General features: G+C 61.5%; 51 protein-coding genes, 2 tRNA genes and 2 pseudogenes. 26 read left to right on the top strand and 29 right to left on the bottom strand.

The features are described from left to right. The 15 genes and pseudogenes from Q0R02_RS12045 to Q0R02_RS12115 form a co-directional block, all read right to left on the bottom strand. Positions 1–390 (bottom strand): annotated as a pseudogene (locus Q0R02_RS12045) (propionyl-CoA--succinate CoA transferase); the annotation flags it as partial. Positions 391–449: 59 nt separating this feature from the next. After that, positions 450–896, bottom strand: a complete 447-nt coding sequence (locus tag Q0R02_RS12050; protein WP_293883820.1) for a host attachment family protein — start codon at positions 894–896, stop codon at positions 450–452. 89 nt (positions 897–985) lie between these two features. After that, a complete protein-coding gene (locus tag Q0R02_RS12055) occupies positions 986–1453 on the bottom strand; it encodes a response regulator (RefSeq protein WP_293883821.1) in 468 nt (155 codons plus the stop codon). Positions 1454–1490: 37 nt separating this feature from the next. Continuing rightward, a complete protein-coding gene (locus tag Q0R02_RS12060) occupies positions 1491–2120 on the bottom strand; it encodes a response regulator (RefSeq protein ID WP_293883822.1) in 630 nt (209 codons plus the stop codon). Next, complete coding sequence (locus Q0R02_RS12065) at positions 2107–3693, bottom strand: PAS domain S-box protein (RefSeq protein WP_293883824.1); 1587 nt, start codon at positions 3691–3693, stop codon at positions 2107–2109. The genes Q0R02_RS12060 and Q0R02_RS12065 overlap by 14 nt, the downstream gene beginning before the upstream one ends. A 207-nt stretch (positions 3694–3900) precedes the next feature. Continuing rightward, a complete protein-coding gene (locus tag Q0R02_RS12070) occupies positions 3901–4542 on the bottom strand; it encodes a YoaK family protein (RefSeq protein WP_293883826.1) in 642 nt (213 codons plus the stop codon). A 39-nt stretch (positions 4543–4581) separates the two neighbouring features. Next, a complete protein-coding gene (locus tag Q0R02_RS12075; protein WP_293883828.1) occupies positions 4582–5412 on the bottom strand; it encodes a universal stress protein in 831 nt (276 codons plus the stop codon). Between the two features lie 188 nt (positions 5413–5600). Next, on the bottom strand, positions 5601–5927 hold the full coding sequence (locus tag Q0R02_RS12080) for a VIT1/CCC1 transporter family protein (RefSeq protein ID WP_367271469.1): 327 nt from the start codon (positions 5925–5927) through the stop codon (positions 5601–5603). Continuing rightward, positions 5924–7024: pseudogene (locus tag Q0R02_RS12085) on the bottom strand (IS3 family transposase). Before Q0R02_RS12085 ends, Q0R02_RS12080 begins: the two are co-directional and overlap by 4 nt. A gap of 385 nt (positions 7025–7409) precedes the next feature. After that, positions 7410–7485: transfer RNA gene (locus Q0R02_RS12090), tRNA-Lys, on the bottom strand. Between the two features lie 51 nt (positions 7486–7536). Beyond that, positions 7537–8643 carry a rod shape-determining protein RodA gene (rodA, locus tag Q0R02_RS12095; RefSeq protein WP_293883902.1) on the bottom strand — a complete coding sequence of 369 codons (1107 nt, stop codon included), beginning with the start codon at positions 8641–8643 and terminating at the stop codon, positions 7537–7539. A gap of 10 nt (positions 8644–8653) precedes the next feature. Beyond that, positions 8654–10615 (bottom strand): penicillin-binding protein 2, encoded by a 1962-nt coding sequence (gene mrdA, locus Q0R02_RS12100; RefSeq protein WP_293883830.1) that lies wholly within the window; start codon positions 10613–10615, stop codon positions 8654–8656. After that, the gene (locus tag Q0R02_RS12105; protein WP_293883832.1) at positions 10612–11130 is read right to left on the bottom strand and encodes a rod shape-determining protein MreD; all 519 of its coding nucleotides are present in this window, start codon (positions 11128–11130) and stop codon (positions 10612–10614) included. Before Q0R02_RS12105 ends, mrdA begins: the two co-directional genes overlap by 4 nt. Then, positions 11127–12008 carry a rod shape-determining protein MreC gene (mreC, locus tag Q0R02_RS12110; RefSeq protein ID WP_293883834.1) on the bottom strand — a complete coding sequence of 294 codons (882 nt, stop codon included), beginning with the start codon at positions 12006–12008 and terminating at the stop codon, positions 11127–11129. The genes Q0R02_RS12105 and mreC overlap by 4 nt, the downstream gene beginning before the upstream one ends. Positions 12009–12025: 17 nt before the next feature. Further along, the gene (locus tag Q0R02_RS12115; RefSeq protein ID WP_293883836.1) at positions 12026–13072 is read right to left on the bottom strand and encodes a rod shape-determining protein; all 1047 of its coding nucleotides are present in this window, start codon (positions 13070–13072) and stop codon (positions 12026–12028) included. Between the two features lie 98 nt (positions 13073–13170). On the opposite strand from Q0R02_RS12115, the gene mutL reads away from it, so the two are divergent. From mutL to Q0R02_RS12130, 3 genes are read left to right on the top strand one after another with little or no spacing between them, the layout of a single operon-like run. Beyond that, positions 13171–14892: a DNA mismatch repair endonuclease MutL gene (gene mutL, locus Q0R02_RS12120; RefSeq protein WP_293883838.1), complete on the top strand. Its 1722-nt coding sequence runs from the start codon at positions 13171–13173 to the stop codon at positions 14890–14892. Continuing rightward, positions 14892–15431 (top strand): MOSC domain-containing protein, encoded by a 540-nt coding sequence (locus tag Q0R02_RS12125; RefSeq protein ID WP_293883840.1) that lies wholly within the window; start codon positions 14892–14894, stop codon positions 15429–15431. Before mutL ends, Q0R02_RS12125 begins: the two co-directional genes overlap by 1 nt. After that, positions 15428–15955 (top strand): 2'-5' RNA ligase family protein, encoded by a 528-nt coding sequence (locus Q0R02_RS12130; RefSeq protein WP_293883842.1) that lies wholly within the window; start codon positions 15428–15430, stop codon positions 15953–15955. Before Q0R02_RS12125 ends, Q0R02_RS12130 begins: the two co-directional genes overlap by 4 nt. Before the next feature lie 29 nt (positions 15956–15984). Here the strand turns inward: Q0R02_RS12130 and leuA are convergent, their stop codons facing one another. From leuA to miaA, 6 genes are all read right to left on the bottom strand, one after another. Then, positions 15985–17646: a 2-isopropylmalate synthase gene (leuA, locus tag Q0R02_RS12135; protein WP_293883904.1), complete on the bottom strand. Its 1662-nt coding sequence runs from the start codon at positions 17644–17646 to the stop codon at positions 15985–15987. 174 nt (positions 17647–17820) lie between these two features. Next, positions 17821–18447: a YceI family protein gene (locus Q0R02_RS12140; RefSeq protein ID WP_293883844.1), complete on the bottom strand. Its 627-nt coding sequence runs from the start codon at positions 18445–18447 to the stop codon at positions 17821–17823. A 119-nt stretch (positions 18448–18566) separates the two neighbouring features. Further along, complete coding sequence (ilvC, locus tag Q0R02_RS12145; RefSeq protein WP_293883845.1) at positions 18567–19586, bottom strand: ketol-acid reductoisomerase; 1020 nt, start codon at positions 19584–19586, stop codon at positions 18567–18569. Positions 19587–19624: 38 nt separating this feature from the next. Next, complete coding sequence (gene ilvN / locus Q0R02_RS12150) at positions 19625–20140, bottom strand: acetolactate synthase small subunit (RefSeq protein ID WP_293883847.1); 516 nt, start codon at positions 20138–20140, stop codon at positions 19625–19627. After that, positions 20140–21888, bottom strand: a complete 1749-nt coding sequence (locus Q0R02_RS12155; RefSeq protein ID WP_293883849.1) for an acetolactate synthase 3 large subunit — start codon at positions 21886–21888, stop codon at positions 20140–20142. Before Q0R02_RS12155 ends, ilvN begins: the two co-directional genes overlap by 1 nt. Positions 21889–21949: 61 nt before the next feature. Beyond that, a complete protein-coding gene (miaA, locus tag Q0R02_RS12160) occupies positions 21950–22888 on the bottom strand; it encodes a tRNA (adenosine(37)-N6)-dimethylallyltransferase MiaA (protein WP_293883851.1) in 939 nt (312 codons plus the stop codon). Here miaA and serB point away from each other — a divergent pair. Further along, positions 22881–23765 carry a phosphoserine phosphatase SerB gene (gene serB / locus Q0R02_RS12165; protein WP_293883853.1) on the top strand — a complete coding sequence of 295 codons (885 nt, stop codon included), beginning with the start codon at positions 22881–22883 and terminating at the stop codon, positions 23763–23765. The genes miaA and serB overlap by 8 nt on opposite strands. A 38-nt stretch (positions 23766–23803) precedes the next feature. Continuing rightward, a complete protein-coding gene (locus tag Q0R02_RS12170) occupies positions 23804–24565 on the top strand; it encodes a hypothetical protein (RefSeq protein WP_293883854.1) in 762 nt (253 codons plus the stop codon). Between the two features lie 13 nt (positions 24566–24578). Here Q0R02_RS12170 and Q0R02_RS12175 read toward each other — a convergent pair whose 3' ends face one another. Beyond that, positions 24579–25550 carry an SPOR domain-containing protein gene (locus Q0R02_RS12175; RefSeq protein ID WP_293883855.1) on the bottom strand — a complete coding sequence of 324 codons (972 nt, stop codon included), beginning with the start codon at positions 25548–25550 and terminating at the stop codon, positions 24579–24581. 170 nt (positions 25551–25720) lie between these two features. Between Q0R02_RS12175 and Q0R02_RS12180 the strand changes: the two genes are divergently transcribed. Genes Q0R02_RS12180 through Q0R02_RS12190 form a run of 3 tightly spaced genes read left to right on the top strand, consistent with a single transcriptional unit; the run spans position 25721 to position 28318 of the window. Beyond that, complete coding sequence (locus tag Q0R02_RS12180) at positions 25721–26440, top strand: ParA family protein (protein WP_293883856.1); 720 nt, start codon at positions 25721–25723, stop codon at positions 26438–26440. Between the two features lie 8 nt (positions 26441–26448). Continuing rightward, the gene (locus tag Q0R02_RS12185) at positions 26449–26994 is read left to right on the top strand and encodes a hypothetical protein (protein ID WP_367271470.1); all 546 of its coding nucleotides are present in this window, start codon (positions 26449–26451) and stop codon (positions 26992–26994) included. A gap of 10 nt (positions 26995–27004) precedes the next feature. Next, positions 27005–28318 (top strand): SPOR domain-containing protein, encoded by a 1314-nt coding sequence (locus Q0R02_RS12190; protein ID WP_293883858.1) that lies wholly within the window; start codon positions 27005–27007, stop codon positions 28316–28318. A 39-nt stretch (positions 28319–28357) separates the two neighbouring features. Here Q0R02_RS12190 and Q0R02_RS12195 read toward each other — a convergent pair whose 3' ends face one another. The 4 genes from Q0R02_RS12195 to Q0R02_RS12210 form a co-directional block, all read right to left on the bottom strand. After that, positions 28358–29581 (bottom strand): dihydroorotase family protein, encoded by a 1224-nt coding sequence (locus tag Q0R02_RS12195; RefSeq protein ID WP_293883860.1) that lies wholly within the window; start codon positions 29579–29581, stop codon positions 28358–28360. Continuing rightward, positions 29578–30519 carry an aspartate carbamoyltransferase catalytic subunit gene (locus tag Q0R02_RS12200; protein WP_293883862.1) on the bottom strand — a complete coding sequence of 314 codons (942 nt, stop codon included), beginning with the start codon at positions 30517–30519 and terminating at the stop codon, positions 29578–29580. The genes Q0R02_RS12195 and Q0R02_RS12200 overlap by 4 nt, the downstream gene beginning before the upstream one ends. A 71-nt stretch (positions 30520–30590) precedes the next feature. After that, the gene (gene ruvX / locus Q0R02_RS12205; protein ID WP_293883907.1) at positions 30591–31010 is read right to left on the bottom strand and encodes a Holliday junction resolvase RuvX; all 420 of its coding nucleotides are present in this window, start codon (positions 31008–31010) and stop codon (positions 30591–30593) included. A gap of 41 nt (positions 31011–31051) precedes the next feature. Continuing rightward, entirely contained in the window at positions 31052–32167 is a 1116-nt protein-coding gene (locus Q0R02_RS12210) for a DUF3089 domain-containing protein (RefSeq protein WP_293883863.1), read from the bottom strand. A 63-nt stretch (positions 32168–32230) separates the two neighbouring features. Here Q0R02_RS12210 and gatC point away from each other — a divergent pair, with 63 nt between their 5' ends. The 6 genes from gatC to Q0R02_RS12240 all read left to right on the top strand — a co-directional run bounded on the left by gatC (position 32231) and on the right by Q0R02_RS12240 (position 38031). Beyond that, the gene (gene gatC / locus Q0R02_RS12215; protein WP_293883865.1) at positions 32231–32533 is read left to right on the top strand and encodes an Asp-tRNA(Asn)/Glu-tRNA(Gln) amidotransferase subunit GatC; all 303 of its coding nucleotides are present in this window, start codon (positions 32231–32233) and stop codon (positions 32531–32533) included. Then, positions 32533–34011, top strand: a complete 1479-nt coding sequence (gene gatA, locus Q0R02_RS12220) for an Asp-tRNA(Asn)/Glu-tRNA(Gln) amidotransferase subunit GatA (protein WP_293883909.1) — start codon at positions 32533–32535, stop codon at positions 34009–34011. The genes gatC and gatA overlap by 1 nt, the downstream gene beginning before the upstream one ends. Next, complete coding sequence (gatB, locus tag Q0R02_RS12225; RefSeq protein ID WP_293883867.1) at positions 34008–35462, top strand: Asp-tRNA(Asn)/Glu-tRNA(Gln) amidotransferase subunit GatB; 1455 nt, start codon at positions 34008–34010, stop codon at positions 35460–35462. The genes gatA and gatB overlap by 4 nt, the downstream gene beginning before the upstream one ends. Before the next feature lie 180 nt (positions 35463–35642). Further along, positions 35643–36260, top strand: a complete 618-nt coding sequence (locus Q0R02_RS12230) for a hypothetical protein (protein ID WP_293883869.1) — start codon at positions 35643–35645, stop codon at positions 36258–36260. An 11-nt stretch (positions 36261–36271) separates the two neighbouring features. Further along, entirely contained in the window at positions 36272–37441 is a 1170-nt protein-coding gene (locus Q0R02_RS12235; RefSeq protein WP_293883870.1) for a M48 family metallopeptidase, read from the top strand. Next, a complete protein-coding gene (locus Q0R02_RS12240; protein ID WP_293883872.1) occupies positions 37438–38031 on the top strand; it encodes a hypothetical protein in 594 nt (197 codons plus the stop codon). The genes Q0R02_RS12235 and Q0R02_RS12240 overlap by 4 nt, the downstream gene beginning before the upstream one ends. Positions 38032–38034: 3 nt before the next feature. On the opposite strand, the gene Q0R02_RS12245 is transcribed toward Q0R02_RS12240, so the two are convergent. Then, positions 38035–38193, bottom strand: coding sequence for a hypothetical protein (locus Q0R02_RS12245; protein ID WP_293883874.1), 159 nt, complete (start codon positions 38191–38193; stop codon positions 38035–38037). Between the two features lie 136 nt (positions 38194–38329). Here Q0R02_RS12245 and Q0R02_RS12250 point away from each other — a divergent pair. From Q0R02_RS12250 to Q0R02_RS13850, 6 genes are all read left to right on the top strand, one after another. Then, positions 38330–38414 (top strand) — tRNA-Leu (locus tag Q0R02_RS12250). Between the two features lie 60 nt (positions 38415–38474). Beyond that, positions 38475–40079: a trigger factor gene (gene tig, locus Q0R02_RS12255; protein WP_293883876.1), complete on the top strand. Its 1605-nt coding sequence runs from the start codon at positions 38475–38477 to the stop codon at positions 40077–40079. Positions 40080–40181: 102 nt separating this feature from the next. Beyond that, positions 40182–41117 carry a glycosyltransferase family 2 protein gene (locus tag Q0R02_RS12260; RefSeq protein ID WP_293883878.1) on the top strand — a complete coding sequence of 312 codons (936 nt, stop codon included), beginning with the start codon at positions 40182–40184 and terminating at the stop codon, positions 41115–41117. A gap of 57 nt (positions 41118–41174) precedes the next feature. Beyond that, positions 41175–41807, top strand: coding sequence for an ATP-dependent Clp protease proteolytic subunit (locus Q0R02_RS12265; protein ID WP_293883880.1), 633 nt, complete (start codon positions 41175–41177; stop codon positions 41805–41807). Positions 41808–41935: 128 nt separating this feature from the next. Beyond that, the gene (clpX, locus tag Q0R02_RS12270; RefSeq protein ID WP_121152177.1) at positions 41936–43204 is read left to right on the top strand and encodes an ATP-dependent Clp protease ATP-binding subunit ClpX; all 1269 of its coding nucleotides are present in this window, start codon (positions 41936–41938) and stop codon (positions 43202–43204) included. A gap of 273 nt (positions 43205–43477) precedes the next feature. Further along, complete coding sequence (locus Q0R02_RS13850) at positions 43478–43606, top strand: hypothetical protein (protein ID WP_367271471.1); 129 nt, start codon at positions 43478–43480, stop codon at positions 43604–43606. Positions 43607–43726: 120 nt separating this feature from the next. On the opposite strand, the gene Q0R02_RS12280 is transcribed toward Q0R02_RS13850, so the two are convergent. After that, on the bottom strand, positions 43727–45169 hold the full coding sequence (locus Q0R02_RS12280) for an AMP nucleosidase (protein ID WP_293883888.1): 1443 nt from the start codon (positions 45167–45169) through the stop codon (positions 43727–43729). 75 nt (positions 45170–45244) lie between these two features. Continuing rightward, positions 45245–45727: a peroxiredoxin gene (locus Q0R02_RS12285; protein WP_293883890.1), complete on the bottom strand. Its 483-nt coding sequence runs from the start codon at positions 45725–45727 to the stop codon at positions 45245–45247. A gap of 172 nt (positions 45728–45899) precedes the next feature. Between Q0R02_RS12285 and ahcY the strand changes: the two genes are divergently transcribed. The 6 genes from ahcY to addB form a co-directional block, all read left to right on the top strand. Next, the gene (ahcY, locus tag Q0R02_RS12290; RefSeq protein ID WP_293883892.1) at positions 45900–47312 is read left to right on the top strand and encodes an adenosylhomocysteinase; all 1413 of its coding nucleotides are present in this window, start codon (positions 45900–45902) and stop codon (positions 47310–47312) included. 64 nt (positions 47313–47376) lie between these two features. Then, complete coding sequence (locus Q0R02_RS12295; RefSeq protein WP_293883911.1) at positions 47377–49653, top strand: PAS domain-containing sensor histidine kinase; 2277 nt, start codon at positions 47377–47379, stop codon at positions 49651–49653. Then, positions 49653–50093 carry a tRNA (adenosine(37)-N6)-threonylcarbamoyltransferase complex ATPase subunit type 1 TsaE gene (tsaE, locus tag Q0R02_RS12300; protein ID WP_293883894.1) on the top strand — a complete coding sequence of 147 codons (441 nt, stop codon included), beginning with the start codon at positions 49653–49655 and terminating at the stop codon, positions 50091–50093. The genes Q0R02_RS12295 and tsaE overlap by 1 nt, the downstream gene beginning before the upstream one ends. Further along, entirely contained in the window at positions 50090–51064 is a 975-nt protein-coding gene (locus tag Q0R02_RS12305) for a phosphotransferase (protein ID WP_293883913.1), read from the top strand. Before tsaE ends, Q0R02_RS12305 begins: the two co-directional genes overlap by 4 nt. Beyond that, positions 51061–51783: a nucleotidyltransferase family protein gene (locus Q0R02_RS12310; protein WP_293883896.1), complete on the top strand. Its 723-nt coding sequence runs from the start codon at positions 51061–51063 to the stop codon at positions 51781–51783. Before Q0R02_RS12305 ends, Q0R02_RS12310 begins: the two co-directional genes overlap by 4 nt. Next, the coding region (gene addB / locus Q0R02_RS12315) for a double-strand break repair protein AddB (protein ID WP_293883898.1) at positions 51776–53976 on the top strand (2201 nt) is incomplete at its 3' end. The genes Q0R02_RS12310 and addB, both read left to right, overlap by 8 nt.

A 53976-nucleotide genomic window follows, 5' to 3' on the forward strand; every position in this document is an offset into this window, starting at 1 on the left:
CGCCATCGGCGCGACCTGGCTCAGGTGCATGTCGAAATATTCCATCTCGCCACGATTGATCTTTTCGCGCGCAATCGGGTCCGAATTATACGGCAGGCGGAACTCGATCCCGTCCGCCTTGGCGAGCGCGCCATCGAGTTCGGGGCCGGTCGAGGCCCCGGTCCAGACGCGGACCTTGAACGGATTGCCCGCAGCATGTTCGGCTTCGATCCGCGCGGCGAGTGCCAGTGGCACAGCTTTAGGATAGCCCGACCCTGTAAATCCGCTCAGCCCTACTGTGCTTCCTGATGTGATGAATTTGGCTGCGGCGTCAGCGCCCATCACTTTGGCTCGAAGCACTTCGCTCTGAATGCGATTGCCCGAAAAAGCCTTCATGGCGTCTTCAGTCATTGGATGCCCCTGTGTCAGACCGCGCACTGTTCTGCATCGTACCGCTCTGTTCCTTCAATCTATTTCGGGTAGTCCTGGAGAAGCTCAGCGACTTCGGTTGAAGGCCGACCGGCAAAATCCTTGTCTATCTCGGCCACGAGGCGTTTTTTTAGATCCGCGCTGTAGTGATGTCGCATGACGCCGAGCACGTGAGGCGCGGCCACAATGATGAAGTCAAACTTTGATTGTTGTGCCAGTCCGTTCAGCGTGTTGATCGCCGCTTCCGCGAACTTGTCTTCTTCCATTTGATGGAAGTCAGTAGATTCATAAGCACTTCGCCCAGCTCCCGCTGAACTGAAGCTGCGACCGGGTTTGTCCGTTCCCATATCAGCCGTGGACTTAGAGTGCGTTACTCGATGTTCAAGCATTTCGAGGTCTATCGCGGCCTCACGCCCCCGATTACGAAACAATGACATTTTTGCTCCATCAACGACCAGTATGAGCGCACCGTGAAACACCAGCATCATTAAATCCTTTAGCAATATCGTCAGACGGGGTTGGAGCCCGACATTTCAGCCTTGTCCCTAACGAATGGATATTTTGCACTGATAAGCCATCAGGCGCCAGCCTCGGACTTTACGCATCTCGCAAGGGTTGGGTGATGTGAGTTTTCTGCACGCTCGACTGAAGCAGAAATAGCGGTGATCAAGGCGCGGTCGCCGATGCCATGATCGAACACTCTATCGCCATGTCGATGCGCTTCCTGCACCAGCGCTTCGGTAGGAAAATCCTGATCAAGCAGTATTCCTGTGCCCCGCCAACCCGTTGCCCTCATCTGACGCAGCAAGTCGAGACCGTTGATGCCCTGCATTCCTACATCAAGAACTATGCAGGGATAGTCGCGAGAGACAGGATCGGCGAGCAGGGCCGCGCAAGTAGAATAGGAGCGCACATCGTATTGCTCTGAACGTAACATAATCTGGCGAGCACGTCGGATGGTGGGATCGCCATCGACGAGAGAAACACGTACGTTTTCGTAACCTTGAGTAATGATGAGGAACCTTTGTTGCCTCACCCGTTGCACAGTTTAGACAGCCCGGTCTGTACGTAGATAACGAGGGTTACGCTACCTCGGCTTCATCTATCCCGGAGGCGAAAGCTATTCTAAGCACGTCAGAAAGGCTCCTTGCATGGAGCTTGTCCATCAGATTGGCGCGATGCACCTCGACCGTCCGGGTCGCGATGTTCAGGTCAAACGCCACTAGCTTGTTGGGACGCCCCGCAATCATCCCTTTAAGAACATCGCGTTCGCGAGCGGTGAGCGCTGCCAGTCGAACAACCGCCTCATTCTTGGCGAGCTTCTCGTGGGTGCCTCGTTTCGAATAGCGGAGCCCTTCTTCAATCGCGGCAAGCAGTATCATCCTTTCAAACGGCTTTTCCAGAAATTCGATCGCTCCTCCTTTGATGGCCCGAACGGCGAGCGTGACATCGCCATGCCCAGTCAGCATGATGATGGGCAAGGTGATACCCCGCTCGCTCAGCCGCGCCTGAACTTCCAGTCCGTCAAGTCCGGGCATTCGCACGTCCAGCAGAACACATCCCTGGCTCTCGCGCGTGACCGCCTTTAGGAAGTCATCGCCGGAGGCAAAGGTGCTCACGGTGTAACCTGCCTTGCGCAGCAGAAACCCGATTGACTGACGGATAGCTTCGTCGTCATCGACGATAAAGATAATATGCTCAGACTCGGTCATCAGCAGTCTCAGCAAGCGGAATGCAGAAGTTAAAGGCGGTTCCGCCGCCTTCGACAGCATCAGCCCATATCCGGCCGCCATGGGCCTCGACGATCGTCCGGCAGATTGAGAGACCCAAACCCATGCCATTTTCCTTTGTGGTTGCGAACGCCTCGAAAAGTCGTGTGCGGACACCGGGCTCTATGCCAGTGCCGGTGTCGACAACGGATATCTTCACCCAGCTCGGGTCATCCAGAGACGCAACAATCGAAAGTTCCTTCGAAACGGTCCCCTGCATTGACTGAAGTGCGTTTCGAATGAGGTTTACGATTACCTGCTGGATCTGAATCCGATCGACCCTCACATGGTTGAAACCTGAAGCGATATCGATATTGACGGTAACCCCGGCCTCGTGCGCGCCAATCAGGCCAAGACTGCTTGCTTCTCTTACCAGATCGTCAAGAGGCTCAAGCTCGAAGCTGGTCTCACCGCCATCTACAAACGCGCGTAAACGCCGAACGATATTGCCAGCACGCAGTGATTGCGCTGCCGCCAGTTCGATCGCCTCGCCAATTTCACCGAGCTGCTGGTCCGCGCTCTCGCCAATCATCGCCCGCGCAGTTTCGAGATAATTTGCAATAGCAGTTAGAGGTTGGTTGATCTCATGAGCAAGTGTGGACGCCATGGTTCCCATCGCGCTCACTCGAGATACGTGAACGAGTTCGGACTGCAGTTCCTTCATTTTTGTCTCGCTCTCGTGCCGCGTCGTGACGTCCCGGATAAAGCCGGTAAAGATGCGTTCGCCAGAGATGGAGACTTCGCCAACAGCCAATTCGATCGGGAAAGTTTCGCCGGACCGGCGCATCGCCGTCACGTTACGAACGCTGCCGATGATGTGCCGAACGCCAGTCTTGACATACGTTGACAGGTGGCTGTCATGATCTGAACGATCGGCGGCGGGCATCAGCATGTTGACGTTCCTGCCGACGACTTCGTGTTCGGCGAAGCCGAACAGTTGCTCGGCCGCAGCACTAAAGGAGGAGACCGTTCCCAGCTCATCCATGACGATCATTGCATCGGGCACGGTTGCCAGGATCGAACGCAAATGGTGCTCGCGTCGCACAATAGCTGCTTCAGCGGCTTTCTGGTCGGTGATGTCGCGTATGACTTTACCGAAGCCTTTCAGTGCGCCATTCTCATCCCGCAAAGCCGTCATCGTGACGCTTGCCAAAAACTCCGACCCGTCCTTGCGAACCCGCCAGCTTTCCTCCTCGACGCGTCCAAGAACATTGGCGCGCGCAAGATCAGAGCGGGGTTTTCCGGCTGCAATATCGTCGGGCGGATAAAATATAGCGAAATCCCGACCGACGATCTCAGCTTCACTCCAACCCTTGATCCGTTCAGCTCCACGATTCCAAAGCGTCACCCGGCCTTGTGGATCAAGCATATAAATCGCGTAATTGGTTGCCCCGTCGATCAACAAACCCAGTTCGTCGGCCAACACCACATGCCGACGCGCCGCTATCTCGGCGCTTGTGAATTCTTGGTCCAGATCGACTGCCGTCAAGCCCTGGAAACCGACCAGCAGGTGCACATGATTGCTAAGATGTTGAATTCCAAATTGCTAAGAGGTCACCAGAATTCTGATCGGCAATTCACCGCAGAGGTATCCGTGATCGTACACCGCAATCGAACCTTTGGCGAGCGCATGGCCTAGATTATGTTTTTGCTGACCCGCTGCCCCATACTGTGGAATGCGGCAGCGTATGATCAGCGGATTAAGCGTCTCACGCTTGTCTGCTTAGTATTGGGTTTCAATACGGCATTTTGTGATGACTGCAAGGAGTGCTGCAAACCCAGCGCCGGCCCAGAGTACAGACATTCCCGCTTCGGAATAGGCTATTGCTCCAAGAGTGCCCCCGCCCAGCAGTCCCGCCCAGAGCAGGAGGTAAGATCCCCATCCTTTCACGTCGCCGCCTTGAATGACCGTGGAGAGATAACGCCCCAACTTCACGATCGTGCCCGTCATGTAGGTCAGCGCCACTGAGGCTTCCCCTTCCTCTCCTAGAACGACATTCTCGGCCCCCATTGCAATCGCCAGGCAAGCTATTGCGGCAGTTTTATCGCCGATTGCTGCCAGAAATGCAGCTGTCGCGAGCATGAGTGAAAGGATAAAAAGTACAGTAGTCCGCCGCCTCTTGCGCACATAGTCTCCGGCAAGTGAGGCTGCGGTAACACCGATAACGAAGCAGCCAATCAAGCCAAACGCGATAACCGCGGCAATGGAGCCATGCGCTAAGCCCACACCAAGGCGCGTGGTGTTGCCGCTCATAAAGGAGACGAAGAAGCCGCCCGTTTCAAGATAGGCGATCGCGTCCACATATCCTGCCAGCGCAGCCAGGCTGATCGCCAGAGCTTGTGACGTACGACTGTGGCTGATCATCGGCGCTGGTTCATAAGCTCTCGCTAAGGCTGACTGGGATCAATGTGACAGCAGCGCGCAGTACTCGGCATGTAGGGTGAGATCGCGGGTGACGCCGCCAAGGACCCATTCACGCAGCCGACTGTGCCCATAGGCACCGGCAACTACCACGTCGGTTTGATAATTCCGAAGGCAAGCATTCAGTTGATAGGCGTCGTCACCTTCTGTTGTACAAGTGAAGATTACATCGGCACCGATACCGTGGTGACTGAGCCAATGCGCCACGTCGTTCATGCTCTCCGTCGCTTTCTGCCGATCGCGCTCAGGAGCGAGATGCAAAATGCTGACGTGTTTGGCAGTTTTGAGCAGTGGCAGCGCGTCGGCCACGGCACGCCTTGTCTCGCGCGTATCCTTCCACGCGATCGTCATTCGATCCAGCTTCAGACCAGATGCTTGGCGCGGCACGATCAACACGGGCCGCCCAGCCTGCATGACCACCTGCGCGAGATTTTGTCGCCGTGCTGTGTCAGCCGGATCAAAAGAAATCGCGCTCGTAACCACGAGATCGGCGCATCGTGACTGTAGGGCCACAAAATCGGCAGTCGGTTCTATGCCAATAGATCTGCGCCATTCGACTTTGTTGGGCTTGTCACGAAACGCCGTCCGGAACTCTGCTTCGGCCACGGCCATTTCCCGCATTATCTCTTCATGGTCCACATTCATCAGCGTGGGCGGCATAGGAACATCGCAATAGGAGATTGGGACAGGCTGACAGGCTGCTACACCAATCACTCTGGAACTATGGTGTTCGGCGATTTCCCCCACCACTTCAAGTAGCCTGGCGTTGGTGTGATGGAGCTTCATATCAACCATGATCGTCTGATAAGTCATTCCTAAGGTCCTTCGAAGGGTCGTATGTGCGCAATAGGTGGAGGCTTCTTAGGCTATGAGCCCCAGACTGCTCAATCCTCCAACCGTGCCCCTTCAACGGGGATTCAGCCACTATCGGAAATTACTCACACGGGGATAGCGATCGAAATACCACCACAGCGCACCCGCCAGCTCGACGCCAGACTTCGTCAAATTGCACGTCCTACGAGTCGCCCGATGCCGGCCGTAATCACAAGAGCAAGGCCACCCCAAAGCACAACCCGAAACGTGGCGCGAGCGATGCTGGCGCCGCCTGTTGCACCACCGATCGCACCGAGAAGCGCGAGGAACAACAAAGTACCCAGCGTTTCTGCAGCCACAAGGAGATGTGCCGGTGAGAATACGACGATGAGCAAAGGCATCGAGGTGCCACAGGTGAATGTGGCGGCCGAGGTCAATGCTGCCTGAATTGGGGATGGGGCATTGAGGGTCCCCCGGTTTCTCATCCAGGTCGAGGGTGAGTTTCCGGCGTTCATTCGGCCGCTTTGGTGGCCGCCGCCGCAGCATATTCGATGGGCGTCAGCCAGCCAAGCGATGTGTGAGGCCGGCTCTCGTTATAGTCCCGCCGCCAGGCGTCGATCTTGGCCCGGGCGTCTTCCAGCGATAAGAACCAGTGCGTATTAAGGCACTCGTCGCGCAAGCGACCATTAAACGACTCAACGAACGCATTGTCCGTTGGTTTGCCGGGGCGGCTGAAGTCGAGCGTGACGCCGTTCTCGTATGCCCAGCGGTCGAGCGCCTTCGAGATGAACTCCGGCCCATTGTCCACCTGAATGGTTTTAGGCGCTCCCCGCAACAGCGTGATCTGCGTCATCGCTTCGACCACCTGTTCGCCCTTGATCCCCTGGTCGACGTCAATCACCAGAGCTTCGCGGGTGAACGCATCGACCACAGTCAGCGCGCGCAGTCGCCGACCGTCGAATAGAGCATCGGAGACAAAGTCCATCGACCACATGTCGTTCGCCGCCAGTGCTGCAGGTTGCCGTTCGCGGTTGGCAGCGCTGACGCCCTCGCCTTGGTTTCTTGAGCCGAAGGCTCAGTCCATCATTCCGGTAAAGTCGGTAGACACGTTTGTGGTTCACGACCCATCCCTCCCTGCGCAGCAGGATGTAGATCCGGAAATAGCCGTAACGCGTTCGCGTCGCCGCCAGATCGCGGATGCGCATCACCAGCGGCGTCTGGTCCGGTCGATGCGAGACGTAGCGTACCGAGGAACGCTCGACCCCCAGCGCCGAGCAACTGCGCCGTTCGCTTACAGCATGGGACGCCTGGACGTACCCGACGAGCTCGCGCCGTCGTTCAGGCGTCAGAGCTTTTTTGACAGGACATCCTGCAAGATGTGCTTGTCTAGGCTCAGATCGGCAACCAACTGCTTCAACTGCCGATTCTCGTCCTCGAGCTGCTTTAGACGCCTCAGCTCGCCGACCCCGAGACCGCCGTACATCTTCTTCCAACGATAGAACGTCTGCTCCGAAATCCCCATTCGCCGGATGACTTCGGCCACCGGTGTACCGGTTTCCGCCTGCTTCAACGCAAAGGCAATCTGCTCGTCCGTATACCTAGATTTCTTCATTTCCAGCTCCTTGCCCGAAGGCTTCAAAAGACCAGAAAACTCTCGCTTAAAATGGACTAAAAAACAGGGGGGACGTCAACTTCGCCCCCTAAACGTGTGTCTCACCACCCCCCTCATCTTTCCCCGTTATTCTTCCGATGGACCAATGCCTGTGTTGCCATAGGGGCAAGCCGTTTCTGAGCGACCTATCATTGTGGCAACGAGGGGCGACTTCGCTTCGGATGCGGGGAGCAGACGCCCATGGACCGGGTGGCGGAATTAGCCTAAGCTGCCAATACTCGTGAAGAGCGCAGGAGGCATGAGGGTTGAAGCGAGGATTGTGGCCGTCTTGTGGCCAGCCTCCTGCCAGCCATCGCCAGCAAACCCGCTAAGTTATTGATAACAATGGTGGACGCACTTGGGCTCGAACCAAGGACCCGCTGATTAAGAGTCAGCTGCTCTACCAACTGAGCTATGCGTCCGCTTGTTGGGAGGCGGGCCGTTAGCATTGCATTTCACGATGCGCAACCGCTTCAGGAAAAACCTGTGTGTTGCCGGTTCCCGTCGCGTTCGATACTCATCAGAATTCCGATGCACATCAACACTGTCAGCATCGCCGTGCCGCCGAAACTGATTAGCGGCAACGGGATGCCGACGACCGGGGCCAGCCCCATGACCATCATCAAATTGATGGCGACATAAAAGAAGATGGTCGTCGTCAGGCCCGCCGCCGCCAGTCGGCCAAAGCGCGTGGGTGCGCGGGCAGCGACCCGCAGGCCCCAGCGGCACAGTAGCAGGAAGCCGATAATGATCGCCACGCCGCCGACCAGCCCCCATTCCTCGGCCATCGTTGCGAAGACAAAGTCGGTGTGACCCTCAGGCAAATAGTCGAGATGGCTCTGGGTGCCGTTGAGATACCCCTTGCCAAAGACGCCGCCCGATCCGATCGCGATTTTCGATTGGGTGATGTGATAACCGGTGCCGAGCGGATTGCTTTCGGGATTCAAAAACACCAGTACCCGGTTGCGCTGGTAGTCGTGCATCTGCGACCAGACGATCGGTAGGATGAGGGCGAATGAACCGGCGGCTCCGGCAAAGAGGCGCAAGGGGATGCCCGCCAGGAACACCACGACGATGCCCCCGGCCGCGATCATCGTTGCGGTGCCGAGGTCGGGCTGGGTCAGCACCAGCAGGAACGGCAACCCGATCATGACGGCGGGCGGCCAGAGCGCGTTGACGCCGCGGATCTCGCCAGCGGGAAGCAGGTCATAAAAGCGCGCGACCGCAAGCACGATGGTCAGCTTCATCAACTCGGACGGTTGCAGGCGGATGATGCCGAGATCAAGCCACCGGCGACTTCCGCCACCGACCGCGCCGAGCAGTTCGACCGCGACCAGCAGCAGCAGCACGCCGGCAAAGGCGGGAAACGCACCCGCCTTCCACAGGCTCTCCGGGATGCGGCTGAGGCCGAGGGCAAAGATCAGGAACACGACAAAGCGGATGCCCTGCGACATGGCCCATGGCTTCAGATGCCCGCCCGACGCCGAGTAAAGCACCACCAGGCCGAACCCGACCAGCGCGACGACCAGTGCAATGATGGCCCAGTTGAAGGAGCGCAGCGAGGCGGGGATCAGGCTCATCTCCAGCGACTCATTGCGCGGTGTCCTGTTCATTGTCGGTCGCGGTGGGCGCAGCCACCTTGGGCAGGGCATAGCCCGCAGCCTTTTTGGCCATGCGCGTGGCGATGTCGCCGCCCCAGCCTTTTTCCTGTTCGACCAGCGTCGCCATCGCCTTTTCGGGGTCGAACAGATAGGTCATCGTGTCGCGCGCCACCGGTGCTGCCGCCGATGCGCCCCAGCCACCGTGTTCGATGATAACCGAGACGGCGTAACGCGGGTTTACGACCGGCGCGAAGCCGACGAACAAGGCGTGATCGCGGAATTTCCAGGGCAGGGCCGCGTTCGACAGCACCCCGCTGGCGCGTTCGGCCATCGTGATCCGGCGGACCTGCGCGGTGCCGGTCTTGCCACCCATCTGGATGCCCTCGACCGGGAGTTTGGCGACCGACGCGGTGCCGAAACCAGAATTCACGACGTTGCCCATCGCCTTCTGCACAAAGGCGAGGTGTTCGGGCGTAATACCGAGCGAAGCGCCGGGGCCGCCGCGCCCCGTCAGGTGCGGGGAAACGGCGTTGCCGCTGGCGATCCGCGCCGCCATGACGGCAAGCTGCATCGGGCTGACCAACACATAGCCCTGGCCGATCGAGGTATTGACGGTGTCGAAGGTCGACCAGGGCTTTTTATAGCGCCGCATCAACCATTCGGGATCGGGAACGGTGCCATAACGCTGCGAGGGGACGGGCAGGGGATATTCGGCACCCAGACCCAGTTTGCGAAACATTTTGGCGAGCGGAGCGATACCGGCCATCTTGCCGAAATGGTAATAATAAATGTCGCAACTTTGGATGATCGCACGTTCGAGCGAGATCGCGCCGTGTCCGCGGCGCTTGGAGCAGTGGAAAACCGCATTGCCGACGCGATAGGCTCCGGTACAGACGACGGTCGCATTGGGGTCAATCCCCGCCTCCAGCAGCGCGAGTGATGTAGAGGGCTTGGACGTCGAACCAGGTGGATACAGCCCTTGCAGCGCCTTGTTCACCAGCGGCAGATGGTCGTCGCTGGTCAGCGCGGCATATTCGGCGCGCCCGATGCCGTCGGAAAAGCTGTTGGGATCATAGGCGGGCATCGATGCCATCGCGAGGATACCCCCCGTCAGGGTATCGATGACGGTCACCGCGCCCGAATTCTCGCCGAGCCGACGCGCAGCATAGGCCTGGAGCCCGGCGTCGATGGTCAGGTGCAGTGTGTCGCCCGGGATGTCGGGGCGCGTCGCGAGGTCGCGGACCAGCTTGCCGCGCGCGGTTACCTCGGAACGCCGGGCTCCCGGCGCACCGCGCAGGCTGGGCTCGAGCATTTTCTCGATACCGTCCTTGCCGATCTTGTAACCGGGTGTGAGGTAAAGAGGATCCTTGGTTTTCTTGTACGCCTCCGCCGACGCCGCGCCGACATAGCCGAGCAGGTGGCCGACCGCCGCGCCTTCGGGATAATAGCGCGCAAACCCTTGTGCTGGCACGACACCCGGCAAATCGGGCGCACGGATGCTGAGAGCTGCGTATTTCTCCCAGTCCAGATGTTCGGCGACCTGAACCGGCTGGAAGCCCGAGGCGCGGTCGATATCGCGCTCGATGCGGTCGCGGTCGTCGCTGGTCAGGCCGAGCAAATTGGTCAGCGTGTCGAGCGTCTTGTCCTGATCGACAAGCCGGTCGGGGATGATGTCGACGCGAAACACCGTGCGATTGAGCGCCAGCGGCTTGCCTGCCCGGTCGACGATCCAGCCCCGTCGCGGCGGTATGAGCGACAAGTTGACCCGGTTGCTTTCGGCCAGCAGCGCATAGCGTTCGTTCTCGAACACCGAGAGATAGGTCATGCGCGCTGCCAGCAACACGCCGACGCCCACCTGTGCGCCCCCGAGCACGAAACTGCGGCGGGTGAAGCTGAATTGCGCCTGCGCCTCCGACACGCTGCGCTTGCCAAGTATCCAGTCGAACCTCATCGCGCGAGCCTGAAGCGATCGAGCGTAGCGCATAGTCTTGCAACGATGGGAAACAGCAGGACCGACACGAGTATCTGGGGGAGCAGCAACAGCACCGGCATTGCCCCGCCGGTGATATGCGCGATGCCCAGCGCCAGCACCAGCTCGCCCGCGATGGCCAGCGCGGCAATGCCCCAGTCCTGCCAATGGTCACGCCAGACGAGGCGGCTGTCGATCACGTCGATGACCAGAAAGGCAATCGTCCACAGCGCCATCGCGGACCCCAATGGCTGGCCGCTGAAGATGTCGTCGAACAGGCCCAGCGGCAGCGCCACCCAGACCGGCCACAAGTCGTCGCGCAACAGCCGCCAGCCGAGCAGCACCATGAACCCGAACGGCGGCAGGATCGGTGCCGTCCAGATTTCGGGCAGCAGCGGGGTGAGCGAAGCGATCATAACCGACAGGATCGGAACGATTTGCCGTTCGACCGCACCGGGCGGGGGCCCGAACGACGAACGGCGACGCAGCGCAATCATGGGTTTCCCGTCGGGACGGGGGCCAGATCGGGCACCGGCGGAACGAACGAAGGCTCAACGGTGGCGAAGTCGAGACGGCGGGGGTCGGCCAGCGGTCGAGCAATCACGAGCTCACGATTGCGGATACGCGCGACCGCGACCGGGACATCGGGCGGATAGATGCCGCCGGTTCCCGACGTCATGAAAATGTCGCCAGGCCTGAAGGGGTTGCCTGCAGCTTCAAGCGCGCGAATGTCGAGTCCCCCATCGCCGCGCCCCGTGGCGAGCGCGGGCATGCCGTCGGACAGGCGACGCACTGGCACGACGTTGCCACCATCGGTAATCAGCAGAACGCGCGCGGTAATCCGGCCGACGGTGACAATGCGCCCGACCAGCCCCTCCGACGTGCGGACCGGCTCGCCATTCTCCACCCCGTGCGCGGTCCCGGCGGAGAGGGTGGCATAGCGGCGGCTGCTGGCCCCGGTCGAGGCGATCAGGCGGGCAGCAACGATCGTGCTCCGTTCGCGCTCGACCAGTTTTAAAAGGCGCTTCAGCCGAGCGTTCTCGTGCGCCACGGCCTGTGCCTCAATCAATTTGGCGTGGGTGCGGCGCAGTTCACCCTCCATCGCGCGGTTTTTCGATCCCGCTTCGATATAGGCCGCGATCCCCCCGAGGCCCGCGCTCGCTACCTCTACCATATTGCGTCCGGCAACCGACACCGGCGAAGTCAGGTCGGCAAAGAAGGACTGTATCCCGGCGTGACCCTCAGGGTCGAAACGCGCGGTGAGGGCGAAAATCAGCCCCAGAACGACACCGATCACGGCGATCACATAGCCGGCGAACAGGCCATATTGCGCGCGACGGGAAAATCCGGGGCGCCGGGAGGAGGGCGGCGCCATATCGGGTCAGCCGTCCGTCAGGCAGTCTGGAGGACGCCGCGGAACATCGGGTCTTCCAGTGCGCGCCCCGTGCCGAGCGCCACGCAAGTCAGCGGATCGTCCGCCACCGTAACGGGTAATCCCGTTTCATCACGCAGAACCTCGTCCAGCCCGCGCAGCAGCGCCCCGCCACCGGTCAGGACGATACCTTGGTCGACGATGTCGGCAGCAAGTTCGGGCGCGGTGTTTTCCAGCGCGATACGAACGCCCTCGACGATCGTGCCGACGGGTTCGGACAGGGCTTCGTCAATCTGGCCCTGGTTGATCGTGATTTCCTTCGGCACGCCGTTCACCAGATCGCGACCCTTGATGTGAATCGTTAGGCCAATACCGTCCGCAGGCGGCTTGGCCACGCCGACTTCCTGCTTGATGCGTTCGGCGGTCGATTCGCCGATTAAAAGGTTGTGGTTGCGACGGACATACGAAACTATCGCCTCGTCCATCTTGTCCCCGCCGACGCGCACCGACGTGGAATAGGCAACCCCGCGCAGGGACAGAACAGCGACTTCGGTCGTGCCACCGCCGATGTCGACGACCATCGAACCGATCGGTTCGGTCACCGGCATGTCGGCACCGATCGCGGCGGCCATGGGCTCTTCAATCAGGAAGACCTGGCTGGCACCGGCGTTGGAGGCGGCATCACGGATCGCGCGCCGTTCCACCTTGGTCGAACCCGAAGGCACGCAGATCACGATTTCGGGCCACGATGGAAAGCGGCGCTGGCCGTGGACCTTATGAATAAAGTGCTTGATCATCTGTTCGGCCACGTCGATATCGGCGATAACGCCATCACGCAGCGGACGAATGGCCTCAATACTGCCGGGGGTCTTGCCCATCATCAGCTTGGCGTCGTCACCCACCGCCTTGACGCGTTTCACGCCGTTGATCGTCTCGATCGCGACTACCGAAGGTTCGTTCAGCACGATGCCGCGCCCGCGCACATAGATGACCGTGTTGGCCGTGCCGAGGTCGATGGCCATGTCGTGCGACATGAACTTGAAATAACGCGAAAACGGAAATTTCATAGTGGGGAAACTCGGTGCCTTTTGAGCCGCGCGGCATATGTGAATATTCCGCTGCGGCCGGGTCGCGGGATGAGGTCGATTGGGCTAGAGCACCATCCATGTCAATACGGCGGCTACCACCAACACTCGTCAATCGCATCGCGGCGGGCGAAGTGGTCGAACGACCCGCCAGTGCGCTGAAGGAGCTCGTCGAAAACGCCATCGACGCGGGGGCCAAGCGAATCGCCGTGCGACTGACGGCAGGGGGCATCGACGGGATCGAGGTTATCGACGACGGCTGCGGTATGATCGCCAGTGAAATCGAACTGGCGCTGGAACGGCACGCCACGTCGAAACTGCCCGATGACGCCATCGAACTGGTCGCCACCCTGGGGTTTCGCGGCGAAGCGCTGCCTTCGATCGCGAGTGTCGCTTGCCTCACGATCGAGAGCCGGACCGCCAGCGGAGAAGGGTGGTCGCGCACCGTCGACAACGGCGAAATGACCGGCCGTGGCCCCGCCGCTCTGCCCCCGGGAACGCGCGTGATCATCTCAGGACTGTTCGACAACATCCCGGCACGCCGAAAATTCCTGCGATCGGCGCGCAGCGAATACGCCGCCTGCATCGACATCATGAAGAGGCTGGCGATGGCGCGTCCCGATATTGCCTTTTCGGTCGAACATGACAGCCGCCGCACGATGACTGTGCAGGGCGAAGGGCAGGGCGCACGCGTCGCGGCGCTGACCGACCGTGCCTTGATTGAGAATAGCGTTGTTATCGACCTGACCCGCGACGGCATCCGGCTGGGCGGCATTGCCGGGTTGCCAACGTTCAACCGCGGGGTCGCTGATCACCAGTTCCTGTTCGTCAACGGGCGTCCGGTGAAGGACCGCGTCCTGATCGGCGCTGTCCGTGGTGCCTATGCCGACATGCTTGCCCGCGACCGTCACGCGGTGGTGGCGTTGTTCCTTGACGTGCCCCCAGGCGAAGTCGATGTAAATGTACACCCGGCCAAGACCGAAGTCCGGTTTCGCGATCCCGGGCTGGTTCGGGGACTGATCGTGGGCGGACTACGCGCCGCACTCGATGGCGCGGGGCATCGCAGCCAGCCACGCCCTTCGGCAGCAGCGCTGGGCGCCTGGACCAGCCAGCCATCGCAGCCGCCAGCACAACATTCGGTGTGGGAGCGCGCCACCAGCTTCGCCCCGCCCCCGATGGCCCGGGCCGAAATTGCCGCAGTTCCGATCCCAGAGGCTTTATCGTTCCCAATGGGCGTGGCGCGGGGCCAGGTCGCGGCAACTTATATCGTCGCGGAAGCCGAGGATGGGCTGGTGATCGTGGACCAACACGCCGCGCATGAACGGCTCGTGCTGGAACGGATGCGCAAGGCGACGGCGAACGGCGGCGTGGCGATGCAGCCGCTGTTGCTGCCCGAAGTGGTCGAGCTGGAGGAAACGGCGTGCGACCGGCTGGAGGGGCGCGCGGCCGAACTGGCGGAATTCGGCCTTGATCTGGAACGGTTCGGCCCCGGCGCGATGCTGGTGCGCGGGGTGCCGGCGATGCTGGGGCAGGCCGACGTCCGGGGACTTGTCACCGACCTTGCCGACGAACTGGCGGCTTTCGGGGAGGCGCTGTCGCTGAAGGAACGCATCGATGCGGTCGCGGGCACGATGGCGTGTCACGGGTCGGTCCGAGCCGGGCGCATATTGTCGGTCGCGGAAATGAACGCCCTGTTGCGTGAAATGGAAGTGACGCCACATTCGGGCCAGTGCAACCATGGCCGCCCGACCTGGGTAAAGCTGGCGCACCGCGACATCGAAAAGTTATTTGGGAGACGTTGATGAAAATAATCGCGGTATCACGCCAGCAACAGCACCGAGTGACCAAAGATGTCGTGGCGTCGATCCAGCTGGTGGCAGGCCACGGCGTCGAGGGTGACGCCCATTTCGGGGAGAAGGTCAAACACGGTTATGCCGTCAAGAAGGATCCGACCCGGCCCAATTTGCGACAGGTCCACCTGATGCCCGCCGAATTGTTCGATGAACTCTCGGAAAAGGGATTCAGGGTCACGGCGGGCGTGATGGGCGAAAATGTCACGACCAGCGCGATTGACCTGTTGGCGCTGCCGACGGGCACTCGGCTGCACCTGGGCGACCAGGCGGTGGTCGAACTGACCGGCCTGCGCGACCCATGCGTGCTGCTCGATCGGTTGATGCCGGGCCTGATGAAGGCGGTGCTGACCCGCGATACCGAGGGCAGGCTGGTCCGCAAAGCGGGCGTGATGGCCATCGTCATCGAAGGCGGCGAGGTCAGGGCCGACGATACGATCACCGTCGCGCTGCCCGCCGGTCCCCATGTCGCGCTCGAGCCGGTCGATTGACCGCGCCCATCATCGTCACCGCGCTGTTCGGTGCCGGTGATTTTGCGATCCTAGACGCATTGCGGCGCGCGCATTTTCCACCCGAACGCAACGTCCTGCGCGCGCATTTGACAATGTTCCATCACCTGCCGCCGTCGGTTGTCGGCGAGGTGAGCGGACTGTTGCAGGACGAAGCGCGGGGCAATGATCCGCGGGCCCGGCTGGCCAGCCTGATCAACCTGGGCGGCGGGGTCGCATTCAGACTGGAGAGCCCCGAACTGGAGGACATTCGTGCGCGTATCGCCGACCGGTTCGCGTCGATGCTGATGCCGCAGGATCGCAATCCATGGCGGCCGCACGTGACCGTGCAGAACAAGGTCAAGCCGCCCGAGGCACGGGCGTTGCTGGACGCGCTGTCGGTCGACTTTCGCCCGCGCGCACTCGAACTGGCGGGTCTCGCCGCGTTTTACTATCGGGGCGGGCCGTGGGAGCCGATTGCGGCCTATGCATTTGGGACGGGGCGGAAGATCATGGCTCCGGCCTGAAAGATGCGCTCGACTTGCGCGCCGTATCATCAAACGCCATTTGCCGCCCCCAGTACCGCGCGAACGCTGGCCGTTGCGACATCGGCGTCGATCCCAACCCCGAACACGGTCTTGCCCGCCGCCGTCCGACATTCGACATAGGCCGCCGCCTGCGCGTCGCTGCCACCACTCAGCGCGTGTTCGCTGAAATCTACGACGTCCAGTTCGATGCCGCATTCGTCCTTCAACGCCGCGATGACGCTTGAGATCAGGCCGTTGCCACGTCCGCTGACCGATCGTTCGATCCCGTCGACGGTAATGCTGCCGACGAAAATGCGGTCGCCGTTGCCCGCGCGTGTCTCCTCATAGTCACCGAGGGTGAAGCGTTGCTGCCCGGTCAGGTGATATGCCGTCTGAAACGCGGCCCAAATGTCGGCAGCGTGCAATTCGCGGCTGTTTTCGTCGGCCAGCGCCTGCACATGACGGCTGAGGTCACCCTGCATCCGCTTGGGCAGTTTCAGTCCCTTGTCCTGCTCCAGCACCCACGCGACACCGCCCTTGCCAGACTGCGAATTAACGCGGATTACGGCCTCGTAGCTGCGACCCAGGTCGGCCGGGTCGATCGGTAAATAAGGCACTTCCCAATATTGGTCGTTGCGCTGTTCCTGCGCTACAAAACCCTTTTTGATGGCGTCCTGATGACTGCCGGAAAAGGCGGTGAACACCAGGTCGCCGACATAAGGCTGCCGCGGGTGAGTCGCGATGCCGGTGCAATATTCGACAGTTTTCACAACGCTGTCGATGTTAGAGAAGTCCAATCCGGGATCGATCCCTTGCGTATAAAGGTTCAGTGCAACGGTCACCAGATCGACGTTGCCGGTGCGCTCGCCATTGCCCAGCAAGCATCCCTCGACGCGGTCCGCGCCCGCCATGAGGCCCAGTTCGGTCGCGGCAACGCCCGTCCCGCGATCATTGTGGGCATGCAGGCTGATGACGACCGAGTCGCGTTTGGAAATGTTGCGACCGAACCATTCGATCTGATCGGCATAGATGTTCGGCGTCGCGCACTCGACGGTCGCGGGCAGGTTGAAGATGATCGGCTTTTCAGATGTCGGGCGCAGGATGTCCATCACCGCTTCGCAAACTTCGAGGCTGAAATCGAGTTCGGCGGTCGAGAAGGTTTCAGGGCTGTACTCGAAGCTCCAGTCGGTATCGGGCCGTTTGGCGGCTTCGTCACGGACGATCATCGCGCCTTCGATGGCGATCTGCTTGATCTGCTGGCGATCCATGCCGAACACGATCTTGCGCCACGCGGGCGACACGGCGTTGTAGAAGTGGACTATGGCGCGCGGGCTGCCCTCGAGCGCATCGAAACTGGTCTCGATCAGGTCGCGGCGCGATTGGGTCAGTATTTGGATGGTTACGTCGTCGGGAATTTCTCCGCTCCGGACCAATCCGCTGATGAAGTCGAACTCGGTCGCGCCCGCGCTGGGGAAACCGACCTCGATCTCCTTGACGCCAAGCCGCACCAGCATGTCGAAAAAGCGTTGCTTTTTTTCGCTGTCCATCGGGTCGATCAGCGCCTGATTGCCATCGCGCATGTCAGTGGACAACCAACGCGGCGCGCGCGTGATCGTTTTCGACGGCCACTGGCGGTCTGGTAAGTCGATCTGGGGAAACGGACGGTATTTTACAGAAGGGTCGCGCAGCATCTTGGGGTCTCGCATCACTTCGAGTTTCGGGGGGTGGTGCCCTTAAGCTGCGATGTGCGAAGGCCGCACGGACGTATCGCGCCTAAGGGCGGATAAGTCGAAAGAGCAGGGCGCGAGACGCTGTCATCGGCAACACCGATAGCGCGTCCCGCACCCCAAAGTCCAGATGTCGCGTTATTTTTGCAGGTCGAACGCCGCGTTGATCGTCAACGTCACCGTGTCGCCAACGACAGGAACGCCGTAGCCCAGCGAAAACTCACTGCGTTTGATAGTCGTGGTCGCGCGGAAACCGATCGCCGTGCCCTTGGTCATCGGGTGCGTTCCGGCGCCGATGAAGGTCGCCGCCAACACGACGGGCTTGGTCACGCCTTTCAGCGTCAGGTTGCCCTGGATGTTGGCGGTCTGGCCATTTACCTCGACCCGAGTCGACTTGAAAGTTGCGGTTGGAAATTTGGTCGCGTCGAAAAAGTCGGCGCTGAGCAGATGCTCATTCAGCTTGGCGTTCGTGGTCGTGATTCGGGCAATGGGAATCTCGATGTCGAGCACTGCCGCACCAGGCTTTTTAGGGTCCAATTGCAACGTGCCGGTGGGATCGCCGAACGCGCCGTCGAACAGGCTGAACCCCATGTGGTTGAGCTGCCACAAAATCTGCGTGTGGGAAGGGTCGACCTTATAAGTCCCGGCAACGACGCGCAGCGGGTCCGGCGTTCCGGGAGCTGTGGTCGGCATTTGCGCGAAGACGGGCAGCGACCCGAGTGGCACGGAGAGGGCAAACAGAACAAGGGGAAGGGCGCGACGCATGGGTGATGCTCCTGTTGGAAAGCATCACCCTATCGTTTTCGCGCCGGAACGAAAGCCGCAGTGGCGCTAGTTCTTCTATCAACGAGTGAAGCAGCGACCCCAGCAATTTGTTTGCGATGTTAGTTTTTGGCCTTGTCGACCAGCTTGTTGGCGCCGATCCACGGCATCATTGCGCGCAGTTCGGCACCGACCTTTTCAATCGGATGGGCGGCCGCCAGCTTGCGCGCCGCCTTCAATTCAGGCTGTCCGGCACGATTGTCGAGCACGAAGTCCTTGACGAAGCGACCCTGCTGGATGTCGTTTAAAACCCGCTTCATCTCGGCCTTCGTCTCCGAAGTGATGATACGCGGGCCGGTCGTTATGTCGCCATATTCAGCCGTGTTGCTGATCGAATAGCGCATGTTGGCGATGCCGCCTTCGTACATCAGATCGACGATCAGCTTCACTTCATGCAGACACTCGAAATAGGCCATTTCAGGGGCATAGCCCGCTTCGGTCAGTGTTTCGAAACCCGCCTGGATGAGGTGGGTCAGACCACCACAGAGAACAGCCTGCTCACCGAACAGATCGGTTTCGCATTCTTCGCGGAAGTTGGTTTCGATAATGCCCGAACGACCGCCACCGACTGCCGATGCATAAGCGAGACCGATGTCGTGCGCGTTGCCGCTGACGTCCTGATGAACCGCGATCAGGCAGGGGACGCCGCCGCCGCGAACATATTCGCTGCGGACGGTGTGACCCGGCCCCTTTGGCGCGATCATGATGACGTCGAGGTCGGCGCGCGGCTCGATCAGACCGAAATGCACATTCAGGCCATGGGCGAAGGCGATGGTCGCGCCGTCCTTCAGGTTGGCGTGGAGATCGTCGGCATAGATGCCCGCCTGATGCTCGTCTGGGGCAAGGATCATGACGATGTCCGCCCAGGCGGCCGCGTCGGCATTGGTCATGACCTTGAACCCGGCGTTGATCGCCTTGGCAGCGGTCGCCGAGCCTTCGCGCAGGGCGACAGCAACGTCGAGAACACCTGAATCCTTGAGGTTCTGGGCGTGGGCATGCCCTTGGCTGCCATAACCGATGATCGCGATCTTCTTGTTCTTGATCAGGCCGATGTCGGCATCCCGGTCGTAATAAACGCGCATTGTTCTTCCCTGACTTATTTGTAGTTGAACGGTGTGAGTTAAGCGGCTTGGCGGCCGCGCGAGATGGCGACGATGCCGGTGCGGGCGACTTCGACCAGCCCGACTTCGCGCATCAGAGCGATAAACCGGTCGATCTTGACCGAACTGCCGGTGACTTCGAAGACAAAGCTGCCGATGGTCGTGTCGACGACGTTGGCGCGGAACACCTCGGCCAGGCGCAGGGCCTCGATCCGGTGTTCGCCCGAGCCTGCAACCTTGACCAGCGCGAGTTCGCGTTCGACGTGATCGCCAAGGAGAGTCAGGTCGGTGACGCGATGGACCGGCACCAAGCGATCGAGCTGGGCGACGACCTGTTCAATCACCGCCGGGGTTCCCGTGGTGACGATCGTGATGCGACTGACGGCATCGTCGTCGCTGATATCGGCAACCGTCAGGCTCTCGATATTATAGCCCCGTGCCGAGAACATGCCAGCGATCCGGGCGAGGACGCCCGATTCATTATCGACGATGACCGACAGCGTATGCCGTTCCGACGCAGTCTGCAGGATGTGCATCAGACCAGCGCCTTTGCTTCGTCGTCCATGACGCCGGTGACGCCTGCCGGGTCGAGGATCATGTCGGTATGGGCGGCGCCCGAGGGGATCATTGGGAAGCAGTTGGTAAGTTTGGCGACACGGCAATCGACGATCACCGGGCCAGGTTGGTTGAGCATCTCGTTGATACCCGCATCGAGGTCTGTTGGAGATTCGATCCGGATGCCAGTCCAGCCATAAGCCTCTCCCAGTTTCACGAAGTCCGGCAGCGAATCGCTGTAGCTTTCGGAGTAGCGGCTTTCATAGGTCAGTTCCTGCCACTGGCGGACCATCCCCATGTATTCATTGTTTAAAATGAAGATCTTGACCGGCAGGCGATACTGGGTCGCGGTCGCCAGTTCCTGGATATTCATCTGGATCGACGCCTCCCCCGCAATGTCGATCACCAGCGCGTTCGGATTGCCAATCTGGGCACCGATGGCGGCGGGCAGGCCATAGCCCATCGTGCCGAGGCCACCGCTGGTCAGCCATTTGTTCGGCAGTTCGAAATCGAAGTGCTGCGCCGCCCACATCTGGTGCTGGCCGACTTCGGTGGTGATGATCGGGTTACGTTTGTGCGTCGCCTCCCACAACGCGCGAACGGCGTGTTGTGGCATGATTTCGGACCTAGATTCGATGAATCCGAGTGATTTCTTGGCACGCCACGCATCGATCTGCGACCACCATGCCGACAAGTCGGCTCTGACATATTGCCGTGCCTTCCAGACCTTCACCATATCCTCGATCGCACGACCGACATCGCCGACGATACCGAGGTCGACGCGGACGATCTTGTTGATCGAACTCCGGTCGATATCGATGTGGATTTTCTTTGAATTCGGCGAAAACGCGTCGAGCCGTCCAGTCACGCGATCGTCGAACCGCGCACCGAGGCAGATGATCAGGTCCGCACCGTGCATCGCCATATTGGCTTCATAGGTGCCGTGCATCCCGAGCATCCCGAGCCACGCGTCGCCACTGGCAGGATAAGCACCAAGGCCCATCAGCGTCGAGGTCACGGGCGCACCGGTCAGCCGCTGCAATTCACGCAGCATCGTGCTGGCGGCAGGCCCTGCATTGATGATGCCACCGCCGGTATAAAAGATTGGGCGTTCGGCGGCCGCAATCATGTCGACTGCGGATTCGATCAGTTTCGGGTCGGCTTTCACCTGAGGTCGGTAGGTTTTGTGCTGGATCGCACCCGGCCTGACATAACGTGCGGTCGCGACCTGGACGTCCTTGGGAATGTCGATCACGACGGGACCGGGTCGCCCCGAGGTCGCGATATAAAATGCCTCGTGGACGATATCGCCGAGCTTGGCCGGGTCCTTCACGAGATAATTATGCTTGGTGCAATGCCGCGTGATACCGACGGTATCGGCCTCCTGAAAGGCATCGGTGCCGATCAGCGTGGTCGGAACCTGGCCGGTGATAACGACCATCGGGATCGAATCCATCAGCGCGTCGGTAATGCCCGTGATCGCATTGGTCGCTCCGGGGCCAGAGGTGACCAGGACGACCCCGGGCTTTCCGGTCGACCGCGCATAACCCTCTGCAGCATGGGTCGCGGCCTGTTCGTGGCGGACAAGAATGTGACGGATGCGCTTTTGTTTGAACAGCGCATCGTAGATCGGAAGGACCGCCCCGCCGGGATATCCGAACACGACTTCCACGCCGAGATCGACAAGCGCCTCGATCAGGATTTCGGCTCCGGGTAATTCGGCTGGCATGAAAACTCTCCTGTTGCGTTGCGGTATGTTTGGCAAGCTGGGTGCGAGTAGTAGTAACAAACTATGCTGTCAACACGCGTTTAAGCAATATTCTTGCCATATTTGCCACGTTTTTAGCATTTAGCGATTCCGTTAGCACTGGCCATGCTGGTGCGGACTGCCGGGCGAACCAGGTGAACTGGCGTTTGGCATATTGTCCAGTTGCCCGCTTCCCCGCCGCCTTGACGTCGTCTTCGCTGGTCTCACCACGCTGGAACGCCGCGATCTCGGGGACCCCGATCGCGCGCATGACCGGCAGGGAGACGTCGAGATTGCGCGCGACCAGATCGGCCACTTCCCCCTGTCCCTCGGCAAACATCGTCTCGAACCGCGCATCGCAGCGCTCGTTCAGCCAGTCACGCGGCGGCAGCAGGATCAGCGGTTCGAGCCTGACACTGGCCGCAATGCCGCCCTGCCGTTCCCGCTGCCAATAACCCAGTGGCTTGCCGGTCGATCGGATCACTTCGAGCGCACGGGCGGTGCGGTTCGTGTCGGCGGGCGCGATCCGGGCCGCGGCCTCGGCGTCCTCGCGGGCCAGTGCATCGCGCGACTCCGCCACCGACATGGCGCGCACCGCCGCGCGGAGTTCGGGGTCGATGTCGGGGATGGGAGCGATGCCGTCGAGCAGCGTACGGATATACAGGCCGGTCCCGCCGACCAGAATGGGCAGGAGGTTGCTGGCCCGCGCCTCGGCTATGGCTGCGGTTGCATCACGCGCCCAGCGCGCGGCGGAACAGGCTTCGGCCCCGTCGATATACCCGAATAGCCGATGCGGCGCGCGCGCCTCCTCGGCGAGCGACGGGCGCGCGGTAATGACCCTCAGGTCGCGATAGACCTGCATGGAATCGGCGTTGACGATGACCGATGGGATCAGTTCGGCCAGCGCCAGCGCCAAAGCTGACTTGCCGCTGGCTGTCGGCCCTGCGATGAGCGCCAGCGGTGGGAGATACTCTATGTTCATTGCGACGCTCGTAGCACCGGATGGTTTGAAAGCAGGCGACATTTCTATGGCCGCGGATGCGGTGCGGGGCAGGGCGGGTCCGGTTGTCGATGGCGTCGCGTGCGATGTGCGGTTCGACGAAGACCCAACGGGCGCGAGGACGGCGTTGCAAGACGCGCTGCCGACGATCGACATCATCGTCCAGATTGCGGCCGACCGCCGCCGGTCGCTGATCGTCGCCGATATGGATTCGACCATGATAACCGTCGAGTGCATCGACGAACTGGCGGACTATGTCGGCCTGAAAACCGAAGTCGCCGAAGTGACCGAACGCGCCATGCGCGGCGAGATCGACTTTGCCGGGGCGCTGCGTGATCGGGTCGCGCTGCTGGCGGGGATGCCCGAGACGACCGTCGCCGAATGCCTGCGCGAACGGGTCAGGATCATGGGCGGAGCACAGGCGCTGATCGGCACTGTGCGCGCCCATGGGGGCTATGCGCTGCTGGTGTCGGGCGGCTTCACCCATTTTACCGGGCCGGTGGCGAGCGAAATCGGCTTTGACAGGGCCGTTGCGAACCGGCTGGTGGTCCGCGATGGGGTGCTGACTGGAGTTACCGAACTGCCGATTGTCGATGCCGACACCAAGCGGGTAGCCTTGCTGACCGAAATCGCTTCGCAGGGATTGTCGCTATCGAAAAGCCTGGCGGTCGGGGACGGGGCCAATGATATTCCGATGATCCAGGCGGCGGGGCTGGGGGTTGCCTACCATGCCAAGCCGAAGACCGAGGCGGCGGCGGACGCCCGGGTGAAGTTCGGGGATCTGTCTGTCATCCTGTACGCGATGGGCTTTTCCAAGCCTTCCGCCTCAGATGAGTGCTGGAAGATTGCAGGAGTTTAACTTGTGACCGGTGCCCGCCCCGTCTAGGCGACGCTGCGATGCGTTGGGCGTTCTATCAACCGTCGTCGGGCTGGCGACACAAGTCGCTGAGCCATCGTGCTGTGGCGTTGATACTGGCCATCGTCATCGAAGCGTTGCTGTTGCTGGCGCTGCTCCAGATCGGCCCTGTGTTTACGAAGAAGCCGGTCGAACCGGCGTTGATGACGACGTTCGAAATGCTGCCCGCAACCGTTGCCAGGACGGTGACCAAGGTCGAGAAGTCGGGAGGCGCTCCGCCTGCGAAGGCGCCGACCCCGCGCACTGCTCCCGTAGTGGCCCCGGTGGTTCCGAAATCGCAGATGGTTATTCTCAGCAGCAAGGATTTTGCCGCGTCGGACATTTCCAAACTGGCCCGGCAAGGCGGTAACGGCGAGAGTGGCACGGGCAAGGGTTCGGGATCGGCAATGGGGCCGGGTGAAGGGCCCGGCGGCGAACCGATGTATAATGCCGAATGGTATGTGAAGCCCCCGCGTGGCGCGCTGGCGTTATATCTGCCGAACGGTGCGCCACCGAATAGCTGGGGCATGGTCGCCTGCAAGACGATCCCCAACTATGGCGTCGAGAATTGCCAGCAACTGGGCGAATCGCCGGTGGGATCGGGCATTGCCCGCGCGCTGCGACAGGCGGCCTGGCAATTCAAGGTGCGCCCGCCGCGCATCGGCGGTCGCGCCCTGATGGGCGTGTGGGTGCGGATCAGGTTCGACTTCACGCAGGAGCCCAAGGATTCGGAAGATCGTGCCGGTTCGGAAGGTGGTGGCTGACGCTGGCTGCTAGCTAGGGGGCAGGCACGACCGGGGTGCAGGGTTGTTTGGCACGACGCAGGGCCGCGCACAACTGGTCGGCGGCGGCGCGAGACACCAGCGGCCCGGCCTGGAGACGGGTCAGCGGTCCGGCCTTGACCGCAAATGCGCGATATGGCGTCAATGCAGGGATGCGCGACCGCAGGCTGGGCCATAAGGCGCGCACGGTCGCGGCGTCGGCGAACGCGCCAAGCTGGACCCGCCAGTTGCCGCCGGATGCCGGGGCGGGGGGAGGCGCTGTCGGCTTTGTTGGAATGGCCTTGGGCGGGGCAGGTTTGGCAGCGATTGTTTTCGGCGTGTTGGGCACTGGCATTGTGCTTTTCGGTGCCTCAACTGGTGCGGGTTCGGCAACCAGCGGCTTTGGCAAATTGGTTTGCTTGGCATGATCGTCGAACGCGCGCGCCAAGGCCAGGCCGCGCGTGCGCTGGTCGAGCGGAATGAACCGGTCCATCTGGCCAAGACTTGTGCGCGCCGCCGGGATCCCTGCCGCCGACGCCCGCGTCATCATGGCATAGGCGCGCGGCCAGTCCTTGGCGATCATGTCGCCGTTGAACAACGCCGTCCCGACGATATATTGGGCGCGGGGGTTTCCGCGACCGGCGGCATCCTCCAGATAAGGCAGTGCCTCGGCCCGCTTGCCGGTCTGGAACAGGACCAGGCCATAGCTGTCCTTGCCGTCCTCGCTGCCCTGTTGCGCGGCGCGGCGGAACCAGTCCTGGGCCAGTTTCAGGTCGACCGGCACGCCGCGACCCAGTTGGTAGGCCTGCCCCATATGAAGCTGTGCCTCCGGATCGCCGGCAATCGCCAGCGGTCGCCACTGTGCCACCGCAGCCGGATAATCGCCGCGCTGCCAGGCAGTGTCACCAGTCTTCAGATCGGCAAAGGCCGGGAAAACGGTCAGCGCGGCAACGGCGGCACCCAGCACAAGCAACGGAACAAACTTCATCGACGACCCTTCGACTTGAAGCGTAACCTGTACGCGCGGGACACTTAACATCAGCTTAGCGATATCTGGGTGCGTTCAAGCTAATCCCAATCAATCTTTCGGCGTTAACCCTATCTTATTCGTCTGCATGCCATTTGCCGTTCGGGACACAGTTAATCCAAGGACGTTAGATGCGGATATTGGCTTTGGCATCGCAAAAAGGCGGATCGGGTAAAACAACCCTGTCCGGTCATCTTGCAGTGCAGGCGCAACTGGCGGGGGCCGGACCTGTCGTGCTGATCGACATCGATCCGCAGGGGTCGTTGGCCGATTGGTGGAACGAGCGCGAGGCGGAATTGCCCGCGTTTGCACAGACGACCGTCGCACGCCTTGCCGCCGACCTGGAAATGCTGCGCCAGCAAGGGTTTCGCCTGGCGGTCATCGACACGCCACCGGCCATCACGATGGCGATCCAGAGCGTGATCGCTGTCGCCGAACTCATCATCATCCCGACCCGCCCGTCGCCGCACGATCTGCGCGCGGTCGGCGCGACGGTCGACCTGTGCGACCGGGCAGGCAAGCCGCTGCTGTTCGTCGTCAACGGCGCAACGCCCAAGGCAAAGATCACCTACGAAGCCGCCGTCGCCCTGTCGCAGCACGGCACCGTGGCCCCGGTAACGCTGCATCACCGGGTCGATTTCGCCGCCTCGATGATCGACGGGCGGACCGTCATGGAGGTCGATCCCAAGAGCCGTTCTGCAGGCGAAGTCCGCGACCTGTGGACCTATGTTTCGGATCGCCTGGAAAAGAATTTCCGCCGCACTGTATTCAGCGCGCCCGGCATGACCGCGCAGGCCGCCACCGCTCCGCGCGCAACAGGCGGCTTCGGCCGCCGCGTCGTGGGTCAGTGAGTGCCGCAATGATGAACGAACCCAAACCATTCGCGTCGCTTTCCTCGACGCTGCTCGCGCGCAAGGGCCACGCCAAGCCCGCGATGCGGCCGCAGGGTTTTGCCGGTTTCGGCATGACACCGGCACCATCGCAGGACGATCTCGGCTGGAACGACATGGGCCATGATCTGAAGCCCGAACCGCAGGTCGAACCCGTGGCAGCGCCAGCCAGTGCCAACCCCGTCAGCGCCGACATCGTACCGATCGTGGCCGAAGCGCCGGTCGATGAAACCGCAATGGTAGAAACGCCCGCAGTCATCCGCCAGCAGGAGGAACTGGTCCGCGAACTGACACCGGTCGCGCTGGAGGCCGTACGCAAGATCCGCGCAGCGCCCGGTTCGAAGGGCAAGGCTGCGTTCACGCTGCGGCTTGATCCCGACCGTCATCTCAAATTGCGCCTGATCTGCGCTGTCAGTCATCGTTCGGCTCAGCACATCGTGGTCGAGGCGCTCGATGCCTATCTGAATTCAAATCCCGCCATTGCCGCATTGGCAACGGCCAAGGCTCCGCGCTGAAGGATATCCCATGAAGACCACAGCCATCATCAAACTTGCGGCATCGACCCTCATGATCGGTGCAACGATGGTCGGCTGTAGCCCGTCCACGCGCACCAGCCACCTGGCCAGTGCTTCGGACACCAAGTCGGGCAAGATGGCTTCGAAAGCCGCCTATGCCGCGACCAAGGCGCTGACGGCGCGCGACTTCCAGGCGGCCGTCGGCTATGCGGAAGCCGCAGTTTTGGCGCTGCCGCGGGACGCCGGTTACCGGATGTTGCTGGGTCAGGCGTATCTGGGGGCAGGGCGTTTTGCTTCGGCTGAGACCGCCTTTTCCGAAACCCTGATGCTGATGCCCGACCACGAGCGCGCCGCGCTCAATCTGGCGCTGGTTCAGATTGCCCTGGGCAAGAACCATGCGGCGCTGACGACACTGGGCGATTATCGCGACAAGATCGGCGCTTCGGACTATGGTCTGGCGCTGGCGCTGGCTGGTGACACCGATGGCGGCGTCCGCGCCCTGGAAAGCGCAGTGCGCGGACCGCGTGCCGATGCCAAATCGCGTCAGAACCTGGCGCTGGCCTATGCCTTGTCGGGTGAATGGAACAAGGCGCATGTCACCGCCGCGCAGGATCTGGCTCCTGCCGACGCGGATGCGCGGATCATACAATGGGCGTCGTTTGCCAAGCCGGGTAACGAGACCGATCGTGTTGCCACCTTGCTGGGTGTGCAGCCAGTGGTCGACGGCGGCCAGCCCGCGCGCCTTGCGCTCGCTCCCGTCGCCGATGCAGCGGCCCAGGTTGCCCTAGCGCCTGCCGTGCCCGTCGCGGTCGCAACCGCGCCTGTCGTCGTCGCGGTTGCCGCGCCGGTCGTTGCTCCGGTAGTCGCCCTGGCCCCGCCCGTTTTCGAAACTGCGACCGTTCCGGCCAAGGTCGTCGTGGAAGCTCCCGTGATCTTTGCCGATGCGACGCCTGTCAAGCAGGAGATCGTAACTGTTCGCAGCACCGACAATGCCGCCAAGGCGCGACCGACGCAGGGTGGCAAATTCGTCGTCCAGCTTGGTGCGTTTGCCAATGCCGCCATCTCCCGCGACGCCTGGCATCGTAGCGCGTCGCGTTACGGCCTGGCGGACTATATCCCCGCCAACAGCCAGGCTCGCATCGGCGGTGCACGTTACGTCCGCCTGTCGGTCGGTGGGTTTGAAACGCGCGCCGAGGCGACGCATATCTGCGTGAGGATCAAGGCCGCGGGCGGCGATTGCTTCGTTCGCGACAGTTTTGCCGACAAACCCGCCAGTTGGGTCCAGAGCGGTATGCCGAAGTCGATGCGGGTCGCCGCTCGCTAAAGCCTTACCCGAATTGAAATCCAAAACTAAAAGCCAAAATTAAAAGATCGTTCTCCCGCCCTTTATCGTGCGGACAACGCGCCCCTGAACGGGCAACCCATCGAACGGCGTGTTGCCTGCAAACGACCTGAACTTTGCCCCCCTGATTTGCCAGGGCGCGTCGCTATCGAACAGACAGATATCGGCGGGCGCATCAACGCTCAATTGTCCGGCATCGACGCCCAATATTCGCGACGGCGCCGCGCTGAGCAGCACCATCAGGCGGGGCAGGGTGATCAGCCCGTCGCGGACCAGACCCAACCCCAGCGCCAGCAAGGTTTCCGCCCCCGCCACGCCGGGTTCGGCATCGGCGAACGGTAGTCGCTTGGCTTCGGGACCACGCGGGTCGTGGCCTGAACACAACACATCGATGGTGCCGTCCGCCAGTGCGGCGCGCGTGGCCTGGCGGTCGTCTTCGCTGCGTAACGGTGGCGACAAGCGTGCGAAGGTCCGGAAATCGGAGACTGCTATATCGGACAGCAAGAGATGCGCGGGCGTCACGCCGCAGGTGATTTTTGCGCCGCGAGACTTGGCGCGCCTGATGCGTTCGAAACCACCGGCGGTCGTCACCTGACGGAAATGAAGTGCAGCGCCGGTTTCCTCGGCCAGCAGGATATCGCGCGCGATGGCCATGGCTTCGGCGATCGCGGGCGCAGCGGTGAACCCGTGGCGCGTCGCGGTTTCCCCCGCAGTGGCGACGGCGTTCCCGACCAGCCCGCCGTCCTCGGCATGGACGATCACAGTCATCCCGAGCGATCCCGCGTAGGACAGGACCCGACGCATGGTCCCCGAATTGGCAATCCAGGTGCGTCCGGTAGCAACGGCGCGTGCGCCCGATTTTCGCATCATGGCAAATTCAGCGAGTTCGTCCCCGGCCAGTGCCCGTGTAGCGGCGGCAAGCGGATGGACCCATAGCTGCGGCTTGGCAGCGAGTGCCGCCCGCTGGACAAGTCCGGGATCGTCCAGTGGCGGCGATTGATCGGGCATCAGGGCGATCCGGGTGATGCCGCCCGCCGCGCAGGCGGCGCGTTCGACCGCAAAGACGCCAAGATCGACCAGCCCCGGCGCAACGTGCAGTCCGGTAGCGTCGATGATTTCGGCGGTTGCGGGAATCTCGAAACTGCCGAACGCGACAATGCGGTCGCCCAAGATCAGCAGGTCGCCCACGCGTTCGCCGCTGGCGTCAACCAGCGTGCCGCCCGTGATGGCGATAGAGGTCGTCATGTCCGTCGCTCCCGCGTGAGAACGTCGAGGCAGGCCATGCGGACGGCGACACCCATTTCGACCTGCTCGGCAATTGCCGATCGTGCCGGATCGTCGGCGACGCTGCTATCGATTTCGACGCCGCGGTTCATTGGGCCGGGGTGCATGACCAGCGCTTGCGGGTTGGCGCGATCGAGGCGATCGGGGGTTAGGCCATAGAGCATATGATATTCGCGCAAGCTGGGCACGAAACCGCCCTCCATCCGCTCGGTCTGGAGACGGAGCATCATGACGACATCGCAACCGGCGATCCCGGCATCCATGTCGGTGAACGCGGTCACGCCCATGCGGTCAATCCCGGCGGGCATCAGCGTGGCGGGCGCGACGACGCGAACCTCTGCACCCAATGCCGTCAGCGCAAAGATGTTGGATCTGGCCACGCGGCTGTGCAACAGATCACCGCAGATCGCGACCCGCACGCCCGCGATATGGCCAAGGCGGCGTCGGATCGTCAGCGCGTCGAGTAGAGCCTGCGTCGGATGTTCGTGCGTCCCATCCCCCGCATTCAGTACCGGGCAATCAACGCGATTGGCGATCAGCCTGACGGCACCCGAACTGCCGTGGCGGATGACGATCACGTCGGCGCGCATGGCGTTCAGAGTGAGCGCCGTGTCGATCAGCGTTTCGCCCTTTTTTACGCTGGACGTGGCGGCGTGCATGTTGACGACGTCCGCGCCCAACCGCTTGCCCGCAATCTCGAAACTCAGCAACGTTCGCGTGGAGTTTTCGAAGAATGCGTTGATCTGCGTCAGGCCGTCCAGTCGATGGTCGCTGGTCGCACGCGCGCGATTGTGCGCGACCCACTGGTCGGCTTCGTCGAGCAAAAACATGATCTCAGCAGGGTGCAATCCGGCAATCCCGAGCAGGTTGCGGTGCGGGAAGGATGATGGCGATGTCATTAAAGGGTGGCGATAGGGCGCGCCGGGCCGGGTGGCAAGGATGACCGAAGCTGGCCTGGCGTCGCTGCCCGCTAACTACTTGCCAAACGGTCGATTGCGCCTTGCAATATATACGCCGCGGCGGCGCTGTCGATGCGCGTGGCCCGTTTGGCGCGGGTTATATCGGCGGCGATCATCTGGCGTTCGACTGCGGCGGTGGACCAGCGTTCGTCCCATAACAACACTGGCAGGTTCAGGACTGAAAGGTTGCGGGCGAAGGCGCGAGTGGACTGGGTGCGGGGGGAATCCGTGCCGTCGAGATTGAGTGGCAGACCACAGACGATGCCTTTCACCGATTGCTGTGTCACGATGCTCCGGAGATGGGCAAGGTCGGCGGTGAACTTGGCGCGCTGGATCAGGGTGGCAGGGCTGGCGATGATCCACTGCGCATCGCAAAGCGCGGTGCCGATGGTTTTTGTGCCGACGTCGATACCGAGCAGGCGGCCCGCCATCGGCAGGGCTGCGAGGAAGATGGCGGTGTCGGCGGTAACGGTCACTTGTGCGCCTTGAACGACGCCAGCCGCCGCGCGGCATCAGCGCGGACATCTCCCCAGAACAGGCTGTAATCAAACACATGATAGTTGTTGCCCGGCAAGACATAGGTGCCGATGCCCGCCGGAGCCTCGCCGATCAGCAGGTATCCGCTTGTCGAACAGCGCGCCGGGACCGCTCCCATTTCGAAAGTGCCGGTTTTCATGTCGAGGCTCGGCACGATCGTCCCCTTGTTCGCGGTCGCCGGGGCGGCCGCGTTTTGCGTGCCGGTGACTGGATTGGTACAGAGTATCTTCGTGCCGCGTCGCTTGATGCCGGTCGGGCCCACGCTCGCATCATAGGCGGCCTGAATTTGCGATATATCGGCGGGTTCGGCAAAGCTTTGCCACGACACGATGCAGCCCGACTGGTCGGCGGCGGCGCAAGCGGGCAGGCCCAGCGTTGGCACATCGGCAGTCATCGAAACGGGCCAGCCGACGACATAAGCGGCGGCAATGCGCCCGGCGACCGGCTTGCCGGCGATTTGCTCGCGCAACAGGCGGAGGAGGTGGACCGATCCCTGGCTATGCGCGGCAAGGATAATCGGCTTACCCGATGGGACGGCTGCCAGAAACGCATCCCATGCCGCCACGACGTCCGTGTAGGCCGCAGTCAGGGCAAGCCCGGATTCTTTCTGGCCGGTCAGGAACGCGCCGAACGTAGCCTGGCGGTAACGCGGTGCCCAAATCTCTCCGACTCCGTTGAACGCCGATGCCTGCCCGCGGATGAACAACTGGGCGCGATCATTGGCTTCGGCATCGTCGAGCGGAGCATTCCATGCGAACCGGTCAAGATAACTCGTCGGATGAATGAAGAAAACGGCGGCGTCACCCTTCTTTGCTTCGGCGTGAAAGCCATCGGGGGTCCACAGCGCCGGATTGCCAGGAATATCGGGCCGCGCGAACCACATTCTCCGGTCATTCCAGGCATACGCTGGCATTGGCTTCTGTTTGATGAAGTCCGCGCTCGGCACCATGGCGATGCGCATCAGCTGCGGACCGAAGAGTCGGTAGGCAAACGCTCCGCCCACGACGAGAAAGATCAGGAAAGCGATTGTGTAAAGAAACTTGCGGGCCAAGCACGGCTCCCGTTTTTTGCGGCGTGTTGATGGGTTCGTTCCAGCCTGCTAGCGGGCGCAGCCATGTCAGTCGATAGCGCAACCGTCCGCAAGATCGCTTCACTCGCCCGGATCGCCATGCGCGATGACGAGGTGGAGGCGATGGTCCCCGAACTCAACAACATCATCGGTTGGATAGAACAACTTGGCGAGGTCGACGTCACCGGCATCAAACCGATGACCGCGGTGATCGCCAATACGCTGCGCTGGCGCGACGATGTGGTGAATGCCGACCCGCAAACCGGGGGCAACATCCGCACCAAGATATTGGCCAATGCACCCGCGCCCGAACACGGGTTTTTCGGTGTGCCGAAAGTGATCGAATGATGACGAACCTGACTGATCTCGGGATCGCGGCGATCCGCGATGGTGTGCGCGATGGCGCATTTTCCGCGCGTGAAGTGGCTACGGCGTTCAACGCCAATGTTGCGGCGGCCAGGGGGCTGAACGCTTTTCTGGTTGAGACCCCGGACCATGCACTGCGTGCCGCGGACGCCGCCGATGCCGCGCGGGTGGCTGGCGATCTGAAGCCGCTGTCGGGGGTTCCGATCGGCATGAAGGATCTGTTCTGCACCGAAGGCGTGCCGACGACGGCGGCGAGTTCGATCCTCGGGGGCTTCACGCCACAATATGAATCGACGGTTTCGGGCCAGCTCTGGTCGGCGGGTGCCGGGATGCTCGGCAAGCTGAACCTCGACCAGTTCGCGATGGGATCTTCGAATGAGACTTCGGCGTTCGGGCCAGTCATTTCGCCGTGGCGTCGGGCGGCCAGCAATGCGGCGCTAGCGCCAGGTGGGTCGTCGGGTGGTTCGTCGGCCGCAATTTCCGCGCGGCTTTGTCCAGCGGCGACGGGTACGGATACCGGCGGCTCGATCCGCCAGCCTGCCGCCTTCACCGGGATTTCCGGAATTAAGCCGACTTATGGCCGGTGTTCGCGCTGGGGCGTGGTGGCGTTTGCGTCCTCGCTCGATCAGCCGGGAGCAATGGCGCGCGATGTTCGCGATTGTGCGATCATGCTGGAGGCGATGGCCGGATTCGATGCAAAGGATGCGACCTCGCTGGAGGTTGCGGTGCCGCGCTGGGAAGCCGGGCTGTCGGGCAATCTGAAAGGCAAGCGGGTCGGTATTCCGCTCGAGTACCGCGTCGACGGGATGCCTGCGGAGATCGATGCCTTGTGGGAAAGCGGCATCGCTTGGCTGAAGGATGCGGGCGCGGAGATCCTCGAGGTTTCGCTGCCGCATACCAAATACGCGCTTCCGGCCTATTACATCATCGCGCCAGCGGAGGCTTCGTCGAACCTCGCGCGCTATGATGGTGTGCGCTACGGCTTGCGCGATTTGCCCGAGGGCGCGGGGTTGCAGGACATGTATGCAGCGACGCGGGCTGCCGGTTTTGGGCCGGAAGTGAAGCGGCGCATCATGATCGGGACTTATGTGCTGAGCGCCGGGTTTTACGATGCGTATTACACACAGGCGCAGAAGGTACGGACACTGATCGCGCGCGATTTCGACCGGGCGTTTGAAAGTTGCGATCTGTTGCTGACCCCGACTGCACCGAGTGCGGCGTTTGCGCTGGGTGAGAAGTCGGACGATCCGCTGGCCATGTATCTGAACGATGTCTTCACCGTGCCGTCTTCGCTTGCCGGGCTGCCGGCGATGTCGGTTCCGGGCGGGCTGGACGCTGGCGGGTTGCCGCTGGGGTTGCAGATCATTGGCAGGGCGCTGGACGAACAGGGCGTATTGAACGCAGCGCTCGCAATAGAGGAACGCGCCGGATTTACTGCGCGACCGGAGGCTTGGTGGTGAGCAGTTATCGAGTAAAAGGTGCAACTGGCGATTGGGAGGTCGTGATCGGCCTCGAAGTCCACGCGCAGATCACGTCCAAGGCCAAGCTGTTCTCTGGCGCATCGACCGAGTTCGGTGCCGAGCCGAACGCGCAGGTTTCGCTGGTCGATGCGGCGATGCCGGGGATGTTGCCGGTGTTGAATGGCGAGTGCGTCAAGCAGGCGGTGCGGACGGGCCTCGCCATCGACGCCGAAATCCATCGCTGGAGCCGGTTCGATCGCAAGAATTATTTCTATGCCGATCTGCCGCAGGGCTATCAGATTTCGCAGCTTTATCACCCGATCGTCGGCGAGGGATCGCTGCTGGTCGAGACCGAAGAGGGTGAGAAAGTTATCGGTATCGAGCGCATCCACATCGAACAGGATGCCGGCAAGCTGATGCACGACCAGCATCCGACGATGTCGTATGTCGACCTCAACCGTTGCGGCGTCGCCCTGATGGAGATCGTATCAAAGCCCGACATGCGTTCGCCCGCGGAGGCGGGGGCCTATGTCAAGAAACTGCGGGCGATCCTGCGCTACGTCGGCTCATGCGACGGCAATATGGAACAGGGTTCGATGCGCGCCGATGTCAACGTATCGGTGCGGAGGACGGGTGAGGAATTCGGCACGCGGACGGAGACGAAGAACGTCAATTCGGTGCGCTTCATCCAGGCGGTCGTCGAATATGAAGCAAAGCGCCAGGTCGCGGTGATCGAAGATGGCGGCAAAATCGTCCAGGAAACGCGACTTTTCGACCCGGACAAGGGCGTCACCCGGTCGATGCGGTCAAAGGAAGACGCGCACGATTACCGTTATTTTCCCGATCCCGATCTGTTGCCACTCGTGCTAACCGAGGAATTTGTTGCCGAGTGTAAGGCGTCGTTGCCCGAACTGCCCGATGCGAAACGGGCGCGGTTTGTCGATGTTCTGGGGATGCCACCTTATAATGCCGATGTGATCACGTCGGACGTCGAGACGGCGCGCTGGTTCGAGGCGTTGCTGGCGGCGGGTGCGGAGGCAAAAGCGGGAGCGAACTGGCTGACGTCGGAGCTGTTCGGGGCGCTGAATCGGTTGGGTAAGGACATTGTCGACAGTCCGGTTTCGCCGGTTCAGGCGGCAGAGCTGCTGGGGCTGGTGGCCGACTGCACGATCTCGGGCAGCCTTGCCAAGCAGGTGTTCGAGGCGATGCTGGAAACCGGCGACGGTGCGGCTGCGATCGTCGAAGATCGCGGCTTGAAGCAGACAAGCGACACCGGCGCGATCGATGCGGTGATTGACACAATATTGTCATCGAATGCTGACAAGGTTGAACAATATAAAGCGGGGAAGGAGGCTTTGTTCGGGTTTTTCGTCGGTCAGACGATGAAGGCTATGGCGGGGAAGGCTAATCCCAAGATCATTAATGATTTGTTGAAGAAAGCGCTTGCGTAACAATTAGAAGATTCATTAGACTATGCAAATCAAGCTGATTGATTCCGCTTGATTGCTGGGGGGCATAGGATGAATCGTTGGTTGTGCGTGGCGGTGGCCTTGGTGTTCACTTCCAGTGCGGCTTTTGCACAAGAAAAATCGGCATTGAAACCTGGATTTCTATTTCCGACGGATCACCCGGTGCGCATCCTTGTATTTCGGCCCGATGTAAAAGTCGGTTCGCAATCTGCTGGTGGTACGGTAACAACGATGGCCGACTGGACGAAGGACGCGCGAGCGTACCTTGCCAGCGCGCTGATTGCAGGCAAGCCAAAGGGCGCAAGTGAGATCGTGTTCATGCCGGAACTGTCCGGAGACGATGGCATATTGCTAGCGGAGTATCGCGCCTTGTTTAGGGGGGTGTCGAACACCGTGCTCCAGCATCGGCTCTTCAAGGGCAACCGGCTCCCCACGAAAAAGACCGGTTTCGAATATACGCTGGGCACAGGCGTATCCCGTCTTGGGCAGATCGGCGGCGGCGACTATGGCCTGTTCATTACCACCGATGACGCGTTCGGGTCGACGGGCCGCAAGATGTTGCAACTGTTTGCGGCGGGTGTTGCCGGCGTCGGAATCCAGTCGGGGCGACATACGGGTTATGCCGGATTGATCGATTTGAAAACAGGCGATCTGCTCTGGATCAATGCGGATTACGCGATGGGCGGGGACGTCCGTGATGCTGCGGGAGCTTCGAAGCGTGTCGCGCAATTGCTCGAAGACTTTCCGCTCCAGGGAACCCCGGTAGTTGCGGCGAAGTGAAGGTTCAGCCTTTGCGTTGGCTGATTGCCGCCGCAGCGATAGCTTGGGCCGGTCAATCACTCGCTAGCCAAGCGAAGCCGGTCGGCTCGCCTGCAGACTTTGGGTATCAGCCAATTGGTGCTGATGAAAAAGGGATCTGGGCGCAAGCCGATGACATCGAACGAGAACTAAAGAATTCTAAGCTTTTGGTAAGGGACGAAAAGCTAACGTCCTACCTCACGACGGTATTATGTCGCGAGGTAGGGGCCGACCGCTGCAAAGCTGCCCGTATCTATCTGGTGCGAGAACCAATCTTTAATGCGGGCATGTATGCCAACGGCATGCTGACGATCTTCACCGGCGCTTTATTGCGTATCCGTAACGAAGCTCAGCTCGCGGCGATCCTTGGTCATGAGTTCGGTCATTTTGAGGCGAGACACGGTCTTGCCGGAATGCGGAGCCAACGGTCAACGGCAAGTTGGGTGAGCTGGTTAACGGTGGTGTCGATCGGTGCTGGACAGTATCAAGACTTTGGCACGGTATTTTGGGCTAATCACTATAGATTTTCGCGCGATCAGGAGCGGGATGCGGATTTCCGTGGGATTCAGGACATGGGGCGAAGCGGCTATCGAACGGCATGCGCAAGTCAAATTTGGGCTGGTCTTCGTAATGAGGCCGATGCAACAGCGATCGCCCGTGGTGCAAGAAGCCTGAAGGACTCTCCTAAAGGGCTGTTCGCGTCGCATCCGATGGATGCCGAACGGATGCTTTATTTGGCCGATGAGGCTACAAAAGTCGGAATTGGCAACGCTTTCGATGGCGAAACAGAATATAATTCTGCGATCAGTCATCTTTGGCCGATGCTGATCGACGATCAAATTAAGCTGAGCGATTTTGGAGGGTCGGAGTTTTTACTGGCTAGTCTCGCGACAAACGGCTGGACCGGGCCGCTGCTTTTTGCGCGCGGCGAACTCTATCGCTCGCGCGGTAGCCCCATCGATATCCAGCAGTCGGCTGTATATTATCGGGAAGCGACGGCGATGCCAGACGCTCCTGCACTTGCGTGGCGCGGGCTGGGATTATCGCTTGCAAGGACTGGCGACCGGCCCGGTGCAAAGCTGGCCATCAACGAATATTTGAAACGAAATCCGCAAGCGGGTGACAAGCCAATGCTGCTTATGATCGCAGGGGAAACACAATGAAACCGTTGGTCTATACACTTTGCGCGGCGGCGCTGGTTGCCACTAGTCCGGCAACAGCCAAATGGACGACGATGCCCGAAACGGTGCCAGTTGCCGTGGCAAAAAGCGAGATGACCGTTGTTGCGGGCCCTGGTTGGAACCAGAATTCCACGCGGCCTTTCCCGAAGGGTGAAACCTGGAGCATTGATGGACCTCTGTTGAACACGATCGACTTTTATGCCGGTATCGGAGCCGGAGAGAGCCTTGCCAAAGAGCGCGACAAGAAACGCAAACCCCTGCCTAAATTTGCGGTGGATATGTTGCCGACCGATATTGCTCAGCTTTACGAGCAGACTGCGCGAATCATGCTCGGGACATCTGAGTTTTCAGTCGATTCGATCGAACCAACTACATTTCTCAACCGACCCGGTTTCAAATTCTCATATCATTACACCACACCTGACGAAGAACTGACCCGCAACGGCGAAGCTCAGGGGGTGGTGACAGACAAAAAGCTCTATCTGATCGCCTTTAACGCGGCGGCGCTTTATTATTTCAAAACTGGTTTGCCGAGCGCGCATCTCGTGATGGCGAGCGCTTCGCTTAAATAGTTTTTACGCCACCATCTGCCCGCCACCATCCGGCATAGGCTGGTTTCCCGGCACCGGCATATCGATGTCACCTGGCAAAGGGTTCACTTCGGCAGGCGGTACGGTTGGTTGTCCCGCGGGCGCCTGATCGGGTTCTTCATAGGGTGGGGGAACGCTGGCCATGTCATTTCTCCTGATACCCGCACTCAACGCCTGACAACGAAAGAGGCTCCAGTTCCCGCACGTGCCGATGTATGGAGATTGGCTTGCTCTCCTGCCCCTTCCAACATATAGACGCGCGCCTTGTCGGTGTACCGTTGCGGGCGTGGCGGAATTGGTAGACGCGCTTGGTTTAGGTCCAAGTATCGTGAGATGTGGGGGTTCGAGTCCCTTCGCCCGCACCAGTTTTCCCAAGCCCAATCCAAGGCCGATACGCGCCAATTCTTTTTCGGATATTGACCAACATGCAGATTGCCGAGACGCTGAACGAAGGCCTGAAACGCGCCTTCATGCTGACCATTACCGCCAAGGATATCGACGCGCTGGTCGAGGCCGAAGTGACCAAGGTCGCGCCACAGATGAAGATGCCCGGGTTTCGCCCCGGCAAGGTGCCCGCGAACCTCGTCCGCAAAATGCACGGCCCCGCGCTTCAGCAGGAAGCCCTGAACACCGCCATCCAGAATGGTGTTTCAAAGCTTGTTGCCGACAACAATTTCCGCCCCGCGATGCAGCCTTCGGTGGCGCTTGCGGACGGCTACGAACCCGGAAAGGACGCCGCGATCACCGTCGAACTGGAAATCCTGCCCGACGTGCCCGCACCGGTCATCGACGGTATCAAGCTGGAACGCCTGACCGTCGAAGTCGACGAGGCGCTGGTCGATGAGCAGATCGATCAGTTGCTGGGTCAGCAAAAATCATTCGAGGATGCCACCGAGGGTCATATTGCGGCGACCGGCGACCTGGTCGTCATGGACTATCTCGGCAAGGTCGAAGGCGAGCCGTTCGACGGCGGGAAGGGCGAGGGGATGTCGGTCGAGATCGGCACCGGTCGCCTGATTCCGGGGTTCGAGGACCAGCTCGTCGGCGTGAAGGCCGGTGACGAAAAGCAGATCAATGTCACCTTCCCCGAGGATTATAACGTCGATTACCTGAAGGGTAAGCCCGCGACATTCGACCTGAAGATCACCGATGTCAGGGTTTCGAAAGCCGCGATTGCTGATGAGGATTTCGCCAAGTCGCTCGGCCTCGAGAGCCTGGAGCAACTGCGCGGGCTGTTGAAAGGACAGATCGAGCAGGAGCATAACGGCCTGACGCGGACCCACATGAAGCGCAAGCTGCTCGACAATCTGGCGGGCGCGCACGATTTCGCTGTTCCGCCGTCGATGGTCGAAGCCGAGTTCCAGCAGATCTGGTCACAGCTTGAACATGAAGCGTCCCATGAGGACGACAAGGAAGCCGCGCTTGCCGAGATGGAGGGCGACCGCGAGGAGTATCACAGCATTGCCGAGCGTCGCGTTCGACTGGGCTTGCTGCTATCCGAGATCGGACAGGCAAACGGAGTCGAAATCACGCAGGCCGAGATGAGCCGACTGGTCGCGCAGGCCGCTCAGCAATACCCCAAAGAGCAGCGCGATCGCTTCATGCAATATGTCCAGCAGGAGCCGATGGCGGCTGCGCAGTTGCGTGCGCCGTTGTACGAGGACAAGGTCGTCGACCTGCTATTCGCCAAGGCCGAGATCACCGACCGGGTCGTTGCCCGCGCGGAACTGGAAGCTGAGATCGAAGCCGAGGACGGCGCGTCCGGCCATGTGCACGGACCCGACTGTGATCACGGACATGACGAAAAGCCAAAGGCCAAAAAGGCTGCTGCTCCGAAAAAGTCGAAGGCGCACGCAGAGGCCGTTGCCGCTGAAGCTTCGCCTGAACCGGTAGCCGAAGAAGCACCGGTTCCCGCCAAGAAAGCGCCTGCCAAAAAAGCCCCGAAAGTTGAAGCCGCTGCCGAGGCTCCTGTTGCTGAAAAGGCAACTGCCAAGCCCAAGGCTGTTAAAAAGCCTGCCAGCAAGGCTTAAGCTCCAGGGCGTCATACCGGACCTTGTCGAAGCACGGTTCTTCTCCCACAAGCGGAGGGGACCGGGCTTCGACGAAGTCCTGCGGTCACCGGGGGGTTAGCAATGGCGCATTCGCCACAAGTCCGCATTGCCGTCCTGCTGCCGTGTTTCAACGAGGAAGCCGCCATTGCGCAGACGGTGGCGGGATTTACAGCGGCCTTGCCGGCCGCAATAATCTATGTTTTCGATAATAATTCGACCGATCGAACCTGCGAGATTGCGCGGGAGGCGGGCGCGATCGTCCGCACCGAACGCATGCAGGGCAAAGGCAATGTGGTGCGCCGGATGTTTGCCGATGTGGAGGCGGACATTTATGTCATGGCCGACGGCGATGCGACGTACGAATCAGCCGCAGCCCCGGCGATGGTGGCGCGCATGCTGGACGAGCAACTCGACATGATAGTGGGCGCGCGAAGGTCGGAGATCGACGAAGCCTATCGGCGCGGGCATCGCCTGGGCAACGCGATGCTGACCACCACGCTCGCACTCTCCTTCGGTCGCAGCTTCAGCGACATATTGAGCGGTTATCGGGTGTTTTCTCGACGCTTTGTAAAAAGTTTTCCGGTGCTGTCGGCGGGCTTCGAGATCGAAACCGAAATCAGCGTCCATGCACTCGAACTGAGGATGCCCGTTGCCGAAATCGTCACCGCCTATGCGGCGCGGCCCGTTGGGTCGGTGTCCAAACTCAACACTTATGCCGACGGTTGGCGCATTCTGAAGACCATCGCGATGCTATTCCGCTTTGAACGGCCGCTACTCTTTTTCGGGAGTGTCGCGGGCCTGTTCGCCTTGGTTGCGATAGTGCTCGCGATCCCGCTCGTGATCACATTTGCAAATACGGGCCTGGTGCCGCGCTTCCCGACTGCCATACTGGTGACCGGCCTGATGATCCTGTCCGCGCTCAACGGGTTTTGCGGGCTTATCCTCGACACCGTTGTTCGTGGGCGTCGGGAAGTTCGCAGGCTCGCTTATCTCGCGCACCCCGCGCCGGGGGGTTGAACCTTTCGCTCCGACCGCCGAAATAGGCTTTGGCAAAAGGATAGGAAGATTACCCGCATGAGCACGCCCGACCACGCCGACATCATCGGCGGCCTCGTTCCCATCGTGATCGAGCAATCGACCCGCGGCGAGCGCAGCTTCGACATTTACTCGCGTCTGTTGCGTGAACGCATCATCTTCGTCACCGGTGGCGTCGAGGATCACATGGCAACCGTCATCACCGCACAGCTGCTTTTTCTTGAGTCGGAAAATCCCAAGAAAGACATCTTCATGTACATCAACTCGCCGGGCGGCGTCGTCACGGCGGGCCTCGCGATCCATGATACGATGCAATATATTCGTCCCAAGGTCGGCACGGTCTGTATCGGGCAGTGCGCTTCGATGGGTTCGTTCCTGCTTGCCGCGGGAGAGCCCGGCATGCGTGTCGCGCTGACCAACAGCCGCATCATGATCCACCAGCCTTCGGGTGGCGCGCAGGGCATGGCCTCGGATATCGAGATCCAGGCCAAGGAAATCCTGCGGATGCGTCACCGGCTGAACACGCTGTATGCGAAATACACCGGCAAGCAGCTAGAAGAGATCGAAAAGGCGATGGACCGTGATAATTTCCTTGAAGCCGACGAGGCGAAGGCGTTTGGCCTGATCGACGAGGTTTTCGAAAAGCGCCCGACCGTCGCTGAGGACGCCTGATCCAATGCCCCTCTCGCGCTTTGGGGTGAGGGGGTCATGACATATTCAGCATTGCCCGTTAGGATTGTGACGGTAACATGCACCCGAAGCCAAATGGGTTCCCCCAATGGTTTCAAAGGAAGGTTTGAATGACGAAGCTCAGCGGCAGCGACTCCAAGAGCACGCTTTATTGCTCATTCTGCGGCAAGTCGCAGCACGAGGTCAGGAAACTGATCGCAGGTCCGACGGTATTCATCTGCGACGAGTGCGTCGACCTGTGCAACGACATTATCCGCGAAGAAACCAAGTCCGCTCTGGTTAGCAAAAAGGACGGGGGCGTGCCGACGCCGCAGGAAATCTGCGATGTTCTCGACGATTATGTAATCGGCCAGAAAAAGGCCAAGCGCGTGCTGTCGGTGGCTGTCCACAACCATTACAAGCGGCTCAATCACGGCGCCAAGGGTGCCGATGTCGAGCTTGCCAAGTCTAATATCCTGCTGGTCGGGCCGACGGGGTGCGGCAAAACGCTGCTGGCCCAGACGCTTGCCCGCATCCTCGACGTGCCGTTCACAATGGCGGATGCGACGACCCTGACCGAGGCCGGTTATGTTGGCGAGGATGTCGAAAACATCATCCTGAAGCTGTTGCAGGCATCCGATTACAATGTCGAGCGTGCCCAGCGCGGCATCGTCTATATCGACGAGATCGACAAGATTTCGCGCAAGGCGGAAAACCCGTCGATCACACGCGACGTGAGTGGCGAGGGCGTCCAGCAGGCGCTGCTGAAACTAATGGAAGGCACGACGGCTTCGGTGCCCCCACAGGGCGGCCGCAAACATCCGCAGCAGGAGTTCCTGCAGGTCGACACGACCAACATCCTGTTTATTTGCGGTGGCGCGTTCTCGGGACTGGAAAAGATCATCGGCGATCGTTTGCAGGGCAAGTCGATCGGCTTCGGCGCGCATGTCGCCGGGCCGGACGAACGCCGGGTGGGACAGACATTGCAGAGCTGCGAACCGGAAGATTTGCTGAAGTTCGGGTTGATCCCGGAATTCGTCGGTCGCCTGCCGGTCATCGCGACGCTGGAGGATCTTGACACCGACGCGCTGATCAAGATTTTGACCGAGCCGAAAAATGCCCTCGTCAAACAGTATAAAAAGCTGTTCGAGATGGAGGACGTCGACCTCGGCTTTACCGACGATGCACTGGTGGCGATTGCCAAGAAGGGCATCGAACGGAAAACTGGCGCGCGCGGGTTGCGGTCAATTCTGGAGAGCATCCTGCTCGACACGATGTTCGATCTGCCGAGCATGGACGGTGTCGATGAGGTGATGATCGACAAGGACGTGGTTGCTGGCACCAAGGAACCGGTGCGGGTCTATTCGGCCAAGAAAGAGGGCGCGGGCGAGGCGGCTTAGGCCGTCTGCCGACCGTACTTCGCGTTAAGATCGCTGATGAGAACTTTAGCAATGTAGGTTATTTGCGCGGGGCTCTTGGGCCATATTGAATTCTTGGTACGCGCAAGGTTAGACAGCCGATCGACCAGGAATGGCACGCCGCGATCGGCGCGACGCTTGCCGACGAATGGCTGAGCGACGAAGACGAAGAAGGGTATCGCGTTCTTTGAACTTGGCGATATTGTCGTCGTTCCATTTCCATTCACCGATTCCGCCACACAGAAAGTTCGCCCTGTGCTCGTCGTTTCGCGCATAGGTGTTGATTCGGTAACCGGACAAATCATTTGCGCGATGGTGACCGGGGCAAAGAAATCGACTTGGCTACTCGACACGCCTATCATCAGATGGAGGCATCGGGACTAACGATCCCCTCGGTCGTCCGCATGAAATTGTTCACCATTGATGTTAAACTTGTCGTCCGAAAGGCTGGCTCTCTCGACGATCACGCCATGGGTGAAGTCACTAACGCGATGGGCCGCCTTCTTATCTAAAAGGCGGCTCGTTGAACGCGCGCAGTTTTCGTGAGTGTAGTTTCGCCCCCTCCCGCCGCAGTTCGTTGCAAGCCTCAATCCCAATCCGCATATGTTCGTTGATCGCCCGTTCGTAAAATCGGTTCGCCTGGCCCGGAAGTTTCAGTTCGCCGTGCAAAGGCTTGTCAGACACGCACAATAGCGTGCCGTAGGGGACGCGGAAACGATAGCCTTGGGCAGCAATCGTGGCCGATTCCATGTCGATGCCAACAGCGCGCGACTGCGAAAACCGCAAGGCGCTTTTGGAATACATCAATTCCCAGTTGCGGTCGTCGGTCGTGACAATCGTGCCGGTGCGGAGGCGGCGCTTCAACACTTCTCCGCTTTCGCCGGAGACAATTTCAGCGGCGCGCGCGAGGGCTTGCTGGACTTCGGCAATCGCGGGCACGGGAATTTCGGGGGGCAGGACCTCGTCCAGCACATGATCGTCGCGCAGATAGGCGTGGGCGAGGACATAGTCGCCGATCCGCTGGCTGGGCCGCAGGCCGCCACAATGCCCGATCATCAGCCACGCTTCGGGCCGCATCACCGCCATATGGTCGGTAATGGTCTTTGCATTGGAGGGGCCGACGCCGATGTTGACCAGCGTAATGCCGCTGCGATCGGGCGCACAAAGGTGCCATGCGGGCATCTGGTGGCGACGCCACGCGCTGTCGGTGATGGCCACTTCCGGGTTGGGCGTGCCGCGGGTGACGATCACGCCGCCTGCTCCCGACAGATGGGTATAGGGGGCGTCGCCTTTTAATTGTTCGACCGCCCAGCGTGCGAATTCGTCGACATAGCGATGGTAGTTCGTGAACAGGACGTAGCGCTGGACATCCTCTGGCGGCGTGCCGGTATAGTGACGCAGGCGAGCAAGCGAGAAATCGGTGCGGAGGCCATCGAACAGCGCCAATGGCCGCGCGCCCTCAACTCCCGCATCGAAAATTCCGTCGGCGATTTCATCGCCGATGTGCGCTAGTTCGGTCGTCGGGAACCAGCGTGCGAGGTCGATTGCGCTGACCTGGTCGAGATCGATTTCGCCATCGAGCACATAGGGAAAGGGGATTTCCTGGCGGCCGGGACCGACTTCGACGGTGACATCATAATCGGCGATCAGCAGGTCGAGTTGTTCGGTAAGGTAATCCGCAAACAGGCGGGGGCGCGTGACGCTGGTCGCGTAATAGCCGTGCTCGGTCAGTCGGCCGAAGGATCGCGCGGGGATCTCGGCGTTACTTTCGCCCGCATAATGCAATCTGATTTCGGGATAGGCAAAACTGCCGTCGGTGCGCGATGCGGGGTCGGGGCGCGTGCCGTTTAACACATAGGTCCGGATAGCGGCATGGAGGCGGGCGGTGGCGGCATTGAATAGATGATCGAGCTGATCGACCAGCACGCGTCCTGATTGGGCTGTCATGGCCGATCGTTACGCGGGGAATGTGAACGGAGCAAGACGCCCTCCCTCCGCATTCCGGAGGAAGGGCAGCCGGTATCAGACCTGTTCGAGCAGGTAATCCGCTGCACTGACGCGAAATTCACCGCCGGCTTCGATGTTGAGCTGTTCGACGACGCCATCGTTGACCAGCATCGAGAACCGCTGGCCGCGCGAACCCATGCCGAACTTGCTGCCGTCAAAATCAAGCCCCAGCGACTTCACAAAGTCGCCGTTGCCGTCCGCCAGCATCGTGACCTTGCCATCGACGCCCTGAGCCTTGCCCCATGCGCTCATCACAAAGGCATCGTTGACCGCGGTGCAGGCAATCTCGTCGATACCCTTGGCCATCAAATCGCTGGCCTTTTCGACAAAGCCCGGGAGATGCTTGGCTGAGCAGGTCGGCGTGAACGCTCCCGGCACCGAAAACAGCGCGACCTTGCGGCCTGCGAAATACGTGTCGGTCGAGACGGGCTCGGGTCCAGTTTCCGACACCTTGATCAGGTTGCCCGAGGGAATTTTGTCGCCGATCGAAATTGTCATGAACGCTCTCCAATTATGTCGACGTCCATGTCGGCGCTCGCCTGCGACATGGCAAGGTGCATTGACCATTTCGGGCGCGCCCTAATGCACATATAAAGACATCTTTATATTTGCTTTCGGTGTTTGCCGCGGGTAGGGGCGGCGCATCCAGTCCTTTCCCCGGAGACACCCTGTGGCGACCGCAGCAGCGAACACTAACACCAAAGATTATGTGATTGCCGACATCAGCCTGGCCGAGTTCGGCCGTCGTGAGATTGACATTGCCGAGACAGAAATGCCCGGCCTGATGGCGCTGCGGACCGAATTTGGCACCGCGCAACCACTGAGAGGTGCGCGCATCGTCGGCTCACTGCACATGACGATCCAGACCGCCGTATTGATCGAGACATTGACAGCCCTTGGTGCCGATGTGCGCTGGGCAACCTGCAACATCTTTTCGACACAGGATCATGCCGCCGCCGCGATCGCGGCGACCGGCGTTTCCGTATTCGCGATCAAGGGCGAAAGCCTGGCGGACTATTGGGACTATGTCGGGCGCATCTTCGACTGGGGCGACGTGACGTCGAACATCATCCTGGACGATGGTGGCGATGCGACGATGTTCGCGCTCTGGGGTGCAAAACTCGAAGCCGGGCTGAGCTTCGGCGAGCCTGAGAACGAGGAAGAAGTCGAATTCCAGCGCGCGCTGAAAGCGTTCATCGCCAAGCGCCCCGGCTATCTGACGGAGACCGTGAAAAACCTGAAGGGCGTTTCGGAAGAGACCACCACCGGCGTCCATCGCCTTTACGAAATCGCCAAGAAGGGCGAGTTGCCGTTTCCCGCGATCAACGTCAACGACAGCGTCACCAAGTCGAAGTTCGACAATCTGTATGGCTGCAAGGAATCGCTGGTCGATGCCATCCGTCGCGCGACCGACGTCATGCTGGCCGGCAAGATCGCCTGCGTTGCCGGATTCGGTGATGTCGGCAAGGGTTCGGCCCAGTCGCTTCGCAACGGCGGGGCGCGCGTCATGGTCACCGAAGTCGATCCCATCTGCGCATTGCAAGCAGCCATGGAGGGCTTCGAAGTCGTCACGATGGAAGAGGCCGTGACCCGCGCCGACATCTTTGTGACGGCAACGGGTAATGCCGACGTCATCACCGCCGATCACATGCGCGCGATGAAGCCGATGGCGATCGTGTCGAACATCGGCCATTTCGACAGCGAGATCCAGATTGCCGCTTTGTCCAACTACAAATGGACCGAAGTGAAGCCCGGCACCGACCTGGTCGAATTTCCCGACGGCAAGCAGATCATCGTCCTTGCCAAGGGGCGCCTCGTAAACCTCGGCTGTGCGACGGGCCATCCCTCGTTCGTGATGTCGGCCAGCTTTACCAATCAGGTGCTGGCACAGATCGAGCTGTGGACGAACCAGTCGAACTACAAGAACGAAGTCTATGTGTTGCCAAAGCATCTGGACGAGAAAGTGGCTGCGCTCCATCTCGAAAAGCTGGGCGTGAAGATGACGAAACTGACCCCCAAGCAGGCCGGTTACATCGGCGTCAGCATCGATGGTCCGTTCAAGCCCGATCATTATCGCTACTGACCCCGTTTAAAAGCATCGCGACTGGCTCTAAGGCAATCGCGATGGCCGGTATTTTCTTCTCATGATGACGCTCACGACCGGCCACGCCGCGATTGCGGGCGTCATTCTGGCCCTGTGGACAATTGCAGCGGCATGGTCGGTGTTCTCCGGCCTGTTGATGCGGCGACGCGCCGCCGATGCGGCCACAGAATCCGAACGGTTGGCCCAGTTGCTGGGGGCATCGCCCGCATTGCCGCTGCTGGTCAGGCCCGACGGCCGGATCGATGCGCCCGAAAAGCTCGGTGACTGGCTCGGCCTCGGTCGGGTGCCCAATTTCATCGTGGATTTCGCGGGGACCGGCAACGGCCTGACCGATACCGACGCGACCGCCCTGGCGCGTGACGTCACGGCGGCACAAAAGAGCGCAAAATCCTTTATCCGGTCAATGCGACCACAAGAATCCAGCCGGACGCTGCTGATGCGCGGCGCGCCCGCGCCCGGTGCGTTGGGCGGCGGCGTCCTGGTCTGGATCTATGACGCGACCGAAAGCCAGGCCGAGATCGTCACCCTGGGCAACGAAGTCACGCGCCTGACCAAGGCGTTCGATGCCCTCACCCAGCTGATCGAAGCCGCCCCCATTCCGATGTGGCACAGGGGCTCCGACCTGCGCCTGACCCTGGTCAACCGCGCCTATGTCGAGGCGGTCGATGCCGCGAGCGCCGAGGATGCCGTCGCGCGCGGGCTGGAACTGGTCGAAGTTGCCGGCGGGGTCGGGCCGATCGCAGCCGCTTCAGCAGCGCGCGATGCCGGTGAAGTCCGGTCACGAACTGTGCCCGCCACAATTGCGGGGCAACGCCGTTCGGTTCGGATCGTGGACGTGCCCCTGGGCGATGCGGGCGTCGCGGGATATGCGCTCGACAACGATGATCTGGAACGCGCGCATGGCGCTTACCGGCGCTTCGCCGATGCCCAGCGCGATACGCTCGACCGGCTATCGGCAGGCGTGGCGCAGTTCGGTGCCGACCGCAGCCTGACATTCTGCAACATGCCGTTCCAGCGGATGTTTGCGCTGAAGCCTGAGTGGGTTGCCGACCGTCCCGAATTCGACCGTGTCCTGGAACGCATGCGCGAAGCTGGCCGCGTCCCCGAAGTGCGCGACTTTCCCGGCTGGAAGGCCGAGCGCCGGGAGTGGTTTACCAATACCGACGGCGCGACCGAGGAAGCATGGTTGCTCGCTGGGGGATCGCACCTGCGCGTGGTCGCACAGCCGCTGCCCGACGCGGGCCTGCTGCTCATCTTTGAGGATCGCACCGAACAGGTTCAGTTGGCGAGCGCCCGCGATACCCTGTTGCGGGTCCGCGAGGCGACGTTCGACAATCTGTTCGAAGCCATCGGCGTGTTCGCAGGCGATGGGCGGCTGCACGTCTGGAATAACAAGTTTCGCCAAGTATGGGGCTTTGACGAAGCGCTGCTCGCATCCCACCCGCGCGTCGACGTGCTGGCAGAGGCCGCCGCGCCGATTCTTTCCAGTCCACAGCGCGCTTCGCTGATGCGCGACCTGGTGCGGACCGCGACCATCGAGCGTAAGGCACGCAGTGGCCGGGTATCGTTGAAGGACGGACGCCATTTCGAATTCGCAGCCGTTCCGTTGCCCGACGGCAATGCGTTATTCACGATGCTGGACATCACCGACAGTCGCCGGATCGAACGGGCGCTGCGCGACCGTACCGACGCATTGGAGGCGGCGGACCGGGTCAAGTCCGCCTTCGTCGCCAACATGAGCTATGAACTGCGGACACCATTGACGTCGATCGGCGGGTTCAGTGAAATGCTCGCGCAGGGCTATGCCGGCACGCTCAGCGACCAGGCCAGCGAATATGTAAAGGCGATTCTGGAGTCGGTTGCCAAGCTGGGGATGCTGGTCGACGACGTGCTCCAGATGACGCAAAGCGACGCCCAGTTGATTGCAGTCGATCGTGAGACCGTCGACCTGATCAAGCTGCTCGAAGGGGCGGCGACCGAGCACCAGGCTGCGGTGGCTGCAAAAGGCCAGTTGCTGGTCCGTGACCTGGCGGCCGATACCGGTCGTGTCGGTGGCGACGCGAGGCCGCTGAGAGAAGCGATCGGCTTGCTGTTGGCCGGGGCCAGCGCCGACACCCCGGCAGGCGGGCGTATCCTGCTCCATGCCAGCGGCAGCGCAGAGGGGGCGTTGCTGGTGGTTTCAGACGACGGCGCGGGATCGGGGGCCGACCACGAGATGCTGACGCGGGTGCGGGCGCTCGTCGGCCCGGCGGGCGGCGTCGTGACCGCCATGGCGGAACCTGGCGAAGGCACTGCGGTCCAGATCGCCTTGAGCCGCTGATGTTCTTGGCCGACGAAGCGGCAACCAAAAATGTCGGCCGGCGACTGGCGTCGGTAGCCCGGGCGGGCGATGTCATTGCCCTTTCGGGACAGCTCGGCGCAGGCAAGACTGGCCTGGCCCGTGGATTTGTCGAGGCCCTTGGCTTTGCTGGCGAAGTTCCAAGCCCCAGTTTCGGACTGGTCATCCCCTATGATGTTCCCGACGTGCGGCTGCCGGTCTGGCACATCGACTTGTACCGGTTGGACGACCCTTCGCAGGTCGACGAACTGGGTCTGGACGATGCTCGGATGGACACTATCCTGTTGATCGAATGGCCCGAACAAATGGGCGATCGGCTGTGGCAGGATGCGTTGCGGATCGATCTGGCGGTGGACGGGACCGGGCGACGCTTGACAGCGCAGGTGCCGCCGTCTTGGAATGAGCGATGGCCGATCCGATGATTCCTCCCGCCGCCGCCCCTGATTTTCTGACGCGCTGCGGTTGGGCAGGAGCCCAGATCCTGCCGCTGGCAGGCGATGCCTCGTTCCGGCGCTATTTCCGTATCGTCGCTCCCGGGCGGCAGGCGGTGTTGATGGACGCACCGCCGCCGCATGAGGATCCACGCCCCTTTATCCGCATCGCCGAACATCTGACGGGACTGGGGTTCTCGGCACCCGCGATCCTGGGTAGCGACCTCGACCACGGGCTGGTCCTGCTTGAGGATTTCGGGGATGCCCGGATGCGCGAGACGGTCGATGCCCAACCGGAGTCCGAACAGGAAATTTATGCGGATGTTGTGCGGTTGCTAAAGCGGCTGCACCAGCATCCTGCCGCCGATCTGCCGCCCTTTTCGCGCAAGGAACTGCAGCGCGAGGCGGGGCTGTTCGCCGAATGGTATTGTCCTGCCGTATCCCTAGTCGTCGATGAAGTGGCGTATCGGTCGGCTTGGGACAGTGCCTTTGCCACCATCGAGGACGCCAAGACGGTCACGGTGTTGCGCGACTATCACGCCGAAAACATCATGCTGATCCACGGACGGGCCGGGCTGTCGGGGTTTGGCCTGCTGGACTTCCAGGACGCGTTGGCGGGGCACCCGGCCTATGACCTGGTTTCGTTGTTGCAGGACGCGCGCCGCGACGTTTCTGCCGAACTGGAAGCCGAAATGCGCGCGCTCTACAGCGATGTGGTCGATCGCGATTTCGATGCTGCCTATGCGATTCTGGGCGCGCAGCGGAACGCCAAGATCCTCGGGATTTTCACGCGCCTGTGGAAGCGCGACGGCAAGCCCCGCTACCTTGATTATCTGCCCCGCGTCTGGGCGTATCTGGAGCGTGACCTGGAGCATCCGGCGCTGGTGCAGGTCGCGGCATGGTTCAACGACAACGTGCCTCCTGAAAAGCGCGCCCCGGCATGGGCGCTTCCGACCGAATGAACCCCGTCAAACCAAGGACGGCGATGGTGATGGCGGCCGGGCTGGGCAAGCGGATGCGTCCACTGACCGCAAGCCGTCCCAAGCCGCTGGTCACGGTCTCGGGCAAGGCACTGATCGACCACGCGCTGGCTCGGTTGGCAGCGAGCGGGATCGAACGCGCCGTCGTCAACGTGCACTATCTGGCGGGGTCGCTGGAGGCGCATTTGCAGCGGCACAAGCATGGACTCGAAATCGTCATTTCCGATGAGCGGGCAAAGCTGCTCGAAACCGGGGGCGGGTTGATGGCGGCCCTCCCGCTGCTGGACGAGGACCCGGTGCTGACGGTCAACAGCGATAATCTGTGGGTCGATGGGCCCACCGACGCGATCAGTTTGCTGGCCAACCGCTGGGACGATGCCGAAATGGATGCGCTGTTACTGCTGGTGCCACTGGCGCGCGCGAATTGCCATAGCGGCAAGGGCGATTTCCATATGGATGCGATCGGGCAGATCGCGCGGCGCAAGCCGGGGCGGCTGGCACCGTTCGTGTTCACCGGGATCCAGCTGATCTCCAAGCGATTGCTGGTCGATCCGCCGTCGGACGCGTTTTCGACCAACGTCTTCTGGAACCGCGCCATTGCCGCTAGCCGTGCATTCGGCGTCGTTTACCAGGGGCTGTGGTTCGATGTCGGCACGCCGGGCGCGATTGCCCGGACAGAGGCGCTCCTCGGCGATGGCTGAGCGGGTTACGCCTGCGGTTTATACGATTCCTGTGCACCGGAGCTTTGCCGATGCGCTGGTCAACGGGCTGATCGCGATGTTCGGGCACGACCGGATGGCGTTGGCGCGCGGGATGATCCTGGTCCCCAACAACCGCGCCGCGCGCGCTCTCACCGATGCGTTCGTGCGGCGGGCGGAGGGCGGGCTGTTGCTGCCGCGGCTGGTGGCGGTCGGCGATGTCGGGGAGGAGGCGTTGGGCGCTGCGTTTGACCCCGCCGACGCCGCACCGGTTCCGCCCGCGGTCGACCCTCTGCAGCGGCGGTTTATCCTGGCCCGGCTGATCCAGCAGGAGCGGGCCATCGCGCGGTCGCAGGTCGATGCCGCAGAGGCATTGCGGCTGGCGACCGAATTGGCGGCGACGCTGGACCAGCTGCTGGCCGAGGAGATCGCGCCGGGCCGATTGCGCGAGGTGCAGGTCAGGGCGGAATTGTCGGTGCACTGGCAAAAGTCGCTCGACCTGTTCGCGGTGTTGCTGGACCGGTGGCCGGAGGAGCTGGCGCGGATCGGGCGGATCGACCTGGTGACCCGGCGCAACATATTGCTGCGGAGAACGGCGGAAAACTGGGCAGTTTCGCCGCCGCCGGATTTTGTGGTGGCGGCGGGGATCACCAGTTCGGCCAAGTTGGTAAAGCATCTACTTTACACCGTTTCGCGAATGGCGCGGGGGATGGTGGTCCTGCCGGGGGTTGATCTTGCCAGCCCGGATGAGGAGTGGGACGCAATCCATTCAAAAGACATGGAAAGTCACCCGCAATATCACCTGAGAACAGTGCTTGACGCCCTTCGCGTCAATCGCAGCGACGTGAAGCGGTGGCGGTGGGGCGACGGGCGGGCGCGGCTGGCGGTGCGGGCGCGGGCGGTGTCCAATGCGTTTGCGCCCGCCCAATTCACCGCCAAGTGGAATATCCTGCCCCCGCAACAGGTTAGGCTGAAAGGGGTGACCAATGCGGTGTTCGCGACCCCCGCCGACGAGGCGCAGGGGATCGCGATCGCGCTGCGGGAGGCGCTGGAGACGCCGACAAAAACCGCTGCGCTGATCACGCCCGACCGGATTCTGGCGGAGCGGGTTGTCGCGCACCTGAAACGGTGGGGGATCGACGCCGATGATTCAGCCGGACGGGCGCTGGGCGACACGCCTGCGGGGACGCTCATCCTGGCGGTGGCGACGGCGGCGGTCGAGCGGTTCGCGCCGGTTGCGCTGCTGGCGCTGCTGAAGCATCCGCTGGTGCAGAGCGAGGGGCGCGGCGACTGGTTGAACGGTGCCCGCGACCTGGACCTCGCCGTCCGGGGGCCACGTCCGGCGCCGGGTCTGGCGGGGCTGTCGGCGTTCCTCGAAGCGGGTGAAAAACGTACATCTGTGCTCCGCAACCGCGCCAAATCATGGTGGAATGACGTCATCCCACTGTTAAAACCTTTGGAAACCGCCTTTGCGGAACCCCGTTCGACGCTCGGTTCGCAGATTGAAGCGGTCAGGGTGGGTGTCCAGACGATTGCGGGCGACGCCGCATGGGCGGGTCCGGCGGGCCGGGCGGCGGCCGACCTGTTCGATGCACTGGCGGCGAACAGTGATGAAGGGCCCCATGATTTCGACAGCGACGCACTGGTGCCATTGCTCCGGCAATTGATGGGTGAGATTGCGGTGCGCCCGCCGCAGGGCGGCCATCCACGCATTGCCATTTGGGGATTGCTGGAGGCGCGGCTGCAACAGGCCGACCTGCTGATACTGGGCGGACTGAACGAGGGTAACTGGCCCGCAAGCCCCGCGCCCGATCCGTGGCTGGCCCCGCGCGTCCGCATCGAACTGGGGCTCGGCGGGCTTGAGCGGCGGGTCGGGCTGGCGGCGCACGATTTGGCGACGGCGCTGGGCGGGCGTGAGGTCCTGATCACCCGGGCCAGGCGCGATGCCCGGTCGCCGACGATTGCCTCGCGCTTCTGGCTGCGGCTCGACGCGATGACCGGAGGCATCGAGCATGACGACCGGATCGTGGCGCTGGCGGCGGCGATCGATACGCCCGATACGCCGGCGCCGATGACCCGGCGACCCGCCCCGACGCCGCCCGCCGCCCTCCGTCCGCGCCGAATATCTGTGACCGACGTCGATCGGCTGCAGGCCGACCCCTATGCCTTTTACGCCAAGGCCATGCTGAAGCTGCC

The sequence above is a fragment of the Sphingomonas sp. genome (genome assembly GCF_025353885.1).
Lineage (GTDB): Bacteria > Pseudomonadota > Alphaproteobacteria > Sphingomonadales > Sphingomonadaceae > Sphingomonas_O.

Excerpts from the sequence above, each read along its gene's own strand:
- Q0R02_RS12050 (WP_293883820.1), bottom strand. The coding sequence starts at position 896 with ATGATGCTGGTGTTTCACGGTGCGCTCATACTGGTCGTTGATGGAGCA.
- Q0R02_RS12060 (WP_293883822.1), bottom strand. The coding sequence starts at position 2,120 with ATGACCGAGTCTGAGCATATTATCTTTATCGTCGATGACGACGAAGCT.
- Q0R02_RS12070 (WP_293883826.1), bottom strand. The coding sequence starts at position 4,542 with ATGATCAGCCACAGTCGTACGTCACAAGCTCTGGCGATCAGCCTGGCT.
- Q0R02_RS12075 (WP_293883828.1), bottom strand. The coding sequence starts at position 5,412 with ATGACTTATCAGACGATCATGGTTGATATGAAGCTCCATCACACCAAC.
- Q0R02_RS12080 (WP_367271469.1), bottom strand. The coding sequence starts at position 5,927 with ATGAACGCCGGAAACTCACCCTCGACCTGGATGAGAAACCGGGGGACC.
- rodA (WP_293883902.1), bottom strand. The coding sequence starts at position 8,643 with ATGAGCCTGATCCCCGCCTCGCTGCGCTCCTTCAACTGGGCCATCATT.
- mrdA (WP_293883830.1), bottom strand. The coding sequence starts at position 10,615 with ATGAGGTTCGACTGGATACTTGGCAAGCGCAGCGTGTCGGAGGCGCAG.
- Q0R02_RS12105 (WP_293883832.1), bottom strand. The coding sequence starts at position 11,130 with ATGATTGCGCTGCGTCGCCGTTCGTCGTTCGGGCCCCCGCCCGGTGCG.
- mreC (WP_293883834.1), bottom strand. The coding sequence starts at position 12,008 with ATGGCGCCGCCCTCCTCCCGGCGCCCCGGATTTTCCCGTCGCGCGCAA.
- Q0R02_RS12115 (WP_293883836.1), bottom strand. The coding sequence starts at position 13,072 with ATGAAATTTCCGTTTTCGCGTTATTTCAAGTTCATGTCGCACGACATG.
- mutL (WP_293883838.1), top strand. The coding sequence starts at position 13,171 with ATGTCAATACGGCGGCTACCACCAACACTCGTCAATCGCATCGCGGCG.
- Q0R02_RS12125 (WP_293883840.1), top strand. The coding sequence starts at position 14,892 with ATGAAAATAATCGCGGTATCACGCCAGCAACAGCACCGAGTGACCAAA.
- leuA (WP_293883904.1), bottom strand. The coding sequence starts at position 17,646 with ATGCTGCGCGACCCTTCTGTAAAATACCGTCCGTTTCCCCAGATCGAC.
- Q0R02_RS12140 (WP_293883844.1), bottom strand. The coding sequence starts at position 18,447 with ATGCGTCGCGCCCTTCCCCTTGTTCTGTTTGCCCTCTCCGTGCCACTC.
- ilvC (WP_293883845.1), bottom strand. The coding sequence starts at position 19,586 with ATGCGCGTTTATTACGACCGGGATGCCGACATCGGCCTGATCAAGAAC.
- ilvN (WP_293883847.1), bottom strand. The coding sequence starts at position 20,140 with ATGCACATCCTGCAGACTGCGTCGGAACGGCATACGCTGTCGGTCATC.
- Q0R02_RS12155 (WP_293883849.1), bottom strand. The coding sequence starts at position 21,888 with ATGCCAGCCGAATTACCCGGAGCCGAAATCCTGATCGAGGCGCTTGTC.
- serB (WP_293883853.1), top strand. The coding sequence starts at position 22,881 with ATGTTCATTGCGACGCTCGTAGCACCGGATGGTTTGAAAGCAGGCGAC.
- miaA (WP_293883851.1), bottom strand. The coding sequence starts at position 22,888 with ATGAACATAGAGTATCTCCCACCGCTGGCGCTCATCGCAGGGCCGACA.
- Q0R02_RS12170 (WP_293883854.1), top strand. The coding sequence starts at position 23,804 with ATGCGTTGGGCGTTCTATCAACCGTCGTCGGGCTGGCGACACAAGTCG.
- Q0R02_RS12175 (WP_293883855.1), bottom strand. The coding sequence starts at position 25,550 with ATGAAGTTTGTTCCGTTGCTTGTGCTGGGTGCCGCCGTTGCCGCGCTG.
- Q0R02_RS12180 (WP_293883856.1), top strand. The coding sequence starts at position 25,721 with ATGCGGATATTGGCTTTGGCATCGCAAAAAGGCGGATCGGGTAAAACA.
- Q0R02_RS12185 (WP_367271470.1), top strand. The coding sequence starts at position 26,449 with ATGATGAACGAACCCAAACCATTCGCGTCGCTTTCCTCGACGCTGCTC.
- Q0R02_RS12190 (WP_293883858.1), top strand. The coding sequence starts at position 27,005 with ATGAAGACCACAGCCATCATCAAACTTGCGGCATCGACCCTCATGATC.
- Q0R02_RS12195 (WP_293883860.1), bottom strand. The coding sequence starts at position 29,581 with ATGACGACCTCTATCGCCATCACGGGCGGCACGCTGGTTGACGCCAGC.
- Q0R02_RS12200 (WP_293883862.1), bottom strand. The coding sequence starts at position 30,519 with ATGACATCGCCATCATCCTTCCCGCACCGCAACCTGCTCGGGATTGCC.
- ruvX (WP_293883907.1), bottom strand. The coding sequence starts at position 31,010 with ATGGCGGGCCGCCTGCTCGGTATCGACGTCGGCACAAAAACCATCGGC.
- gatC (WP_293883865.1), top strand. The coding sequence starts at position 32,231 with ATGTCAGTCGATAGCGCAACCGTCCGCAAGATCGCTTCACTCGCCCGG.
- gatA (WP_293883909.1), top strand. The coding sequence starts at position 32,533 with ATGACGAACCTGACTGATCTCGGGATCGCGGCGATCCGCGATGGTGTG.
- Q0R02_RS12240 (WP_293883872.1), top strand. The coding sequence starts at position 37,438 with ATGAAACCGTTGGTCTATACACTTTGCGCGGCGGCGCTGGTTGCCACT.
- Q0R02_RS12245 (WP_293883874.1), bottom strand. The coding sequence starts at position 38,193 with ATGGCCAGCGTTCCCCCACCCTATGAAGAACCCGATCAGGCGCCCGCG.
- tig (WP_293883876.1), top strand. The coding sequence starts at position 38,475 with ATGCAGATTGCCGAGACGCTGAACGAAGGCCTGAAACGCGCCTTCATG.
- Q0R02_RS12260 (WP_293883878.1), top strand. The coding sequence starts at position 40,182 with ATGGCGCATTCGCCACAAGTCCGCATTGCCGTCCTGCTGCCGTGTTTC.
- Q0R02_RS12265 (WP_293883880.1), top strand. The coding sequence starts at position 41,175 with ATGAGCACGCCCGACCACGCCGACATCATCGGCGGCCTCGTTCCCATC.
- clpX (WP_121152177.1), top strand. The coding sequence starts at position 41,936 with ATGACGAAGCTCAGCGGCAGCGACTCCAAGAGCACGCTTTATTGCTCA.
- Q0R02_RS12280 (WP_293883888.1), bottom strand. The coding sequence starts at position 45,169 with ATGACAGCCCAATCAGGACGCGTGCTGGTCGATCAGCTCGATCATCTA.
- Q0R02_RS12285 (WP_293883890.1), bottom strand. The coding sequence starts at position 45,727 with ATGACAATTTCGATCGGCGACAAAATTCCCTCGGGCAACCTGATCAAG.
- Q0R02_RS12295 (WP_293883911.1), top strand. The coding sequence starts at position 47,377 with ATGACGCTCACGACCGGCCACGCCGCGATTGCGGGCGTCATTCTGGCC.
- tsaE (WP_293883894.1), top strand. The coding sequence starts at position 49,653 with ATGTTCTTGGCCGACGAAGCGGCAACCAAAAATGTCGGCCGGCGACTG.
- Q0R02_RS12305 (WP_293883913.1), top strand. The coding sequence starts at position 50,090 with ATGATTCCTCCCGCCGCCGCCCCTGATTTTCTGACGCGCTGCGGTTGG.
- Q0R02_RS12310 (WP_293883896.1), top strand. The coding sequence starts at position 51,061 with ATGAACCCCGTCAAACCAAGGACGGCGATGGTGATGGCGGCCGGGCTG.